The sequence below is a fragment of the Bacillus tianshenii genome, assembly GCA_020524525.2.
Classification (GTDB): domain Bacteria; phylum Bacillota; class Bacilli; order Bacillales; family Bacillaceae_N; genus Bacillus_AV.
Map to the genome: position 1 here is coordinate 1,844,785 of CP129018.1, position 57,671 is coordinate 1,902,455.

Annotated in this window: 63 protein-coding genes and 1 pseudogene (2 of these 64 only partly in view); 3 read left to right on the forward strand and 61 right to left on the reverse strand. The window is 41.0% G+C overall.

What is annotated here, in order from left to right:
* The 10 genes from dinG to LC040_09365 form a co-directional block, all read right to left on the reverse strand.
* Window positions 1–2,306, reverse strand: partial view of an ATP-dependent DNA helicase DinG gene (gene dinG / locus LC040_09320; GenBank protein ID WLR53065.1) — the 5' portion only. 568 nt of this gene lie to the left of the window's left edge; the window shows 2,306 of its 2,874 coding nt (coding positions 1–2,306); it begins with the start codon at window positions 2,304–2,306; the stop codon falls past the left edge of the window.
* Window positions 2,307–2,376: 70 nt separating this feature from the next.
* Window positions 2,377–2,763, reverse strand: coding sequence for an aspartate 1-decarboxylase (locus LC040_09325; protein WLR53066.1), 387 nt, complete (start codon window positions 2,761–2,763; stop codon window positions 2,377–2,379).
* A 58-nt stretch (window positions 2,764–2,821) separates the two neighbouring features.
* A complete protein-coding gene (panC, locus tag LC040_09330) occupies window positions 2,822–3,667 on the reverse strand; it encodes a pantoate--beta-alanine ligase (GenBank protein WLR53067.1) in 846 nt (281 codons plus the stop codon).
* On the reverse strand, window positions 3,664–4,503 hold the full coding sequence (gene panB, locus LC040_09335) for a 3-methyl-2-oxobutanoate hydroxymethyltransferase (GenBank protein WLR53068.1): 840 nt from the start codon (window positions 4,501–4,503) through the stop codon (window positions 3,664–3,666). Before panB ends, panC begins: the two co-directional genes overlap by 4 nt.
* Window positions 4,504–4,751: 248 nt before the next feature.
* Window positions 4,752–5,741: a biotin--[acetyl-CoA-carboxylase] ligase gene (locus LC040_09340; protein ID WLR53069.1), complete on the reverse strand. Its 990-nt coding sequence runs from the start codon at window positions 5,739–5,741 to the stop codon at window positions 4,752–4,754.
* The gene (locus LC040_09345) at window positions 5,726–6,922 is read right to left on the reverse strand and encodes a CCA tRNA nucleotidyltransferase (GenBank protein ID WLR53070.1); all 1,197 of its coding nucleotides are present in this window, start codon (window positions 6,920–6,922) and stop codon (window positions 5,726–5,728) included. Before LC040_09345 ends, LC040_09340 begins: the two co-directional genes overlap by 16 nt.
* Window positions 6,923–6,927: 5 nt before the next feature.
* Complete coding sequence (gene bshA / locus LC040_09350) at window positions 6,928–8,067, reverse strand: N-acetyl-alpha-D-glucosaminyl L-malate synthase BshA (protein WLR53071.1); 1,140 nt, start codon at window positions 8,065–8,067, stop codon at window positions 6,928–6,930.
* A gap of 6 nt (window positions 8,068–8,073) precedes the next feature.
* Window positions 8,074–8,775, reverse strand: coding sequence for a bacillithiol biosynthesis deacetylase BshB1 (gene bshB1, locus LC040_09355; protein ID WLR53072.1), 702 nt, complete (start codon window positions 8,773–8,775; stop codon window positions 8,074–8,076).
* Window positions 8,776–8,790: 15 nt separating this feature from the next.
* Entirely contained in the window at window positions 8,791–9,591 is an 801-nt protein-coding gene (gene dapB / locus LC040_09360; protein ID WLR53073.1) for a 4-hydroxy-tetrahydrodipicolinate reductase, read from the reverse strand.
* Window positions 9,592–9,927, reverse strand: coding sequence for a nucleotide pyrophosphohydrolase (locus tag LC040_09365; protein ID WLR53074.1), 336 nt, complete (start codon window positions 9,925–9,927; stop codon window positions 9,592–9,594). It abuts the gene before it with no gap.
* A gap of 177 nt (window positions 9,928–10,104) precedes the next feature.
* Between LC040_09365 and LC040_09370 the strand changes: the two genes are divergently transcribed.
* On the forward strand, window positions 10,105–10,977 hold the full coding sequence (locus tag LC040_09370; GenBank protein WLR53075.1) for a YitT family protein: 873 nt from the start codon (window positions 10,105–10,107) through the stop codon (window positions 10,975–10,977).
* A 50-nt stretch (window positions 10,978–11,027) separates the two neighbouring features.
* Here the strand turns inward: LC040_09370 and LC040_09375 are convergent, their stop codons facing one another.
* The 40 genes from LC040_09375 to LC040_09570 form a co-directional block, all read right to left on the reverse strand.
* Window positions 11,028–11,705: a zinc metallopeptidase gene (locus LC040_09375; protein WLR53076.1), complete on the reverse strand. Its 678-nt coding sequence runs from the start codon at window positions 11,703–11,705 to the stop codon at window positions 11,028–11,030.
* A 79-nt stretch (window positions 11,706–11,784) separates the two neighbouring features.
* A complete protein-coding gene (locus LC040_09380; protein WLR53077.1) occupies window positions 11,785–12,546 on the reverse strand; it encodes a sporulation protein YpjB in 762 nt (253 codons plus the stop codon).
* A 61-nt stretch (window positions 12,547–12,607) separates the two neighbouring features.
* Window positions 12,608–13,213, reverse strand: coding sequence for a DUF1405 domain-containing protein (locus tag LC040_09385; GenBank protein WLR53078.1), 606 nt, complete (start codon window positions 13,211–13,213; stop codon window positions 12,608–12,610).
* A gap of 87 nt (window positions 13,214–13,300) precedes the next feature.
* Window positions 13,301–14,062: a c-type cytochrome gene (locus LC040_09390; GenBank protein ID WLR53079.1), complete on the reverse strand. Its 762-nt coding sequence runs from the start codon at window positions 14,060–14,062 to the stop codon at window positions 13,301–13,303.
* 31 nt (window positions 14,063–14,093) lie between these two features.
* Window positions 14,094–14,768 carry a cytochrome b6 gene (locus tag LC040_09395; GenBank protein WLR53080.1) on the reverse strand — a complete coding sequence of 225 codons (675 nt, stop codon included), beginning with the start codon at window positions 14,766–14,768 and terminating at the stop codon, window positions 14,094–14,096.
* A gap of 3 nt (window positions 14,769–14,771) precedes the next feature.
* Entirely contained in the window at window positions 14,772–15,278 is a 507-nt protein-coding gene (locus tag LC040_09400; GenBank protein WLR53081.1) for a ubiquinol-cytochrome c reductase iron-sulfur subunit, read from the reverse strand.
* Window positions 15,279–15,407: 129 nt separating this feature from the next.
* Window positions 15,408–15,881 (reverse strand): YpiF family protein, encoded by a 474-nt coding sequence (locus tag LC040_09405; protein ID WLR53082.1) that lies wholly within the window; start codon window positions 15,879–15,881, stop codon window positions 15,408–15,410.
* A gap of 86 nt (window positions 15,882–15,967) precedes the next feature.
* A complete protein-coding gene (locus LC040_09410) occupies window positions 15,968–16,528 on the reverse strand; it encodes a ReoY family proteolytic degradation factor (protein ID WLR53083.1) in 561 nt (186 codons plus the stop codon).
* A 145-nt stretch (window positions 16,529–16,673) separates the two neighbouring features.
* On the reverse strand, window positions 16,674–17,942 hold the full coding sequence (locus tag LC040_09415; GenBank protein WLR53084.1) for a tetratricopeptide repeat protein: 1,269 nt from the start codon (window positions 17,940–17,942) through the stop codon (window positions 16,674–16,676).
* A 39-nt stretch (window positions 17,943–17,981) separates the two neighbouring features.
* On the reverse strand, window positions 17,982–18,866 hold the full coding sequence (locus LC040_09420; GenBank protein WLR53085.1) for a hypothetical protein: 885 nt from the start codon (window positions 18,864–18,866) through the stop codon (window positions 17,982–17,984).
* Window positions 18,867–18,975: 109 nt separating this feature from the next.
* On the reverse strand, window positions 18,976–20,256 hold the full coding sequence (gene aroA / locus LC040_09425; GenBank protein ID WLR53242.1) for a 3-phosphoshikimate 1-carboxyvinyltransferase: 1,281 nt from the start codon (window positions 20,254–20,256) through the stop codon (window positions 18,976–18,978).
* A gap of 21 nt (window positions 20,257–20,277) precedes the next feature.
* Window positions 20,278–21,381 (reverse strand): prephenate dehydrogenase, encoded by a 1,104-nt coding sequence (locus LC040_09430; GenBank protein ID WLR53086.1) that lies wholly within the window; start codon window positions 21,379–21,381, stop codon window positions 20,278–20,280.
* A gap of 13 nt (window positions 21,382–21,394) precedes the next feature.
* Window positions 21,395–22,486 (reverse strand): histidinol-phosphate transaminase, encoded by a 1,092-nt coding sequence (gene hisC, locus LC040_09435; protein ID WLR53243.1) that lies wholly within the window; start codon window positions 22,484–22,486, stop codon window positions 21,395–21,397.
* Window positions 22,487–22,513: 27 nt separating this feature from the next.
* The gene (trpA, locus tag LC040_09440; GenBank protein WLR53087.1) at window positions 22,514–23,326 is read right to left on the reverse strand and encodes a tryptophan synthase subunit alpha; all 813 of its coding nucleotides are present in this window, start codon (window positions 23,324–23,326) and stop codon (window positions 22,514–22,516) included.
* Complete coding sequence (trpB, locus tag LC040_09445; GenBank protein ID WLR53088.1) at window positions 23,326–24,522, reverse strand: tryptophan synthase subunit beta; 1,197 nt, start codon at window positions 24,520–24,522, stop codon at window positions 23,326–23,328. The genes trpA and trpB overlap by 1 nt, the downstream gene beginning before the upstream one ends.
* The gene (locus LC040_09450) at window positions 24,500–25,150 is read right to left on the reverse strand and encodes a phosphoribosylanthranilate isomerase (GenBank protein WLR53089.1); all 651 of its coding nucleotides are present in this window, start codon (window positions 25,148–25,150) and stop codon (window positions 24,500–24,502) included. Before LC040_09450 ends, trpB begins: the two co-directional genes overlap by 23 nt.
* Window positions 25,147–25,920, reverse strand: coding sequence for an indole-3-glycerol phosphate synthase TrpC (gene trpC, locus LC040_09455; GenBank protein ID WLR53090.1), 774 nt, complete (start codon window positions 25,918–25,920; stop codon window positions 25,147–25,149). The genes LC040_09450 and trpC overlap by 4 nt, the downstream gene beginning before the upstream one ends.
* Window positions 25,913–26,926, reverse strand: a complete 1,014-nt coding sequence (gene trpD, locus LC040_09460) for an anthranilate phosphoribosyltransferase (protein WLR53091.1) — start codon at window positions 26,924–26,926, stop codon at window positions 25,913–25,915. Before trpD ends, trpC begins: the two co-directional genes overlap by 8 nt.
* Window positions 26,919–28,439, reverse strand: a complete 1,521-nt coding sequence (gene trpE, locus LC040_09465) for an anthranilate synthase component I (GenBank protein WLR53092.1) — start codon at window positions 28,437–28,439, stop codon at window positions 26,919–26,921. The genes trpD and trpE overlap by 8 nt, the downstream gene beginning before the upstream one ends.
* 261 nt (window positions 28,440–28,700) lie before the next feature.
* Window positions 28,701–29,084: a chorismate mutase gene (aroH, locus tag LC040_09470; GenBank protein WLR53093.1), complete on the reverse strand. Its 384-nt coding sequence runs from the start codon at window positions 29,082–29,084 to the stop codon at window positions 28,701–28,703.
* Window positions 29,085–29,089: 5 nt separating this feature from the next.
* Complete coding sequence (aroB, locus tag LC040_09475) at window positions 29,090–30,166, reverse strand: 3-dehydroquinate synthase (protein WLR53094.1); 1,077 nt, start codon at window positions 30,164–30,166, stop codon at window positions 29,090–29,092.
* Window position 30,167: 1 nt separating this feature from the next.
* Entirely contained in the window at window positions 30,168–31,340 is a 1,173-nt protein-coding gene (aroC, locus tag LC040_09480; GenBank protein WLR53095.1) for a chorismate synthase, read from the reverse strand.
* A gap of 116 nt (window positions 31,341–31,456) precedes the next feature.
* Complete coding sequence (locus LC040_09485; GenBank protein ID WLR53096.1) at window positions 31,457–32,230, reverse strand: protein-glutamate O-methyltransferase CheR; 774 nt, start codon at window positions 32,228–32,230, stop codon at window positions 31,457–31,459.
* Window positions 32,231–32,555: 325 nt separating this feature from the next.
* Complete coding sequence (gene ndk, locus LC040_09490; GenBank protein WLR53097.1) at window positions 32,556–33,002, reverse strand: nucleoside-diphosphate kinase; 447 nt, start codon at window positions 33,000–33,002, stop codon at window positions 32,556–32,558.
* 94 nt (window positions 33,003–33,096) lie between these two features.
* Window positions 33,097–34,047 carry a heptaprenyl diphosphate synthase component II gene (gene hepT / locus LC040_09495; GenBank protein ID WLR53098.1) on the reverse strand — a complete coding sequence of 317 codons (951 nt, stop codon included), beginning with the start codon at window positions 34,045–34,047 and terminating at the stop codon, window positions 33,097–33,099.
* A gap of 34 nt (window positions 34,048–34,081) precedes the next feature.
* Complete coding sequence (gene menG / locus LC040_09500; GenBank protein ID WLR53099.1) at window positions 34,082–34,783, reverse strand: demethylmenaquinone methyltransferase; 702 nt, start codon at window positions 34,781–34,783, stop codon at window positions 34,082–34,084.
* 3 nt (window positions 34,784–34,786) lie between these two features.
* A complete protein-coding gene (locus LC040_09505; GenBank protein ID WLR53100.1) occupies window positions 34,787–35,611 on the reverse strand; it encodes a heptaprenyl diphosphate synthase component 1 in 825 nt (274 codons plus the stop codon).
* A gap of 176 nt (window positions 35,612–35,787) precedes the next feature.
* Complete coding sequence (mtrB, locus tag LC040_09510; GenBank protein WLR53101.1) at window positions 35,788–36,018, reverse strand: trp RNA-binding attenuation protein MtrB; 231 nt, start codon at window positions 36,016–36,018, stop codon at window positions 35,788–35,790.
* A 94-nt stretch (window positions 36,019–36,112) separates the two neighbouring features.
* Complete coding sequence (gene folE / locus LC040_09515) at window positions 36,113–36,679, reverse strand: GTP cyclohydrolase I FolE (protein ID WLR53102.1); 567 nt, start codon at window positions 36,677–36,679, stop codon at window positions 36,113–36,115.
* 125 nt (window positions 36,680–36,804) lie between these two features.
* Window positions 36,805–37,077 carry an HU family DNA-binding protein gene (locus tag LC040_09520; GenBank protein WLR53103.1) on the reverse strand — a complete coding sequence of 91 codons (273 nt, stop codon included), beginning with the start codon at window positions 37,075–37,077 and terminating at the stop codon, window positions 36,805–36,807.
* A gap of 314 nt (window positions 37,078–37,391) precedes the next feature.
* Entirely contained in the window at window positions 37,392–38,150 is a 759-nt protein-coding gene (locus LC040_09525; protein WLR53104.1) for an SDR family oxidoreductase, read from the reverse strand.
* Between the two features lie 226 nt (window positions 38,151–38,376).
* Entirely contained in the window at window positions 38,377–39,855 is a 1,479-nt protein-coding gene (gene spoIVA / locus LC040_09530; GenBank protein WLR53105.1) for a stage IV sporulation protein A, read from the reverse strand.
* 242 nt (window positions 39,856–40,097) lie between these two features.
* Window positions 40,098–40,814: a hypothetical protein gene (locus tag LC040_09535; protein WLR53106.1), complete on the reverse strand. Its 717-nt coding sequence runs from the start codon at window positions 40,812–40,814 to the stop codon at window positions 40,098–40,100.
* Between the two features lie 30 nt (window positions 40,815–40,844).
* A complete protein-coding gene (locus LC040_09540; protein WLR53107.1) occupies window positions 40,845–41,048 on the reverse strand; it encodes a DUF2768 domain-containing protein in 204 nt (67 codons plus the stop codon).
* A gap of 262 nt (window positions 41,049–41,310) precedes the next feature.
* The gene (locus LC040_09545) at window positions 41,311–41,490 is read right to left on the reverse strand and encodes a stage VI sporulation protein F (GenBank protein WLR53108.1); all 180 of its coding nucleotides are present in this window, start codon (window positions 41,488–41,490) and stop codon (window positions 41,311–41,313) included.
* Between the two features lie 79 nt (window positions 41,491–41,569).
* A complete protein-coding gene (locus LC040_09550; protein WLR53109.1) occupies window positions 41,570–42,616 on the reverse strand; it encodes an NAD(P)H-dependent glycerol-3-phosphate dehydrogenase in 1,047 nt (348 codons plus the stop codon).
* A gap of 38 nt (window positions 42,617–42,654) precedes the next feature.
* Window positions 42,655–43,965 (reverse strand): ribosome biogenesis GTPase Der, encoded by a 1,311-nt coding sequence (gene der / locus LC040_09555; GenBank protein ID WLR53110.1) that lies wholly within the window; start codon window positions 43,963–43,965, stop codon window positions 42,655–42,657.
* Window positions 43,966–44,286: 321 nt separating this feature from the next.
* A complete protein-coding gene (locus LC040_09560) occupies window positions 44,287–44,472 on the reverse strand; it encodes a hypothetical protein (GenBank protein WLR53111.1) in 186 nt (61 codons plus the stop codon).
* The gene (locus tag LC040_09565; GenBank protein WLR53112.1) at window positions 44,469–45,365 is read right to left on the reverse strand and encodes a YIEGIA family protein; all 897 of its coding nucleotides are present in this window, start codon (window positions 45,363–45,365) and stop codon (window positions 44,469–44,471) included. The genes LC040_09560 and LC040_09565 overlap by 4 nt, the downstream gene beginning before the upstream one ends.
* 7 nt (window positions 45,366–45,372) lie before the next feature.
* Window positions 45,373–45,969 carry a hypothetical protein gene (locus tag LC040_09570; GenBank protein ID WLR53113.1) on the reverse strand — a complete coding sequence of 199 codons (597 nt, stop codon included), beginning with the start codon at window positions 45,967–45,969 and terminating at the stop codon, window positions 45,373–45,375.
* A 139-nt stretch (window positions 45,970–46,108) separates the two neighbouring features.
* Here LC040_09570 and LC040_09575 point away from each other — a divergent pair, with 139 nt between their 5' ends.
* Window positions 46,109–46,240 carry a YpzI family protein gene (locus LC040_09575; GenBank protein ID WLR53114.1) on the forward strand — a complete coding sequence of 44 codons (132 nt, stop codon included), beginning with the start codon at window positions 46,109–46,111 and terminating at the stop codon, window positions 46,238–46,240.
* A 59-nt stretch (window positions 46,241–46,299) separates the two neighbouring features.
* Here the strand turns inward: LC040_09575 and fni are convergent, their stop codons facing one another.
* The 9 genes and pseudogenes from fni to prsW all read right to left on the reverse strand — a co-directional run bounded on the left by fni (window position 46,300) and on the right by prsW (window position 54,194).
* Window positions 46,300–47,358, reverse strand: coding sequence for a type 2 isopentenyl-diphosphate Delta-isomerase (gene fni / locus LC040_09580; GenBank protein WLR53115.1), 1,059 nt, complete (start codon window positions 47,356–47,358; stop codon window positions 46,300–46,302).
* Window positions 47,359–47,372: 14 nt separating this feature from the next.
* Complete coding sequence (gene rpsA, locus LC040_09585; protein ID WLR53116.1) at window positions 47,373–48,512, reverse strand: 30S ribosomal protein S1; 1,140 nt, start codon at window positions 48,510–48,512, stop codon at window positions 47,373–47,375.
* 124 nt (window positions 48,513–48,636) lie between these two features.
* Window positions 48,637–49,218: a lysophospholipid acyltransferase family protein gene (locus LC040_09590; GenBank protein WLR53117.1), complete on the reverse strand. Its 582-nt coding sequence runs from the start codon at window positions 49,216–49,218 to the stop codon at window positions 48,637–48,639.
* Between the two features lies 1 nt (window position 49,219).
* Entirely contained in the window at window positions 49,220–49,891 is a 672-nt protein-coding gene (cmk, locus tag LC040_09595) for a (d)CMP kinase (GenBank protein WLR53118.1), read from the reverse strand.
* 141 nt (window positions 49,892–50,032) lie between these two features.
* The gene (locus LC040_09600) at window positions 50,033–50,203 is read right to left on the reverse strand and encodes a DUF5359 family protein (GenBank protein ID WLR53244.1); all 171 of its coding nucleotides are present in this window, start codon (window positions 50,201–50,203) and stop codon (window positions 50,033–50,035) included.
* A gap of 74 nt (window positions 50,204–50,277) precedes the next feature.
* On the reverse strand, window positions 50,278–50,937 hold the full coding sequence (locus tag LC040_09605; protein WLR53119.1) for a PilZ domain-containing protein: 660 nt from the start codon (window positions 50,935–50,937) through the stop codon (window positions 50,278–50,280).
* Window positions 50,938–51,158: 221 nt separating this feature from the next.
* Window positions 51,159–52,512 (reverse strand): annotated as a pseudogene (gene ypeB, locus LC040_09610) (germination protein YpeB).
* A gap of 14 nt (window positions 52,513–52,526) precedes the next feature.
* Window positions 52,527–53,339 carry a spore cortex-lytic enzyme gene (gene sleB, locus LC040_09615; GenBank protein ID WLR53120.1) on the reverse strand — a complete coding sequence of 271 codons (813 nt, stop codon included), beginning with the start codon at window positions 53,337–53,339 and terminating at the stop codon, window positions 52,527–52,529.
* A 156-nt stretch (window positions 53,340–53,495) separates the two neighbouring features.
* Entirely contained in the window at window positions 53,496–54,194 is a 699-nt protein-coding gene (gene prsW / locus LC040_09620) for a glutamic-type intramembrane protease PrsW (GenBank protein WLR53121.1), read from the reverse strand.
* Between the two features lie 153 nt (window positions 54,195–54,347).
* Here prsW and LC040_09625 point away from each other — a divergent pair, with 153 nt between their 5' ends.
* Window positions 54,348–55,319, forward strand: coding sequence for an asparaginase (locus tag LC040_09625; GenBank protein WLR53122.1), 972 nt, complete (start codon window positions 54,348–54,350; stop codon window positions 55,317–55,319).
* Between the two features lie 98 nt (window positions 55,320–55,417).
* On the opposite strand, the gene LC040_09630 is transcribed toward LC040_09625, so the two are convergent.
* Complete coding sequence (locus LC040_09630; GenBank protein WLR53123.1) at window positions 55,418–56,401, reverse strand: YpdA family putative bacillithiol disulfide reductase; 984 nt, start codon at window positions 56,399–56,401, stop codon at window positions 55,418–55,420.
* Between the two features lie 286 nt (window positions 56,402–56,687).
* Window positions 56,688–57,671 carry the 3' portion of a Glu/Leu/Phe/Val dehydrogenase gene (locus LC040_09635; protein WLR53124.1) on the reverse strand. It continues 297 nt past the right edge of the window, so the window shows 984 of its 1,281 coding nt (coding positions 298–1,281); the start codon falls outside the window, past its right edge; it ends in the stop codon at window positions 56,688–56,690.

Sequence of the window (57,671 nt, forward strand, 5' to 3'; positions counted from 1 at the left end):
AAATGTTCGGTATATTCCTCATTTGACACGTACTTAATATTTGGCGTATCACTAGGAATCATGAGCCGTACTTGTTCACGATACGAAAACGGCGACTCAATCATCGCTGTTAACGGCTGAAAATCTTTTAAGCCTAGACGCTTTTCAATAAATGAAAAAGACTGATTAACAGCAAGTGTAGCTGATGTAAGCACAGTGCTTTTCTTTTTGGCGAAAAATTCATCCGCTAATAAGTCACTTACTTCAACAGGCTGACTATACAAATATGTTGCATTTAAGGCACCATTTGCATCGGCCTCTATCCACGTCACATCATTTTCACGCTTTTCAAGCAACAAGCACTCAACTTGCATTTTCATCGTATCGAGCTGATTTTTCACGCCATTATAATCAATTAAAATGCCTCGTTGCAGCGGGGTTAAATGCTCTTTCTTATCATCAAAGAATTTGGAAACCTTCTGCATTGTTCGACTTAAATCACGAAATTGGAACTTCAGACGGTCCGCTGTTTCTAAAATACTGTCCCAAAGTGGACCACTTTCCAGCCCGACGTCGTAACGATAGCTGATTCGTCCAATATCTGATCGTGAATTGTCAGCATTTTCTTTTGCATATACTTGAAGCATTCGGAACAAGTCATCTGCTTCTGCTTTTACTGCTGTTATACGCTCTTCCATTTGTTCAAGGTGTATAAATACTGTTTCATCTATATCAATGAACTCTGCAAGTCCAAACATTTTAGACGTCAATTCGTGTTCTTCCCTCATGCCAAGGCGGTTCATCGTTAAGTTGACTGCAAAATAATCAAGCTGCTCACCAAAATGCTCACTTGCCGTTTCTTCCATATGATGTGATTCATCAATCACAACTTCATCATAGGCAGGTAATACGCCTGTTTCATTCGTTAAATCTGTAAACAACAAAGCATGGTTGGTGACGACAATATCTGCTTCTTGGGCAGCACGGCGTTTACGATGGTAAAAACAGCGTGAATAAAATGGGCAGGCGCGATTTAAGCAGGAACCTGCATCACTTTTCACTTTACTCCACAGCATTTGCCCTCCTGAAGGCAAATTCAACTCTTCGACATCACCATGTTCTGTTTCTGTCAGCCAAATGAGCATCTGGGCTTTAGCAAGGATCGTATCGTAATTATCGTTATAAAGGTCAGATAACGCATGCTCAAACTTTCGTAAGCAAAGATAATGGTTCCGTCCCTTTAATAACACGCCATTAAATGAAAACGGAAGGATCTTCTCTAGCAATGGAATATCCCGTTCTAACAGCTGTTCTTGAAGCTGAATTGTATGTGTGCTTACAACGACTGGCCGTTCATTCTCAACTGCATAAAAAACAGCCGGCAATAGATAGCCAAGCGACTTACCTGTTCCTGTTCCTGCTTCAACAAGTAGATGCTGGTGAGAGGAGAAAGCCTCATCGACAACCTTCATCATTTCACTTTGCCCTGGACGCTCTTCATATTGACTCATGATTTCCCGCATGCGGGTAGTGAGCTGTGGTTGAAACGAACTGAACGTCTCGGTTGAGATTTCATGATTACTTGAAGGCTTCTCCTCGACCTTTCGTAAAGCAAGGCCTCGGTATATGTCAAATGACTCTTCTCCCGTTTGCAGGGTGGTAATCTTTTCTTGAACAGTTTCCTTCAAATAATGTTCCAGGTCACTATGAAAATGAGGAGCAAGCCGCTCTAGCCGCTGCAAAACAGTAAGTGGTAAATGCTCAAGCTTCGTTAACAGCTTCAATAAAATCTCTGCTGTCACTTCAGCATCACTGTCCGCTCGATGCGGGTTATTATGGGTGACCTCAAAATACTCCGCTAGCTGTGAAAGTTTATACCCATCAACAGAAGGATACAGCAAGCGTGCAAGCTCAACCGTGTCAATGCACGGCCCAACAAATTTTCTATAGCCACTGTTTTCAAATTCTTCTTGCAAGAAAGACAAGTCAAACGGTACGTTATGGGCAACAAAATAGGCATTTTCCAGCATAGACAGCAATGTTGGGGCAATTTCATCAAACGCTGGTGCGTCGATAAGCATGTCTTCTGTAATACCCGTTAACTCTTGAATAAAGGGAGTAAGCTTTGCATTTGAGCTGACAAAGCTTGAAAAGCGGTCAACAATCAAACCACCTTCAACAACAACTGCACCTACTTGAATAATGCGGTCGCCCTTTTTTGGTTGGTTTCCGGTTGTTTCTATATCAATTATTACAAAGCGATGGTCCATTTCTAACACCTCTAATGCGCTGTTCAATGGCTCTATTATATCTTTTCTGTAAAACATACAAAAGCCCCCGACTGTACTCACGGGGGCTTGTAAATAGTGAGCCAGATTTTTTACTCTCCAATGCTGATTATAGCACGGTTGCTTCTGGCTCTGCGTTGATAATTTCTTTAATCGTATTATCTTCTTCATTCATGATAAGCACTTTTGGCTTATGCTCATGAATTTTTTCTTGTGGTACAAGTGCATATGAAATGACAATAACGATGTCACCTTCATGCACTAAACGAGCTGCAGCGCCGTTAAGGCAAAGGACGCCACTTCCGCGTTCCCCAGCAATTACATACGTTTCAAGGCGCGCTCCGTTGTTGTTATTGACGATAGCAACTTTTTCATTAGGCGCAATGCCTGCTTGATCGAGAAGATCTTCATCAATCGTTACACTGCCCACATAATTTAAGTTCGCCTCTGTTACACGTGCGCGATGAATTTTCGCATTCATAAATGTACGAAACATTTCTCTTACACCCTCCCATGTTGTCAAAACACGAATATATGATCTAACGTTCAAGGATTTAAATCGTCATTGTAATATTGTCGATTAACCGCGCTTTTTCAAACTTCACGGCAAGAGCAATAATAAACTGCCCCTTAAGGTCTGTCAACTCTTTTAGCTCTGGGTAGCTTAAGATTTCAACATAGTCAATTTCTCCGCTTGTATACGTCGTGATATGCTCTCGAATAAAAGCTTGTAATTGCTCTACATTTCGCTCACCATCAAGAACCTTTTGCACCGCTAATTGCAAGCTTTCATAAAGGCGCGGAGCTTCTTGTCGTTCAGTCTCATTTAAATAAACGTTACGTGAGCTTTTAGCTAAGCCGTCAAGCTCTCGAACAATTTCAACCGGAACAAGTTCAACAGGAATGTTGTAATCTTGAACAAGCCCGTCCACGACCGCAACTTGCTGTGCATCCTTCATACCAAAATAAGCACGGTCGCACATGACAATGTTAAACAGCTTTGCTAAGACAGTTACAACCCCGTCAAAATGACCTGGACGTGAGCTGCCACATAGCACGTTTGTCCGCTTTTCAACCGACATACTGACTGAGAGCTCAGTCGGATACATATCATTAACATGAGGATAAAATAAAATATCGATGCCTTTTTCTTCAGCAAGTCTTTCATCTCGTTCAAAGTCACGTGGATAACGTTCAAAATCTTCATTTGGCCCAAATTGCAATGGATTTACAAAAATGCTCATCACAACAATGTCATTATCCCGACGTGCTTGTTCCACAAGTGTTAAGTGACCGTCATGCAAGTACCCCATTGTTGGCACAAACCCAATTTCATTGTTTTGTTTTTTAAGAAGCTTCATTTGCTGCTGCATTTCCTGGATTGATTGAATGACTTTCATTCAGTACGGCCTCCATATAAATTTTGCAATTCTGTTTCTTTCATATTAAACGAATGCTTTTCCTCAGGGAAAGAACGTTCTTTCACTTCAGATACATACTGCTGTAGACTGTCAACCATTACATCATTAACATTTGCATATTGTTTAACGAATTTCGGAACATGGACAGAACCGTAACCAAGTACGTCATGGTATACAAGCACTTGACCATCTACTCCATTCCCAGCACCGATACCGATTAATGGTATACGAAGCATCGCTTGCAATTGTGCTGCAAGCTGTTGTGGTACACATTCAAGCACAAGTGCTACTGCGCCGGCTTGTTCGACTTTTTTCGCATCTTCAATCAATTTTCGTGCGCTATCGGCATCCTTACCTTGAACACGGTAACCACCTAATACACCAACGGACTGTGGAGTTAAGCCTAAGTGTGCAACAACAGGAACACCTGCTTCTGTTAATCTAGCAATTGTATGAATGACATCGCCAGCGCCTTCAACCTTCACAGCTTGAGCACCGCTTACTTGTAGAATGCGACGTGCGTTATGCATCGTATCGGCGATCGAACCATGATAGGACATGAACGGCATATCTGTTACGACAAATGTATTCGGTGCGCCGCGACGAACGGCTTTTGTATGGTGAATCATATCATCAACTGTCACTGGAATTGTTGAATCGTAGCCAAGTACAACCATCCCTAGCGAATCACCGACAAGAATGATGTCAACTCCTGCTTCTTCTGCCTGCTTTGCAGACGGGTAGTCATAGGCTGTAAGCATTGTAATCGGCTCTCCAGCTTCCTTCATCTTCAAAAAATCCATTCGTTGTTTCATACGTTTCCCCTCCTCATAATTTGGCGAGGAGATGAGCACCGATGCACCCTCTAACGGTATAAAAAAACCTTCTTCTCGAGTGCTGAGAAGAAGGATCACATACATCATCGGTTGAATCATCCCTCTGTCCCAGTCCTTGTGGATCAAGGCAGAATTTCAAATTTGAAAATCAAAACGACTAAAACGGACATCTGGTGCAGTTCTTTGCAGATACTGCCCACCTAACACTTGTAGTATAACAAACTTTTTTACGTTGTGGGAGGAAATTCTATATCTGCTGAATAAATATGGTGCAGCTTACCATCATTTCCTTCTAGCAAAAGGACACCGTCATCTGTAATCCCTTTCGCCATACCTTCAATCACACCGTTCATTAATCGCGCACGAATACGCTTACCAATTGTTACAGCATGTGCTTCCCATAGGACTTTAACGACATCAAACCCTTCGTTAAGGTAATCCACATATAGTTCTTCCATTTCTTTCAACACAGCTTGCAGCACCTTTGCCCGATTAATCGGCTCGCCTTTTTCAATTGCAAGTGATGTCGCAATCGATTGAAGCTCTTCAGGAAAATGGTCAAGCTGATGGTTAATATTCATTCCCACCCCAATGATGATCGAGCGTACGCGGTCAGCATCTGCCTGCATTTCCGTTAATATCCCGACAATCTTCTTGCCGTTAATTAAAATATCATTTGGCCATTTAATTTCACAGTCAATTCCAGTTGCCCGCTTAATTCCACGTACAACACTCACGGCTGTTAATAACGTAAGCTGAGGTGCCTGCTGCATCGGAATGTTCGGGCGTAAAATAATACTCGTCCAAATACCAGTTCCCTTTGGAGAATACCATTCTCTGTCTAAACGGCCACGTCCTAATGTTTGCTCATCGCTCACAACAATCGTTCCTTCTGACGCTTCACTATTAGCAAGCTCGTGAGCGATTTTTTGAGTCGAATCAACACTCTCTTCATAATGGATGTTTTGCCCAAGTTTCTCTGTCTTCAATCCGAGCCGTATTTCATTTTCAGTAATTTTATCAGGAGTAGCAATAATACGGTAACCTTTGCGCTGGACGGCCTCAAGCTCATAACCGTCCTTTCGCAGCTCTTCAATATGTTTCCAAACCGCTGTGCGCGAACAACCAAGTAATTCACTCATCTTCTGGCCTGAAATAAATTCGCCTTCGTATTCCGAAAATACTTCCAATAATTTCTTCCTCATTGGTGATGACATGAGTCCAGCCACTCCCTTATTGTTTTCTTCTCATTCTTCACTTCACCATTTATCACCGCACGTTCAACTTTTATAAGTGTGTCACTTAGCCATGGACCACCTTGTTGGTTCATCCACTCCATTAAGTTATTTCCATTTATCGCAAGCTGCTTTCGCGTTTGTATCGGTAAGGCTTCGTATTGCTTAGACACAAACTCCTGTAGCTCCTTTTCATTCTCATTCCTAGCAGCAGCGCGAAGCCTTGCAAATTTCGTAATATGCTCACTACCAAGCTTATAGACCAGCATCGGTGTAATGCCGTTCGCATTACTTTCCTTAAGAGCGTTCAACAAAGCAGTAACACGATTCATTTGCTTGTTCGAGCACTTCCATTCTTTTAAGAAAGAGCGAACATCATTTTGGTTTAAAATATAGAGAAACAATGCCCACCGCTCTTCTGCCGTTTCAAGCTTTGAGAATTGGTATGAGCCACATTTTCTTAAGTTATCAGCTTGCTCTTCAAGATATGGTAAATAAGCTGTTACGTCTGTTTCAATTAATAATAAAAAAGCACGCTCTGTATACTGACCACCTAACAGCTTCTCAAACTCAACTGTTATCCGTTCAACAGCGATTTTCTTAAGCAATGGAGCAAGCTTAGTCATTGCTTGCTTTGTATTCTCTTCTAGCTCAAACCCTAATTGACTAATAAAACGAACCGCCCGCATAATCCGTAGTGGATCTTCTTCAAACCGTTCATATGGATTTCGCACCGTTTGAAGCAATCGTTTTTGTAGATCCACTTGCCCGCCAAACGGGTCAGCTAGTTTGCTATCAATATCCATAGCAATGGCATTAATCGTAAAATCACGTCGGCTTAAGTCTTCTTCAAGAGAAGTAATAAACTGCACATCGGAAGGGTGGCGATAATCTTCATACTTTCCCTCACGGCGGTAGGTGGTGACTTCATAGTACTCACCGTTCATTCCAACCATTACCGTTCCGTGCTCAATGCCAACAGGAATTGTCTTCTCGAACAATTCCACAACCTTCTCAGGCGGAGCAGATGTAGCGATATCGATATCACCAATCGCCCGCTCTAGAAGCGCATCACGAACAGCACCGCCGACATAATACGCTTCATATTCTGATGTAATTAAATGCTCTAAAATCGGCCGTGCCTTTAAAAAAAGTTGCTGCACTACAATCAACCCTCTTCGTTCAGCAGTGTTTGATAATAGACGTCTTCATAATTTGCAACAATTCGGCTTGAATGAAAAACATTCGCAGCACGTTTTATCGCGCTTTCCGCCATTTGTTGATGCAGTTCTTCATCTGTAAGCAGGTGAATCGCTTTCTCTGCAATTTGTTCAACATTGCCCAGCTCGCAAATAAAGCCTGTTTCTCCGTCTTCAATCACCTCTGGAATACCGCCGATATTAGTACCGATACATGGAACACCACATGCCATCGCTTCTAATAAAACAAGACCAAAGCTTTCCTTCTCAGATAACAACAGCTTCAAATCACTAATTGACAGTAGTTCAGAGACATTTTCCTGCTTTCCAAGAAAAAGCACCTGCTCTTCAAGTCCTTTTTCGTGAACGAGGCGACAAACAGCTGAAAATTCAGGGCCATCCCCAATAAGAAGCAGCTTAGCAGGCATCTCGTTGGCCACTTTTTCGAATACATGAATGACATCCTGCACACGCTTAACACGGCGAAAATTTGAAATATGTACAAGCACTTTTTCATTCGTTTGAATCCCATATTGCTTACGCAAATCTTTTGCCACATGTAAGTTATAAACACGTTCATCTACAAAGTTGTAAACAGTCTTTATCTCTTTATCGATCTTGAAAAGCTCACGTGTTTGCTCAACCAAGTGGTCAGAAACAGCTGTCACCGTATCAGACTCAACAATACCAAAACGAATAATTTCATGGAGTGAGGAATCATAGCCAAGCACCGTAATATCTGTACCATGCAGAGTTGTTACAATCTTAACTTTGTTTCCTGTCATTTGCTTCGCTAGAATTGCACAGATTGCATGCGGCACAGCATAATGAGCATGCAGAATATCAAGTCCTTCACGCTTAACGACTTCAGCAATCTTACTGGCTGCTGCTAAGCTGTATGGTGGATATTGAAAGACAGCATATTGATTCACTTCAATTTCGTGAAAATAAATATTTGGATAGAGGCGATTCAGCCGAAATGGCACACCTGATGTAATAAAATGAATTTCGTGGCCTTTTTCCGCTAGCTGTTTTCCGAGCTCAGTTGCTACAACTCCTGAGCCGCCTACTGTCGGATAACAAATAATTCCGATCTTTAATTTTTTCATTTCATGTTAGCTCCCGTTCAGTAAATCTTCATTGATGAGTATCGGTTGTTTCGTTTTGAATGCTTCTGCATATTGTACACCTGCTTCTTTTCCAAACAGCCGTTCTCTCGCTTCAACCGATTCAATATAGCCATTATTAAGCGGTGTTTCAACTTCGTCCGCCAGTTTCATAAACTGACTTCGATAGCAGCGAAGCGCATCCAATTTTGTATCAATATATTCACTAATATCAACTACAAAGTCTGGCTTATGAAAACCATTAATCATATAGTAGTGTAACCGTTGTATCTTGTGTGAATGAGTATCTGGCATATAGTTGCGAATACCTGCTGAAAAAACCGCTTCCTCTACGATAGCAGCACAATTGCCGTGATCTGGATGTCGGTCAACTTCATATGGGGCGAATACAAGCTTAGGCCTGTAGTTCCGAATCACTTCCGCTACCTTTGCAATTTTCTTTTCTGTTTTTAATAAACCACGGTCAGGAAACTGCAAATTGAAGCGTTCAGTAATGCCGAGAATTTCCCCTGCTTTGTCAGCTTCTTGCTTTCGAATTTCAACCGTTCCATTTGAGGAAAGATCCGCTTCTGTTAAATCACAAATACCGACTGTATACCCTTTTTGCACAACTTTTGCAATCGTTCCGCCCATGCCGATTTCAACGTCGTCAGCATGGGCGCCAAATGCAAGAATATCATAGCGCGACATAACAAGCGTCACCTCTTATTCCATAATATTTTCAAGGCCGTATACAAGCAGATCGATTTTCATTACCGTTTCTACGGCAAGCTTAACGCCTGACATGAACGAAGTACGGTTAATTGAATCATGACGAATTTTTAATGTTTGTCCTTCACCGCCAAATAGTACTTCTTGGTGTGCAACAAGGCCTGGAAGCCTTACACTATGTATACGCATGCCATCTTTTTCTGCACCGCGGGCGCCTTCAAGTACTTCTTTCTCATCTGGATGTCCTTGTGATTTTTGCGTGCGAACCTTTTCAATCATTTCAGCTGTTTTAATTGCTGTGCCTGATGGAGCATCAAGCTTTTGGTCGTGATGCTGTTCAATAATTTCAACATCAGGAAAATATTTAGCTGCCATTTCTGCAAATTTCATCATAAGAATGGCACCAACTGCAAAGTTCGGTGCGATAATAACACCAATACCCTTCTCCTCTGCTTTCTTCTTTAGATCATCCAACTCTGCTTCATTAAAGCCAGTTGTTCCGACAACAGGACGCACTCCGTACTCCACTGCAAGCTCAGTATGCTTTTTGCCAACCTCTGGTGTTGTTAAATCAATTAGTACATCTGGTTTTACTTCTTGAAAGCACTTTTCAATATCATCATAGATTGGCGCTTCTAAATTAGGCAGACCTTCTACCTCAGAAACCATTTTGCCGCTGTTCTTGCGGTCAACGGCACCGACAAGTTGAAAATGTTCTGTACGTTCAATTAACAATAAAGCTTCTTTTCCCATACGGCCGCGTGGACCAGCTACTACAATTTTGATTGTTTCCATCTACTTTTCCTCCTCGATACGTGTCCAGCGATCTTTATCGCGTGTTCTAAATTTGTTCATTACGAGATCAAAGGCTTCATCAAGATCAATATTTAACGAATTTGCAAAACAAATGAGGACGAATAAAATGTCACCCATTTCCTGTTCCATCGTTTTTTCTTCTTCACTTGATTTCTTCGGTTTCTCTCCATAATAATGATTTACTTCACGAGACAGTTCACCAAGCTCTTCTGTCATTCGCGCAAGCATGGCGAGCGGACTGAAGTACCCTTCTTTGAACTGCCCAATATATGCATCTACTTCCTGCTGCATCTCTTCCATCGTCTTCTTTGCCATTGTTACCACCTCGCACATTAATCCACTTCTCATGTTAGCCAAATGCTCCTACTTTGACAAATCCTACGCCCTGCCTGCTAGACAAATTCCTTCACAATCGACACGTTCTGCCATATAATGAGGACACATTTGTTATAATTTTACCCGTACGCAACTAGAAACAAAAGGAGGGATTTAATGCCACGTCTAAAATTTATTAATATTTTCTTCATCCTACTCGGTTCAGCGATCTTCTCATTTGGTATTGTTCATTTTAATATGGCGAACAACCTCGCTGAAGGCGGCTTTACAGGTATTACCTTGCTCTTATACTTTCTATTCAAGATTGATCCATCTATTAGTAACCTCGTCTTGAATGTTCCGTTATTTTTTATTGGCTGGAAACTACTTGGCCGCAGACCGTTTTATTATACAATTATCGGAACAATCAGCGTTTCGGTTTTTTTGTGGCTGTTTCAGCGCTATTCTCCCATTTCGATTCCATTGCAGCATGACATGACACTTGCAGCTCTTTTCGCAGGGGTGTTTATCGGTGTCGGCTTAGGGATTATCTTCCGTTTCGGAGGTACAACTGGCGGGGTTGATATTATTGCTCGCCTTGCTCACAAATACGTTGGCTGGAGCATGGGAAGAACAATGTTTATGTTCGATGCCTTTGTCATTATCGTATCTTTGCTTACATACTTAGACTACCGTGAAGCAATGTATACACTTGTCGCTGTCTTTGTCGGTGCCCGTGTGATTGACTTTATGCAAGAAGGGGCATATGCAGCAAGAGGAGCAACGATTATTTCTGAAAAAAACGAAGAAATTGCAAAAATGGTTCATCAAAAAATGGACCGGGGTGTAACAGTTCTGAAAGGAAAAGGCAGCTTCACTGGGCAAGAACGCGATGTCCTCTACTGTGTCGTTGGCCGAAATGAAATTGTCCGCTTAAAGAATGTCATCACCTCCGTCGACCCGCACGCCTTCGTAGCAGTGAATGAAGTCCATGATGTATTAGGAGAAGGCTTCACACTTGATGAAAATAAAATGCCGCTTGAAGAGTAAGTAATGCATGTAAAAGCCCTCTGCAGAAGACGCAGAGGGCTTAGTAGTGATTAATCTTCACTTGTCATGCCAGTATAAATAAGGATTAAACGCACGAGCTCAAGCACTGCAACTAATGCGCCTGCAACGTATGTCATCGCTGCTGCATTCAGTACTTTCTTCGTTTCACGTTCCTCATCATTTCGAATAATTCCAAGTGAAACAATTTGGTTCATCGCACGGCTTGAAGCGTTGAATTCAACCGGCAATGTAACAACTTGGAATAACACCGCTGCTGCCATAAACAAAATGCCGAGTAACAGCATATTTGTCAATTGAAAGAAAATCCCTGCAAGAATTAAAATCCAAGACAAATTAGAACCAAGGCTTGCAACAGGCACAAGAGCGTGACGGAAACGTAATGGTGCATAGCCATTTGCATCTTGAATTGCGTGTCCAACTTCATGGGCAGCCACCGCAGCGCCGGCTACAGAAGTTCCATGATAATTATCAGTTGAAAGACGAACGACCTTTGAACGTGGATCATAATGATCGCTTAACTTCCCTGGTGTCTCTTCCACTCCAACATTGTACAATCCATTATCATCTAAAATTCTACGAGCAACCTCTGCTCCCCTCATTCCAGATGATGCTGGTACTCTTGAATATTTCTTAAATGCACTCTTCACCTTCATTTGTGCAAAAAGCGGGATTAAAATAATGAGCGCAAAATAAATCAAGAATCCCATTCGTGTCATTCCTCCATTACTCTTTATTAACGTTATTTTATTTAATTGACCTTAAAAAATCAATTACTTTGTTTACGTATTAGCCTGCATGAATGTTTCGTTTTTCTCCATTATATTTTCGCCAAGCCACATAAAATAATGTAAGCAAGATCATTCCACCCATGTAAGCACTAAGCCACAGAAATGAAGTTTGCGAAAGGGTTTCTTGTTCATCTAAAAAAAGATTCATCACATGCTGCTCCAATGTATCAACTTGTTCGATGCTAACATTATTGTTTTCTTTCATTGCTTGATTCAAGTTTTGAAGCGTAGCATTAACTGCTTGAATATCTTCTTTGGAACGGTCCATCACAAGACTCGGATAGATTAACGTATACATTTCTTGCAACTGTTCATAGCTGCTTTCAAACCCTTGCTTATCATCATTTGAGGCTGCCTTTAAAGCTTGGAGTGTATCAGAAATATGCGGTTTTAACTCAACCCACATTGGCTGGTGACTACTTGTCACCGCATCCACAGCTAAGCGAAACTGCATCACGCGCTGCAGTCGTTTCTCAGGAGAAACCTCTTGTGCCTCAAGCGCTTTTCGTGCTTCTTGATAACTAGTTGAAAGTACTTGAAGCTGTTCCATCTCTAGTGATTCATCTGCAAATCTCATTTGTAAAAACTGATCAGAAAATTGCTCTAAATAATTCTTTGCGCTCTCATACTTACCTTGCTTTGTCAGCTGTAAAGCCATCTCTGCTTTCTGGTCTAAGTCTGACCAACTTTGAGCTTGTACATAACCTGTATGTGAAAAGAAAAATGAAACGATGAGTACACTGATTAACAACCATCTCATAACTTGTCCCTCCCTCAATTTCTATTTCATCCTATGAGAGAGTGAACAAGATTAGACGTCTTTAAATTAATTTTGAAGCAATTTGCAAACGAAATGATTCATTTCTCACACCAAAACGATAGGCAAGATAGATCGAAACAAGGCTTAACCAAAATGTGAAATAACCGATTTGTGGGCTTAGCTCAGCAAGTACAGGGTATCGCGGCATTTGTCCGAATACATAATCAATCACATCATTGTGTAATGTCCAGATTGCTGCAAACAACAGATGACTGATTCGAAAACGATAATAGGGTGAATAGAGCAATCCCTGTATTGCCATTGCAAAGTGTGAAGCCATTAGCATATAACCTGTCCAGCTTAATTCTCCATTTACAATAAGAACAAGGAGGTTCATTACAACAGCCCAAATCCCATATTTAAAAAGAGTCACAACTGCCAGCGCTTCAATGAACCGCCAATTTTGCTTTAATAGAAATGCCAATAAAACAAGAACGAAAAACAAACTTGCCGTTGGACTATCTGGTACAAAAATTAAGAAAATCGGCTTCGTCTCTTTCAGCTGCCACCCATACCATATGTAACCATAAATAGTTCCTAACGTATTAATAATAAGCAGACCGAGTAAAATGGAACGCTGCCCGAAAATTTGTAGTAGCAACCTCACTGCTTCACACTCACTTTCTCTGCTGAATTTCCTTATGTACGCATACAAGAAAAAGCTGACTATAACAGCCAGCTTTTTCGCAATGTTTTATTCAAGACCTGAAATGAATTCTGCTAGTTTCTTAAGCTCTTCATCAGAACCTTTAAATAAACCAGCAGGCATTCCACCTTTACCGTTCACAGCAATATCAGAAATTTCTTCTGGTGATAGACCTGTTCCAACTAATGATGGTGCAGCAGCACCACCAGTTAAGTTTTCACCGTGACAGTTAATACAGCCTTGTGCTTCATAAATTTTGTAACCTTCTGCTTCTTTATCGAATTCTGCTTCTTCAACAATCTTACCTTGTTGTTTCGCAGCTTCCCAGTCATGATTAACAACTGATTCCCAAGTCAGGAAGATCGTCGCTGCTAATGCTAGAAGCATTAAACCTGTAGCAATTGGTCGACGCATCGGACGTCGTTCAGGACCATTATCAAGCCAAGGTGCAAGAAGTAACGCTCCAAATGCCAAACCAGGCATAACGAGTGCACCAATTACCGTATATGGACCGGAAGCAAATTCATACTTTAACAATTGGTATAAGAATAAGAAATACCAGTCCGGAAGTGGAATATAACCTGTATCTGTAGGGTCTGCCATACGTTCAAGTGGTGATGGATGGGCAACCGTCAAGCAAAGATAACCGACCAAAAAGACAGCACCAACCATCCACTCCTTTAACAAGAAGTTCGGCCAGAACGCCTCAGTTTTCCCTGGATATTCGGAATAATCTTTTGGGATATTCGGCTTTCGTTCAGCACTAACACGCGAATCCCCGACAAACTTCATACCTTTTCCGCGATGCATTTTCTTCCCTCCTTTGTTCAAAAACTAAATCTTATAGTGGACCAGAAATACCTTGTTTTCGGATCATTAAGAAGTGAGCTCCCATAAGTCCGAATAACGCCGCTGGCAGGAAGAATACATGAATGGCAAAGAAACGTGCCAATGTTTGTGCACCGACAATTTCAGGATGTCCGGCAAGCAATGTCTTCACAGCTGTACCGATAACCGGTGTAGCCTCAGCAATTTGCAAACCTACCTTTGTCGCAAACAGCGCTTTCATATCCCAAGGTAATAAGTAACCTGTAAAACCTAGACCAAGCATTACAAAGAAAATAAGAACTCCAACAACCCAGTTTAATTCACGCGGCTTTTTGTATGCGCCTTGGAAGAATACGCGCAATGTATGTAAGAATAACATTACAATTACTAAGCTAGCTCCCCAGTGGTGCATACCACGAACGATTTGTCCGAATGCCACTTCATTTTGTAAATAGTACACCGATTCCCAAGCATTTTTAATATCCGGCACATAGTACATCGTTAAGAACATACCGGAAAGAACTTGAATGACGGTAACAAAGAATGTTAAGCCGCCGAAACAATAAACGAACGCTGAGAAATGGTGCGCTGGGTTAACATGTTCGGGTACTTCATGGTCTGCGATATCGCGCCATAATGGCGTAATATCCAAACGCTCGTCAACCCAATCATAAATCTTGTTAAGCATTTATTACGCCCCCTCTCGCGTTTTAGTTTTACCTAAGTATAATTTGCCATCTTCCACTTTGTGTTCATACACATCAAGCGGACGTGTTGGCGGTGTACCTGGAATGTTCACACCGTTCTTTTCATAACGACCGTCATGACAAGGACAATAGAACTCATTATCAGGATGACCCTCTGGCGCCCAGTTTACTGTACAGCCAAGATGGGTACAGATAGGAGACATAGCAAGAATATCGCCATTTTCTTTTTTGAATACCCATGCAGAACGGGACTCCTCTGATTCATACCATGCATCTACAACTTTAACTTTAAAGTCAAAGCGTTTTGGTTCGTTTGTAATTTCATCAACAGATGTAACAGCTACAAACTCACCGCCTGCTCTCTCTTTTAACAACGGGTCTACAGCAAAACGCACCATTGGTGCTAACATCCCCGCTGCCATAAATCCACCAACACCAGTTAACGTGTAGTTTAGAAATTGGCGTCGGGATACACGGCTCTTATCGCTCATTTTCTACCCCCCTCTTATGTGAAGTCGTCCACCCGGACATTTTTATATAACACACATAGAACTAGGACATACTTATGATAGCGTATTAATGAATACAGGTCAATAACACTGTTGTACAAAACGTGTCAACTATGTGTCTTTTTGTGATTTTTTCCATTCTGTCATAAACAGCGGCATCATCTGCTCGACTTGTTCTTGAATCATCTTCAATTTTGCCTTCTCCCCAACGTGCTCAAGTGTTAAGGAAGGCATCCATACAAGATTGCCATCTAAGTCCTGCTCTGTTTGTTTCCATGTACTATCACACGTTACGTAAAAGACGTGCGGCATGCCGCCTTCCTGTAGTTGTTCTGTCCAATTAGAAAGACGAGCTGTCCGCGTTGCTGTTTCTTCACTACTTAAGTATGTAAAGCCTGGAAAAATCATAATCCGCCCTTTAAATTGACGCTCAAGCTCGATCATAAGTAAATCAATAAATTCTTTAGCAGAAACAGAAGCCTTCATCTTATCGTGCCAATTGATTGAGATAAGCGGCACGACAGCTGTGTCTACATATTCTTTTGCTTGCACATACATCTCCATATCTGCTGTTGTCCATTTCATGATGCTATCCCCCCTTTTTCTTCAACTCTTTCTCTATTAAATCATGTTCTTCCTGTTTACGTAAATAAAAAACCCGAATAACCGTTTTATCGGTTATTTCGGGTTTCTGCAAGCAACTGATTCAATTGTTCACTTAATGACAAGAATGCTTCTTTGTCATTACAATCAAGAGCCTTATCAATAGCGGAGAGAAGCTTTTCTTTTCTAAAGGTAACGACAGCATGGTCGAGAAATTCTTCTGCGATTTTTTGGTCGTGTTCATTAATCTTTAAGTGTTCAGGAATAAAATGATTTTCTTCTAGGACTGCTACATATTTCGTCGTATTCATTGCACTCTTAAAGTTTAACTGAATATAGATATCCTGGTCGCGATTTAAGCGGATATCATGAAACGACTTCTCCGCATCCGTTGTCATAATGTTTTCCTTGTAGAAACGGAATGGCACATCATCAACACAATGCGTTGACATAATAATACCTCGCGGGCAATACTGCGCTTGTTCCACAAAGTGTACCTTCTCCATTAATTGATCATGACTCATTAAATAATTTAAAATCCAAACACCTTCACGACGTTTCAACTGATAATGATTCAAAAACCAACGGACAAACTCCTTTTTTTCGCTGACAGATACAGGGGTGGCCATCTCTCTCCCTCCTCTGCGAAAAAGTCCTTCCTCATCATCTAGGACAGACACTTTCACTTTTTCCGTTCATTATTCCTTTTAGTATCTTTATTTCTGCAAAAAGGGGTGAAAATCCTTCTTTCACTTATGATTTTTTTACTTCCTACTACCATTCTTCTAAGCGCATCAATTCTTCTTCTAGATGTGTTAAGGAAGGATCAATTTCCAGTGCTCTTTTGAACGCTTTTTTCGCCTCGTCACGTCTGCCTTCTTCAAGCATGAACGAACCATATTCCTCCAGAAATGTCGGATTGTTCTTAAAAGAAGTATATGCATTCTCATAGTGTTTTAATGCATCCGAAAACTCTTCAATTTGATTTTTTGCATGTGCTAAATCCCAATCAAACTGCGGGTCATACTCTCCAAACTCAATGACATGTTCAAGCGTGTCAATTATCTCTTCAAACCGCTCATGCTGCACGAAGAATTTCGTCAACGTCGTAACGGCTTCAATATAACCAGGGTCCACTGAAATGGCTTCACGTAAATACTCCTCAGCTTCTTCAGGGTTTTGCTGTTTAATAGAAAGTTTCCCTGCTGCTAACAATAGCTCTTTATTTAAGCCGTCTAGTTCGATTCCTTTTTTTACTGTATTCAATGCTTCATCTACTAACTCCTCATGCTCATAGGCGCGAGCAAGGTACAGATACAATGAAGGGTAATCAGCCTCGAGCTCTAGTAATTCTGACCATTTAGCAATGGCTAATCCATAATGCTCAACTTGATAAGCCGCAAAACCATACCCGAATAATGCATGTAACTCTGTCTTTTGTGACAGCCCTTTTTCATAATGCTCAAGCGCTTTTTCAAACTGGCCGCTTGTACTTAATGCTTCAGCAAGACAAAGGTGAACATTACTTGAACCAATTTGTTCATGCTCCTTTAAGACATTCTCATAATACGGAATGGACTTTTTATAGTCACCGCGTGAAAGGTAAAATTCACCTAACCCGAAATCAACTAGCAGTTCGTTCGGCGCCTTTTTCTTCGCTTCAAGCAGCTTTTGCTCAGCTACTTCATCCAAACCTTGCACTTGATAAAGATCAGCCATTAAAAAGAGTGCTTGTAAATAAGCTGGGTCACTCTCAGGCACTTCCATTAAATATTCAAGCGCCTCTTCTTCATTTTCTAAATCTAATGCAATATCAGCACGGTCAATATAAAGCTGACCCTCTTCAGGATAGAGAAGTAACAACTCGTCTATGAGCACCTTTGCTTCATCTAAGAGACCCCACTTTATATAAAGCTCTGCAATTTCATGTTTCTGCTGGTGGTTTGCATCTTGTTGAAGAGCATGTAATTGGTCTAATCCTGCTTGTATATCACCATCTTCCACAAGTTGGACAGCTTCTTCTATTTTTGTTGTTACACTCATTGTATCGACTCCTTCAACGTACACAATCTAATGATTTATCTATAGAGACGAAAACCTTCTTGTCATCGTTACATCTATTCTCTTACCATAGCCTGGACGCAGCAATAGCTCGTCCCCTGCTTTTAACAGCTTCCCTCTTAACACAACGATAGAGGGGATATTTCTATCATAATGAAGGTTTGCGTTTTCATCAACTAATCTGGTGTAAAGAATATAATCAACGTCACTGCCAATCAACAAATCACCTTTTTCAGGATATAATCCGATTTGTTCTAACGCTTTACCTTGGATGAACTTGTCCTCATTTACACAATGACAAACTGTCGGTAATCGATGCTCATTAAAATGGGTACTCCATTCCTTTTGTTTTATTATAAGTTCTTTTTCATCTTCTATCTTCCACACGGGATAAATGGGGATCGGGTTCGGAAAGTTCGCTTCTTTCCACCACCCCCATTTTGCTCGTTGAAGATTTGTGTTTGTTTCGACATCTGTCACAATAAATGGGATGTGGTACCGTCTGCATAACCGAAAAAGCTTCGGACTGATTTTATGAAACGGAAGGCAGACTCCTAATACATAATCAATTGAACTATTAATCATCATATGTTCAGCCCGACGCAAAGCAGTAGGGATATCCTTCACATAACGAACTCGAAACGGCACAAGCTGTGTTGTACAGCCTTGTTTAATCAATGTACGTTGCCGTTCTTTGAAAGCTGATGTATCACTGGTTTGTATATGGTTCACATCAAAATAAATCCGTCCAGGGGAGATTACGTATGAAGACACATCCATTCGAACGAGAGACCGCTTAGAAATCCGTTTTTCAATAGATGCAACCTTACCTGATTGAATAATAAAATTACGCTTCACTTTTTTGTTTTCCTTCTGCACCCACCCATTCTCAATTATATAGCTCACTTGTCCGCCTCCTGCATGCAATTTTGTACAAACTATGCAGAAAACGTGACAACTATGAATGAAGCGAAAAAAACACAAGTGATCCGAACTGTCAGATCACTTGTGTTTATTACATTCGACAGCTATTTAAATGGTCAAAAAATGTTGGGTAAGACACTTTGATCGCGTCCGAACGTTTCAAAGTCACAGCTTCTTCCGTTAAACATGAAGCGATAGCAAGCATCATGCCAATACGATGATCGCCACAACTATCAACTTCTCCACCATGCACTGTTCCCTTTCCTTTAATGACCATACCATCATCTCTTGCTTCGATATTAACGCCAAGCTTAAGCAACTGCTCAACAACTGTATCAATTCGATTTGTTTCTTTTACTTTGAGCTCTTCAGCATCCTTTATAATCGTTGTACCGTTTGCTTGAGAAGCAAGCAAGGCAATAATTGGAATTTCATCAATTAACCTCGGGATAAGCGCACCGCCGACTTCTGTTGCTTGTAGATCTGATGTAGAAATCGTTAAGTCAGCAACAGGTTCTTCATTTTCAATCCGTTCATTATGAATCGTCAGCTTGGCATTCATCGCTTGTAACACATCGATAATACCTGTTCGTGTTGGGTTCATCCCTACATTTCTTAATGTAATTTCACTATTTGGAATCATTGCACCTGCAGCAAGGAAAAATGCCGCAGAGGAAATATCACCGGGTACATGAACATTTGTAGCTGTAAGGGATTGTCCGCCTTCTACCGATACTGTCAAGCCATCGCGTATTACCTCTGCCCCAAATGCTTGAAGCATACGTTCAGTATGGTCACGAGAAAGGTGTGGCTCTGTTACAGAGGTTGTCCCCTTTGCTCCAAGCCCAGCAAGTAAAATACATGACTTAACTTGAGCACTGGCCACAGGTGATTCATATTGTAATGGCTCTAGGGAACCTCCGCGAATCGACAGTGGTGTTAAACGTCCATTTTCACGGCCGTCAATCTGTGCTCCCATCTTTCGAAGCGGAACGGTTACGCGGTCCATCGGTCTTTTCGCGATCGATTCGTCCCCAACGACAACTGAATGAAAAGGTAGCGAAGCAAGAATACCGAGCATTAACCGTGTAGTTGTTCCAGAGTTCCCGACATCCAACACGTCTATAGGTTCGTTCAAACCATTTACACCCGTGCCTAGCACAACGACTTTGTCTTCTGTTCGTTCAATTTGAACGCCCATCTTTTGAAAACATGCGATCGTACTTAAACAATCTTCTCCTTCAAGGAAATTTGTGATTTCAGTTTTTCCTTTTGCAAGTGCTCCAAACATAACAGCACGGTGAGAGATTGATTTATCTCCTGGTATTTCAATTGTTCCATGCAAGCCGCGAACTTTTTCATGTAATGTCATTTCCATGTTCGGTTCCCTCCCTTATGCCATTTCATACGTTTCGTAGTCTTTATCCGTCAGGACATCTTTTGCTTGTTCACGGTCTGATTCACTGCGGAAGCTTAAACGAAGCACCCCGAGAATGTCTTCCCGTGCCTCGATAATACGAATGTTTGTAATACTGATTTCAGCTTCAGCAAGGATACCTGTCACTTCACTGATCACACCAGGATGGTCAGGCACATCGACATATAAATCATAGAATGACGGGAGGGCACCGCGCTTTTTCTGCGGCAATTCATCTCGAAACGCCTTTGCGCCTTCGAAATAATGATAAATCCCGTCACTATCTAACCCTGCAATCATATCTTTAACAGCTTCCATTTCCGTTTGCCACTTTTCAATTAAACGTAATAATGTTTGCTGATTATGTAAGAGAATATCACGCCACATCACCGGGCTTCCAGATGCAATTCGCGTAATATCACGAAAACCACCTGCAGCTAGACTAGATACAGAAGGAAATTCACTTTCAAGGCTTGCAACCTGGTGCACAAGGCCTGCTGCAACAATATGCGGAAAGTGACTAATCGCCCCTGCAATTGTATCGTGTTCGAGTGGAGCCATTTCGACAAAAGTTGCTTTCGTCCCCTTTAGAAGCTCTTTCAGTGCCTCAATCTTTTCTTTTGGTGTTTGCTCGTCAGGAGTTAAGATATAAAAGGCATTTTCAAACAAGTGAGCTCTTGCCGCAACCGCTCCACTTTTATGCGAACCAGCCATCGGATGACCACCGATAAATGTAACACTGCTGTCAGCAAATACTTCAGCAGCTTTAACAGCTTCCTGCTTTGTACTACCGACGTCAGTAATAATTGCAGAAGGCTTTAAATCATAGGTCGTTAATTCTCGAATTAATTCATCCGTCTGGCGGACAGGGGCCGCTAAAATAATATAATCTGCTGCTTCTGCTCCTTCACGTATCGAAGAAGCTTCACTGTCAATAATTTGCAGTGAAGCTGCCATTCTCATTTGCTCGCTGTTTACATCAAACCCAATGATTTCTACCTCTGTATGCTCACGCTTTATCGCTAGTGCAATTGAACCGCCAATTAAGCCTAAACCAATTACGAAGACTTTCTTTCCCACCACAGTGTTCCTCCTAACATTTTTCCTTCACAAACTTTGTTAACACCTCAATAATTTCTTGATTTTGCTCTGTGCTTCCAACGGTAATCCGCACAGCTGTCGGATATCCGAGTGCTTCACCAGAACGTACAATATAGCCGTGGCGAATTAAATAATCAAACACAATGTCACCACTTGTTTTAAAATCAATTAACATGATGTTTGCTTGTGAAGGATAATAGTCGAAACCATATTCCTTGCAAAAGGCTTCAAATTGAGCCATTCCACTGCGGTTTGCCTCACGACATGATTGAAGAAAATCCGGATCTTCTATAGCTGCGATCGCTGCTTTTTGAGCAATTCGTGATGTGTTAAATGGTTCACGTGCAGGCTCAATCGCTTCAATTAGCTTTTCATTCGCTACACCGTAACCAATACGAAGCGCGGCAAGTCCATATGCTTTAGAGAAGGTACGAAGCACGACCATATTAGGGAATTCATCAATCCACTTAAGTGTGTCAGGGTAGTCCTCTGCTACAACATATTCATAGTACGCTTCATCGACAACAACAAGCACGTCCTTTGGAACTCGTTCAATAAAATGACGCAATGTCTGCTCATCAATATATGTACCTGTTGGATTATTTGGTGTGCACACCCAAACGATTCGTGTTTTTTCATCAATTGCTTCTAGCATACCTTCAAGGTCATGTGCACCATTTATATTTTCAACCTGACGAGTTTCAGCCCCCTCAATCACTGCATTATGACGATATTGCGGAAATGTCGGGTGTGCTGTAACCGTATTTGTATCTTTATGTAACAGGGCGCGGCAAATGATTTGGATAATTTCATCCGAACCATTGCCGAAGATCATCTGTTCTTTTTTAATATTTAGATGTTTTGCGATCGTTTCACGAAGTTCGGCGGAATAGCCATCCGGATAAATAGCAAGTTCTTCTAATGAATTACGAATGGCTTCTTTTGCTTTCTCCGAGCAGCCAAACGGATTTTCATTCGAAGCAAGCTTTGTAACTTTATCTAGCCCTAATTCTCGCTTTACTTCTTCCATTGGTTTTCCTGGTTTGTATGGTGTAAGGCCTATTAGCTGTTCCTTAATACGAATTTCCATCTTTTCCACCCCGTTTTTTATCTATGTTTTCTGCGGATGTTTGATGATTCGTTGTACTGCATCTCTTACGGCTTCAATTCCTTGCTGTCTCGTTTCATTGTTTCGTAGATTTTCACCTTGGTCTGCCACACTTCGCACAATTGCGCTTCCGATAATGACGCCATTACAATGCTCTGAAAGCTCTTCAATCTGCTCGTAACTTGAAATACCGAAGCCAACTGCGACTGGTACAGAAGCAAATGAACGTACACTTTCTAAAAACGAAAATACACGTGGACTCAATGACTTCCGCTCCCCTGTGACACCAAGTGATGAGACACAGTAAATAAACCCATCCGCCTCTTTTGCAATACGCTCAATACGCTTTTCTGACGTTGGTGCTACTAGTGAAATAAAGGCAATGCCTTGTTCTCGACATTCTTGACGCATCTCTACACTTTCCTCATGTGGCAAGTCAGGGATTAGCACGCCATCAAGCTCATTTTCTCGCAGTAAAGCAAAAAAGGATTCTTTTCCTAATTGTAGCACAGGATTATAATACGTAAAGAGCACAATCGGAATTTTCACACCTTTTTCGCGCATCCTTGGCACAAGCGATATCGCGTTACGAATAGTCATCCCAGCTTGTAGAGCACGCTTTGCACTTTGCTGAATGACAGGTCCGTCTGCAAGCGGGTCTGAATACGGAACACCGAGCTCTAGCACATCTGCCCCTTCCTCCTGAAGCATAAGTGCAAGTTCAACTGTCGCTTCTTCACACGGGTCCCCCGCCATAATATATGGAATAAACAAATCATCTGTCTTTTGAAGCCTCTTTTCAAAGGATGTGCGCATCACTCTGAACCTCCTTTAATGACTTCCATTAAGCTTTGCACGTCTTTGTCGCCCCGGCCTGATAAGCAAACAAGAATCGATTCATCAGGTGACATTTCTTTCGCAAGCGAAAAGGCTTTTGCAAGTGCATGAGACGACTCAATTGCAGGGATAATCCCCTCTCGTCTTGATAAAAATTGAAAAGCATCGACTGCTTCTTCATCCGTTACACTTACATACGAAACACGTTCACTGTCTTTTAAGTAAGCATGCTCAGGACCAATACCTGGATAATCAAGACCAGCGGAAATCGAGTAAGGTTCAATGATTTGTCCGTTCTCATCTTGGATTAAATACGTCATTGAGCCGTGTATCACACCGACAGAGCCTTTCGCTAATGTTGCGGCATGCATTGGTGTATCAATTCCTTTTCCAGCCGCCTCAACACCTATTAAGGTGACATCATCTTCAATGAATGGATAAAACATGCCAATTGCATTACTTCCCCCGCCAACACATGCTGTTATCACATTTGGGAGCCCGCCTGTTTCCCGGACGAATTGTGCTTTTGACTCATCTCCAATCACACGTTGAAAGTTACGGACCATTTTCGGATATGGATGAGGACCAACAACTGAACCAATTAAGTAGAAATGGTCTTCACAATGCTGCACCCAGTAGCGAATCGCTTCATTTGTCGCATCTTTCAGCGTTTTGTTTCCACTTGTTACTGGAATGACTTCAGCACCAAGAAGTCTCATCCGGAAGACATTTAACGCTTGCCGCTCCATATCCTCTTCACCCATAAATACTTTACACGTCATATTGAAATGAGCCGCGACCGTTGCTGTGGCGACACCATGCTGACCAGCTCCTGTCTCAGCAATAAGCTTCTTCTTTCCCATCCGCTTCGCCAATAATGCTTGCCCAATTGCATTATTTAATTTGTGGGCACCAGTATGATTCAGGTCTTCACGCTTTAAGTAAATCTTCGCACCGCCAATTGCCTTCGTTGCGTTTGCCGCATACGTTAACGCTGTCGGCCTGCCGCCATATTCACACAGGACACGTTTATATTCAGCAAGGAATGCTTCATCATCCATTGCCTCATCTAACGCTTGCTCTAATTCCTCAAGCGGCGCCATTAATGTTTCAGGAACGAATTTTCCACCAAAATCTCCGTATCTGCCGCGTTTATCTGGTACTTGCAGGCTCATATCCCTTCACCCTCTTTTCGATTTTTGAAATTTTATCAAGGTCTTTTACTCCGTTTGTTTCACTTCCGCTCGCTATATCAATTCCAGCAGGGTTATACGTGACTAATTGCTCAACATTTTCGGCATTTACACCACCGGCAATGTAGCAACCGACACCTTGCTTTGCTGCTTCTTCTAGGTAAAGAGGGATATATTCCCAAGCAAATGTTTGCCCTGTACCGCCCCATTGCCCATTCACTTTTGCATCAACTAAGAATGCATCTGCTGCACCTCGAAACTGGTGCATCTCCTTCCAAGCATTCGGGTAATGATGAATTACTTTCCACACTTCACAGCCTGTCATTTGTTTAACTGTTAACATATACTCAGGTGTTTCTGAGCCATGGCATTGAATAATATCAAGCGGTACTTTCTTTAACACACTCGCAACCTCTTCAAAATCAGCGTTTACAAAAACACCGACAAGCTTCTGACCTGTCAATTCCACTTGCTGCAGCCATTGTGCAACTTCAACTGGCTTCACACGTCTCTTGCTAGGCGCAAAAACAAAGCCAATCGCATCCGCTCCTGTTTGAATCGTTGTTTGGATATCTTCCAAAGATTGATGCCCGCATACTTTTAACTTCATCTAATCGCCTCGCTTTCGATTTGCGCAAATAGATTTTCTACAGCCTCCGTTACGTTTTGCTGACGCATAAAGCTTTCTCCAATAAGCACACCGTTTGCTCCTGCTTGTTGCACACGCTTTAAATCCCCAGGTGTATGAATACCGCTTTCACTAATAAAAATGCTCTCATTTGGAACGTGCTTTGCTATTTGCTCCGTTTGCGTTAGTGATGTTTCAAATGTTTTTAAGTTACGATTATTAACACCAATAATTCGCGGTGTAAAACGTTGTAAGATGTCTGTTAATGATTTCTCCTCATGAACTTCTACAAGACAATCAAGCCCCGCTTCGGTTGCTCTTTCATACAAATAATGAAGCTTTTCTGCTCCTAACATCTCAGCAATTAACAAAATCGCGTCAGCGCCAATCCGAACACTTTCTTCGATTTGAAGTTCATCGATTATGAAATCCTTCCGTAACACTGGACGTGCTGCTTGTTCTTTCACAACCTTAATATAATCTCGACTTCCTTTAAAAAACTGCTCATCTGTTAAAACCGAAATACAATCTGCCTTCGCTCGTTGATATGCTTGAGCAATTGTCAAAGGATCGAAGTCCTCTCGAATCAACCCTTTTGATGGAGAAGCCTTCTTCACTTCTGCAATCAAAGCAAGCGGTCGATTCGGCTCTTTAAGTGCTTCATAGAATGAATAACGTGGCAGCTCTACAGCTTCCGGCAATTTTAAATGCTTTAGTTCTTCTTTTTTCACTTCATGTATCTGATCAAGCATGTGCCCCGACTCCTCGTAAATCAGTTAGTTTCTGTTCTGTCGTTCCATCAAGTATTGCTTGTCGTGCACGGTGAACACCTTCTGCAATCGTTGATGTTCCACCTGCCGCATAAAATGCTGCCCCTGCGTTTAAATAAAGAATATTTTGTGCTGCTTCACTACCTTCTCCATAAAGTACTTTTTCAAAGAGCCTTGCACTTTCTTCCACACTATCAGCTTTCACACCATCTAGTGAGCAACGATTAAGCCCAAGGTCCTCTGGCGATAGAACAAATTGATGAATTTGGCCATTCTTTAATTCAATGACATCTGTTTCTGCTGCAACAGAAATTTCATCCAGTCCATCACGGCTACTTACAATCAGTACGTGCTCTGAACCTAACTCACGAAGGGCCTCTGCCATCATTACCCCATAACGAATATCATAGACACCGATAATTTGGCGGGTGCTTTGCGCTGGATTGGAAAGCGGACCAAGCAAATTAAAAACCGTCCGGAAACCAAGGTTCTTGCGTAACGCCCCAACATGCTTCATTGCAGCATGGTAATGTGGCGCATATAAAAAAGTCATGTTGTGCTGGTCTAATGAGTGAAGCGCTTCTTCCTCGGATTGTTGAATTTGGACACCGATGGATTCCAGTACATCTGCACTGCCGCTCTTTGAAGAAACTGAACGATTCCCGTGCTTTGCAACTTTGACGCCGAGAGAAGCAAGCACAACAGCTGTTGCAGTAGAGATATTATAAGTTGATGCCCCGTCACCACCTGTTCCACACGTATCAAAGACTGGAGAATGATAGTGCAGCTTACGCATATGAGAGCGCATCGCTCGAGTGAAGCCTGTAATCTCTTCTGCTGTTTCCCCTCTTGTCAGCATTATCGAAAGTAAAGAGCTTAGCTGAACATCATCGACACTACCTTGCATTACAGAGTTCATCACCTGTTCTGCTTCTTTTTCTGTTAATGTTTTTCCTTCTGCACATCGTCTCAATGTTTGTTTAAGCATGAAGCTCTTCCCCTTTCGTTGAAAACATCGTTTCTGCACGTTCAATCGTTTCAAGTAATGCTCGGGCTTTATTTTGTGTTTCTTCATATTCCATTTCTGGTACCGAATCAGCAACAATCCCTGCACCTGCCTGCACATGCACTGTATTGCCTTTTTTTATCATCGTTCGAATCGCGATGCACGAATCAATATTTCCATCAAAACCGATATAACAAACAGCACCTGCATATGCTTCACGTGTTGTTGGCTCAAGCTCGTTTAAGATTTCCATCGCCCGAATTTTCGGTGCGCCTGAGACTGTGCCAGCTGGAAAGGCTGCCATTAACGCATCAAGTGGTGTTACAGTTGATGCTATTTCGCCTGTTACCTTTGTAATGAGGTGCATAACGTGCGAAAATTTCGTCAATTCCATTAACACGGGTGTTTGAACACTGCCGTAGCTCGAGACCCTGCCAATATCATTTCTTGCTAAATCAACAAGCATAAAATGTTCAGCACGCTCTTTCTCATCGTTTAACAGCTCTTCACCTAAGGCGTCATCTTCAGACTGTGTAGCCCCGCGTTTTCTCGTTCCCGCGATCGGATGAATTTCAAGATGCCCGTCTTGAATTTGGATAAGACGTTCAGGTGAGCTGCCAATATATTCAACACCGTCTGCCACAAGATAAAATAAATAAGGAGAAGGATTAACCATTCGCAGCATCCGATACAACTCAAACCCTGAAACTGTTATATCGCGGCTGAATCGTTGTGAAAGCACAGCTTGAAAGATATCACCAGCACGAATATATTCTTTAATTTGCTCGACATCTTTTAGAAAGTCCGCTTTTTCATAGTTTGATGTAACCTGCTCGAACACATCGCTTTCAACATGTGGAATTAAGTTTTGAACAGGTAACCCGTCATTTGGACAGTTAAGTCGGCTTGTTAAAGTGTTAATCTGCTGTTTAGCTTTGTGTAGCTGCTCGATCTTTTGCGCTTCACTTTCATTGCCTTTTAAACGGACATACTCAATAACAGTTAATTCTTTTTTTACATGATCGAATGCAAGCAACGTTTTACAAAATTGCAAATAAACCCGTTTAAATGCCGCCTTTCGTTCACGATGCTCTGGTACTTTTTCAAATAAGGAAACTGCATCATATCCAACATACCCGACTGCTCCGCCAGAAAAAGGCAATTCCACCTGTGGAACTTTAACTTTTAAGTGTGCAACAACACGGTCATACACCTCTTGAAGGGTGCTGCCTATAAACAGGCGTTCATTTTTGTTTTCAGCGTAATAAGTACCATTTTCTTCATACAGCATTAAAAATGGCGAAAGTCCTATAAATGAGTATCGAGACCACGAGGAAAGGTCATCTTTACTTTCAAGAAGAAAGCAAGCGTCGTCTTTCAGTGAATGGAAAATTTCGATCGGTGTCAGCGTATCAGAAAAGAAACGCTCCACCACTGGAATGGTTAAAAATTGTGAAGAATCATTTAAAAATGAGGATTCGTTATTTGTAGACATTTCGTTCTCACCTCTCCAAATCAATTGATTGTTTTGGAGAACGAGAAGCTTATGAGGTGTAAAACTGTATGATAAATAAAGCCCTAAACAAACACAGATAGATTCTGTGTACGTTTAGGGCAGAGTAAACCAATTATTGCTATGCTCACCTCAGCTAAACTCTCTCATTCTCAACTGCCCTATGCTCATCTCATCTATTAACTCAAAAATCATTAGGCCGGAGATTGACTCGTTCATCTCCTCTTAACCTTTGAACATATCTTATGATCGTTGCTGCTCATTTGTCAATGTTAAATCAGGTCTTAATTTCACAGCATCTTCTAAATAGACATGTTCAATCCTTTCTTGAGGCACAGAAGTATTCACGGTCATCATAACACGAATACAATGCGGAAGTCCGTTTGGAACTGGAATTTCCTGCATGCACATAACCGGCACATACATCCATCCTTCTAACGAACGAAGCGCCTTAGCTGGAAAAGCAGCATTCAAATCGTCTGTTACCGAAATTAAAATTTGGGCGACTGATTCTGCTTCAATCTCATTTCGTTCGATCATTTTACTAAGCAAACGACCGGCAGCCTCTACAATTTCCTCTGCATCATTCTTCTCAACTGTAATGGCTCCTCGAATCCCACGAACCACGCTCATCACCCCCTCAGTGCTTCTTCTAGCTTACGTAAAACATACTCATCTGAAAGCTGAACCGTCTCGACATCGCCAATTTCTTTCATCAAGACCATTCGAATGTTTCCTGCATGTGCTTTTTTGTCTTTTTTCATATATTCCAACAGCTGGTCTGCAGTAAATGCTTTCGAAAGCTCTGGGTAGCCATATTCTTTAAACCATTGTGCAAACGTATCAGAGTGAAGGTCAACCTCGTAATAATCTTCACTCAAACGAATCGCAAACAGCATTCCGATTGCTACAGCATCACCGTGAGTAATCTTTCCATAGCCGTGTAATGCTTCTACTGCATGCCCTAATGTATGGCCAAAATTCAAGTAAGCACGGATGCCTTGTTCTTTCTCATCTTCCTTCACAACAGAGGCTTTAACCGTAATGCCTTTTTTCAACGCATAAACTAACTTGTCATCACGTAGCTGTTTAATAGATGTCACATTCTCTTGGAGCCAATGATAGAAGGATTCATCTCGAATGAGTGCATGTTTGATGACTTCTGCAAAGCCTGAGCGCCACTCATGCTCTGGCAGGCTGTTCAGCATTTCAATGTCATAAAGAACTGCTTCAGGTTGATAGAACGCACCAATCATGTTTTTCCCTTGGGGATGGTTGATTGCTGTCTTCCCACCGACACTGCTGTCATGAGCAAGAAGTGTTGTCGGCATTTGGACGAATGGGACGCCACGCATAAACGTTGCAGCGACAAAACCTGCTAAATCGCCAACAGCTCCACCACCGAGTGCTACGACAAGTGTCTTTCGATCACAACCATTTTCAAGCATTTCAGTTTGACAATTAAAGTAGACGTCAAATGACTTTGCTGCCTCCCCTTTAGGGACAATATAGGTATGAACATGGTAATGCGCTTCAAAGCTCTTTGACACTTCTTCTAAATAGAAAGGAGCTACCGCTTCATCCGTTATAATAAACACTGATGAATAATTCCCAAGCGCATGCATTAATTCACCTGCTTGCAGACGCAACTTTTCACCAATATTAACAGGATATGACTTTGAGGCTGTTTCAATTTGTAATGTTTCCATCTTAATACTTCCTTGCGTCTTCTTTTGCCTGCTCGATATTTTTCGCAATTAAATCCATTCGGTCTGTCCCATAATGTTCGACAAGAGCTTGTGCGATTTCCCAAGCGACAACCGCTTCTGCTACGACACTTGCGGCTGGCACTGCACAACTGTCTGAACGTTCAATGCTCGCTTCAAACGACTCCTTCGTATCAATATCGACACTTCGAAGTGGTTTATATAAAGTCGGAATCGGCTTCATCACACCGCGAACAACAATCGGCATCCCTGTTGTCATGCCACCTTCAAAGCCGCCAAGATTGTTTGTAGCACGTGTATAGCCATTTTCTTCATCCCAAAGAATTTCATCATGTACTTCACTACCAAACCGGCGAGCCGCTTCAAACCCAATTCCAAATTCCACACCTTTGAATGCATTAATGCTTACAATGGCTGCGGCAATTTTCGCATCAAGCTTGCGATCATATTGGACATAGCTTCCAAGTCCAGCTGGAACGCCTTCGACAATCACTTCGACAACACCGCCGATAGAATCGCCATTTTTCTTCGCATCATCAATTTCTTGTTTCATCTTTTCTTCTACTTCACTGTCTAAACAACGGACAGATGAAGCTTCTGTTCGTTGTTTCAAATCTTCTAAACTGCTATATTCAATGTTCTCAGCACGAATACCACCGATTTCGCGGACATGACCTGCTACTTGAATGCCTAGTTCACTTAAAATCTTTTTAGCTACTGCACCAGCAGCAACACGCACTGTCGTTTCTCGCGCACTTGAACGCTCTAACACATTCCGTAGATCACGGTGGCCATATTTGTAGCCGCCGACTAGGTCTGCATGTCCTGGACGTGGTCTCGTAATTTGACGTTTCACGTCTTGCTCGTCTTCCTCAGCAAGCGGTTCAATACCCATGACATTCGTCCAGTGCGTCCAGTCTTTGTTTTCGACAACAAGCGTAATTGGTGAACCTAATGTCTTACCATGACGAACACCACTTAAGATTTGAACTTGGTCTTTTTCAATTTGCATTCTCCGTCCGCGTCCATGCCCTTTTTGTCGACGCGCAAGTTCATAATTAATATCTTCAGCCGTAAGGGAAAGTTGGGCTGGGATTCCTTCTAAAATCGTTGTTAATTGTGGACCATGAGATTCTCCTGCAGTTAAATACCTCATCCTCTTCACCTCTTTAAAGCTTTTAAGTACAAATATATCATAATGTTCTGATTTTGTCCTGTCGATATAAAAAAAGGGTTCAATCTTTTAGATGAACCCCGTTTTTCACATTACTACTAGCCTTTGCGATAGAAAAATGTATCTTCTGTTTCAAATCCGTATTTCGACGGGTTGAAAATCTGTTCTGTACTCCCTACAAAAAAGATACCACCTGGACGCAGGGCAGCCGCAAACTTTTGATACAACTTATCCTTCGCTTCTTCTGTAAAATAAATTAACACATTTCGGCACACAATTAAATCATAATTGCTGTCATATGAATCAGATAATAAATTATGCTGCTTAAATGTAACCGTTCGCTTAATATCATCACTGACCTTAAAGAACGAACCGTCTTTTGTGAAATATTTGCGCTTTATGTCATCTGGCACTTCTTGGAGCGAACGTTCTGGATAAAGACCCCTTTTTGCACGTGCCATCACGTTTTTATCTAAGTCTGTTGCATGGATACTTACTTGAGAGAGCGGCATAAACTTAGAAAGGATCATTGCCAATGTATAAGGCTCTTCACCTGTTGAACAAGCTGCACTCCATACCTTCAGCCGTTTGTTTTGCTGATACAGCTTAGGCAAAATTTTGTTCTCAAGTACTTCCCAGCGCTTATAATTTCGATAAAACTCAGACACATTAATCGTCATCCGGTCGAGGAACTCTTCAAGTATTTCATTATCTTTCGCCATCGCATTGAAAAAATCATCAAAATCACGATAACCTCTCTTTTGATAGAGTGAGGTTAAGCGGCGCTTCATTTGCGCTTCTTTGTAAGCTGAAAGATCAATCCCTGTTTTTTGATTTACTTTCCTGATAAAGCCTTGATAATCATTTCCCATACCATCTGTCTCCTCTTATCTGTTAGAAAAAACTAATCTTTTTAGTAGAAAAAGGGTGGAGCCCTACATAAAAAATGTAAATTATTCACAGCCTTCAACAAAGAAATGTAGTCCGTTTATCGTCATTTCACTTCCACCGCTTTTATTAATGAACAAATACCCCAAAACATTTATTACATCCTTATGTACCTTTTTTTTATCATATTACAAGTGGATGATCTAGGAAAACTTTAGTAAAAACACCCTAATTTGAAAGAATTTTATTAAAAACGTGCAGAAATTCAAAAAAACCAGCCCGTTTAACGTTGGCTGGTTTCAAAAAAACTTAGTAGACCCACTTATCCATATGTTTATCGTAAGTGTTTAATTCCTTCTCATCGAAGAAAAGATTAATTTCACGTTCTGCGCTTTCTGGAGAATCAGAACCGTGGATAACATTCTTTCCTACAGTAAGACCGTAGTCACCACGGATTGTGCCAGATGCTGCATCTGCAGGGTTTGTTTTGCCCATCATTTGACGAGCAGTTGCGATAACACCTTCACCCTGCCATACCATTGCGAAAACAGGAGCTGATGTAATAAAGCCAGTTAACTCACCGAAGAAAGGCTTTTCTTTATGTTCTCCGTAATGCTCTTCTGCAAGCTCTTGCGGAATTGTCATTAATTTTGCTCCAACTAGTTGGAAGCCTTTCTTTTCAAAACGTGAAACAATTTCACCAATTAGATTGCGTTGAACGCCGTCTGGCTTAACCATTAGAAATGTCTTTTCCATTACCATCTCTCCACTTCATTTGTTATGTTATTATGTATCCGGATTATGAAAACCCATACAAATGTTATCAAATTTTCACAAAAATCGCAATGTCTTAAAATTTACGTTTACCAATATATTTTGCAATACTGCGGAATGACCGTTTTGCCCGGTTATTTGGCAATTCTTCAAGTATGTTCAAAGCTTTTTCAAGATAGCGGTCACTTATGTCTTTTGCGTATTCAATTCCCCCTGATGAAAGAATAATGGAAAGAATCTCTTCACGATTTTCCTCTGAGATCAGTTTAATTCGTTCCTTTAACTTTTCATCGCGGATTGCATATAAGACAGGAAGTGTAATATTCCCTTGCATCAGATCACTGCCCGCAGGCTTGCCCAACTCTTCCTCTGTACTTGTGAAATCAAGAATATCATCGATGATCTGATAAGACATGCCAATATAATAACCGAACTTAAACAGCTTCTCATGAATTTCTTTCGGCACATCTGAAGCAACTGCCCCAAGCTGACAGCTTACAGCGATTAATAAAGCAGTCTTCCGCTTAATTCGACGAAAGTATGTACGTGTATTTTGTTCCCAATTAAACTTATCGCGAATTTGTTCGATTTCCCCAACACACACTTCTACAATCGTTTTTGATAGAATTTGATGCGCTTCAGGCTTATCTAACATCGTCATTAACTCAAGCATACGAGCAAAAATATAATCTCCCGTATACATTGCGACACGGTTATCCCATTTCGCTTTAATGGTTTCTTTTCCACGCCTTAGTTCCGCATCATCAATCACGTCATCATGCACAAGCGACGCCATATGAATTAACTCAAGGGAAACGGCAACACGCTTCATTACTTCGATGTCGTAATTACCGAACTTTCCTGCTAACAAGACAAAGACAGGCCGAATACGTTTTCCGCCTGCTTTTAGAAGATGCATCGACGCTTGTTGAAGTAAAGGATGCTCGGAAGCAATCGTTTCCTCCAAGTTTCGCTCAATTATATCTAGATCCGATTGTAAGAAGTGATACATCATTTTTAACTTCATGTCATTCACCTTTACTAACTATTACATGCATACTCTATTTATGCCCCATATGCATGGCAGCCACACCGCCTGTGTAACTTTTCACGTCTACTTTCGCAAATCCCGTTTGCAAGAACATTTCCTTTAATTCATTGCGGCCCGGAAAATCCTTGGCAGATTCATGAAGCCATGCGTACTCATCGTAGCTTTTCGCAAGCATTTTCCCCAGCATTGGCATGATATGTTTAAAATATAAATAATACGCCTGCTTAAAGCCGATTGCTGTCGGCTGACTTGTTTCAAGACATACAGCTTTTCCACCAGGCTTCAATACACGATGCATTTCTTTTAATACTTGCAAGTAATCTGGTACATTTCGCAAGCCGAAACCGATCGTGACAAAATCAAAGCTGTTCTCTTCAAACGGCAGGTTCATGGCATTTCCATGAATGAGCTCAACTTGATGTAAACCTTGATGCTTTACTTTCTCTTCCCCTACTTTAAGCATATTTTGGCTAAAATCAAGCCCATACACTTTTCCATTCGGACCTACTGCGTCAGCGAGCGAGATCGTCCAATCAGCGGTTCCGCAACACAAATCAAGTGCACATTGTCCTGCCTGAACATTCATAAGCTTCATCGTATCTTTCCGCCAAGCTTTATGACGTTGAAAGCTAATAACTGAATTCATCATATCATACTTATCATAGATGCTTTCAAAAACATGATGAACCCGTTCTTCCTTAGAGCGCCCCATAACTCACCCTTCTTCCACGACTTTATCATTCATGTATGGATAATCAAACAATAATCCATCAATTCGTTTTCGCAGTACTTCACTAAAAGTAAAATGCTGTGCTAATTGTAGTTCAATTTGCTGCTTAGCTTGCTTCATATAATAATCACAAATATTTAATAAATGGTCACGCTGGTCATCCATGCCTCGTTCAGGTGTGACTCCGCCTGAAATGACTTCTTTTTTGATTGCATCAAACAACAAAGAAAAGCGATTACTTAGAAACTTATCTCGTTCATTTTGAAGCCGTTTATAGAAGCATAGGTTGGCTGCAAGCTCTTTCATATTTGGGACTTGTAATAAATCAGCCATCTTTTGAATCAATGAAGATTCAATTTGTCGAATACTGTTCATTAAGTTTTCGACACAGCCAGTATCTTTTTGATAAACAGAAATCTTATGTTCATTAATTTCACGAATCGCATGTGCTAAATTACTAATCATCGTTAGGTTCCCGACTTTTGCGAGCAAGTAATAGTATAATCCACTATAATAATCACCCGCTAGCACCGTTAGTTGACGACTCTTCATTCGCTCGTCTTCTTCTTCTAACTTTGTAGTCGTAACTAATTCATGCGTATCCAAAGCAACTTGTACAAGCATTGTAGGTATGATGTAATCTTTCATTGAAGCGATTGATGTCTTCGCCTCTTTCAAAATCTCATACAAAAGAAGCATCTTATCTTCATCGATTAATGGCTTTTCAATAAATTCCATTAAATAAGGATGCTTAATTTTTGCTTCAATCGTCGCTTTCATTTGCTTTAATTCTCCATAGATGTCGCTCATGCTTACCACCCTTGTCCAACACCGATCTAAATATCCATCAATTTCCCCTTATTATAACATAGGAAAATGGAAGTGACCGCGGTAAGTTATATTATTCACGCAACCATAGTAAAAAAACCATACATTTTCAAGATATATAGAAGAAAACTTGGCATATGCCAAGTTTCAGCTAGAAATTAATCAGCTTCAATTTCCCCGTGAGCTGTTTGAATAACCGCTTTCCCTCGAACTTTCACTGCTGAAGTGTGCTCTGTAAATTGAGCAATCATCACTTCACCCTTATCCAGCTTTTCAGAATGAAAGAAACGTGTATCAGCTCCACGAGTCAAACCAATAACATTGACGCCGTCTTCTTTTGCTTTAATCACGAAAAATTCATTGTTCGGATTCGTCGAAGATTTGTCCAACTTCTCTTCCTCCCAGCACTTGATCAGAATGTAAACGTTGTCCTTTTAATACTATCTAACACCTTTTGGCAAAAGTCAATGACAATAGGCTATGTTATCTGCGGATCAGCGATAATACTTCTGAACGAGCAGCTTCATCCTTTTCAAAAATACCACGCACAGCTGAAGTAACCGTTTGAGAACCAGGCTTCTTAACTCCACGCATCGTCATGCACATATGTTCCGCTTCTACAATCACCATTGCTCCATGAGGTTCAAGGGTTTCCATGATCGAATCAGCAACTGTTTTTGTAATACGTTCTTGTAGTTGCGGACGTGCTGCTACTGATTCTACTGCACGTGCAAGCTTGCTTAAGCCTGTTACACGGCCATTACGTGGAATATAAGCGACATGTGCTTTTCCGTAGAATGGCACAAGGTGGTGCTCACACATTGAATAGAATGGAATATCCTTTACTAATACAAGCTCTTCATGGTCTTCACTAAAGATTGTTGCAAAATATTCTTTCGGGTCTTGATGAAGCCCCCGGAATACCTCTTCATACATTCTCGCTACACGCTTAGGTGTATCTAGCAGCCCTTCTCGATTAGGGTCTTCACCTATTGCTTCTAAGATTAAACGTACTGCTTGTTCGATTTGTTCATGGTTGACTTTAGACACGATAACTCCTCCTAACCCTCAGGCCATACATTTAAAAAGTTAAGATGATTCTAGCACATGTACATATTCAAAGGCAAAAAAGAAGGGTCGCAGAATGTGCGACCCTTCTTTAAGCCCTTTATGTATTATTTAACAGCATCTTTAAGGGCTTTACCAGGTTTGAAAGCTGGAACTTTGCTTGCTGGGATTTCGATTTCATCACCAGTTTGCGGGTTACGCCCTTTACGCGCTGCACGTTCGCGTACTTCAAAGTTACCAAAACCGATAAGTTGTACTTTGTCGCCCTCTTTAAGAGCATCCATAATTGAGTCAAAAACAGCATCAACTGCTTTTGTAGCGTCCTTTTTGGAAAGCTCGCTGGCTTCAGCTACTGCATTGATTAGTTCTGTCTTGTTCATGCCATTCACCTCCTCCCAAAAAAACCTTCATGTAATGCCACTCAAAGCTGAAAAACAATGTTTCAACTCAGTATACAAAAAAGATTAGCTGTCAGCATTTATCAGCCATTTCATCGAAATGAATGAGTTATTATTGTTCTTGACATATTTACCAAATCTTATACATGCCAAGGCTGACAACGTATTGACACGCCTTATATTAAACGATTAGAAGACAGAATTCAATAATTTTCACGAAGAATCATCAGATTTATGAGGATTTTCCCAAATAAACGTCGTTTTTATGCCGTTTATACAGGTTAAAGCGTGCATTTTTACCGAAAGCGATTGATAACATCAACGCCACCTGTCACTTCAATGACAGCACCTGTCACCATATCAGAATCTTCTTCACACAAAAATTTAATCGTTCGCGCAATATCTTCACCAGTCCCTGGTCTTCCTATTGGTGTATTCTCATCATGAATGTTTCTTACTTCTTCAATGGATGCTTCCTTCATTTTCCCAACTATGTTTCCAGGACAAACCATGTTAGCTGTTATCCCATTTTCCGCTTCTTCAAGCGAGATTGATTTGGTCAGAGAAACAAGTCCAACCTTTGAGGCAGCAAAGGCAGAACGATTCACCCAGCCAGGAGCCGCTTCCGCCCCTTGAAAACCATATGTAACAATCCGTCCAAACTGCTGTTGCCGCATAAGCTGGACAGTTTCTTTAAACAAATGAAACACAGCGCTTAAGTTTCCTTCTACCATATCATACCACTCTGCTTCTTCATAATCCGCTAACTTCTTACGCTCAAAAATGTACGGCCCTGCATTATGAATTAAAATGTCGATCCTTCCGAATTTTTCTTTTATTTCCCCAACCATACGCTTAATATCTTCTTTGCTCGTTACATCCCCTTGCACAAAATGAAGGTGCTCCGACATATGATGGTATGCTTCTTTCAAGCTTTCAACCGCTTGTTGATCACTACGATAGTTGACAGAGACAGAGTAACCGTTCGCTAGCATTTTTTCTGTTACTTTTCGGCCGAGCCCTTTTGATCCAGCCGTAATAAACACATGCCTCAATCAGAGTCCCTCCTTTAATCATAAACCAGCACGTAAAATAATGACCGAAGTAAAAAATCACTTACTCACTTTATTCTATTTGAAACCAAATTCAACTTGCAACGTTAAACACCAAAAATCAACCTGTTATATAAAAGATAAGCGTAGACCTCCGCTTATGGGCAACAAAACATTTCCTCTTCACTCCAAAACAAAAAGCCCCTTCAAAAAAAGGAGCTTCTCATTTTTATAGAATAATTGCAATTAAACCGCCTGAACCTTCATTAATGATTCGCTCTAACGTTTCTTTCAGCTTATAGCGTGCGTTCTCTGGCATTAACGAAAGCTTCGCTGAGATACCTTCTCGGACAATTGAACTTAAGCTGCGTCCGAAGATATCGGAATTCCAAATGGAAAGTGGGTCCTCCTCAAAGTCCTGCATTAAATATCGAACAAGCTCTTCGCTTTGCTTCTCTGTTCCGATAATTGGAGCAAATTCACTTTCGACGTCCACTTTCACCATATGAATAGATGGAGCTACAGCCTTCAAACGAACTCCAAACCTTGACCCTTGGCGGATTATTTCAGGCTCGTCTAAGCTCATATCCTCCAAGGCAGGTGCTGCTATACCATAGCCTGTTTGTTTCACCATCCGAAGCGCATCGGCCACTTGGTCATACTCTGCTTTCGCGTAAGAGAATTCTTGCATAAGCTCTAACAAGTGATCTTTTCCACGAATCTCCACTCCAACAACTTCTTTTAAAATTTGGTCGTAGAGATCTTCTGGTGCAAATAGGTCAATTTCTGCAATACCTTGCCCCATATCAATACCTGCAAGTGATGCATTTGCAATATATTCATAATCGCTAAACTGTCCTACAACACGATCAACATCTCGCAGACGTTTGATATCTTTTACGGTTTCTTTTACTGCTTCCTGATAGCTTTGACGAAGCCAATGATCCTCTTTAAGCACCATCACCCAGCTTGGTAAATTCACATTCACTTCTAAAACAGGAAACTCATATAATGCTTCACGTAGGACGCTATAAACATCCTGATCGTTCATTCCTTCAACACTCATTGCAAGTACTGGAATGTCGTACTTTTCATTTAACTGCCTACGAAGCTTTTCTGTGTCAGGATGGTGAGGGTGAGCAGAGTTGACAACCATAATAAATGGCTTTCCAACCTCTTTCAACTCCTCAATGACACGTTCTTCTGCTTCTAAATAATTATGCCGTTCGATTTCTCCAATTGAACCGTCCGTTGTAATAACAACACCTAATGTAGAGTGCTCTTGAATAACCTTTCGTGTACCAATTTCCGCTGCTTCATGAAACGGAATCGGCTCTTCATACCAAGGAGTGTTAATCATTCTTGGACCATTTTCGTCTTCATAACCTTTTGCACCAGGAACTGTGTAACCTACACAATCAACAAGCCGCACATTCACCTCTAAGCCTTCATCCACATCAACTGTCACTGCTTGATTCGGAACAAACTTCGGTTCCGTTGTCATAATCGTTTTTCCGGCTGCACTTTGTGGCAATTCGTCCTGTGCACGTGCTTTATCTGATTCATTCTCGATGTTTGGCAAAACGACGAGCTCCATAAATTTTTTAATAAATGTTGATTTTCCGGTACGAACGGCACCTACGACACCCAAATAAATATCACCGCCGGTACGTTCCGCAATATCTTTGAAAATATCTACCTTTTCCATTCAATAACCTCCCATACTTTACTGATTGGGAATATGCTAAAACGGCACTGGTGCTTGTTTCGAGATTAATCGGACAATACATATGTATGATGTTGTCCTTTTAAGTTAGAACCTGCACTTCCCCGTTTCTTGCAATTTTTTTATAAAAAAGGTTTTTGTTCAAAAATAAAACCCTTTTCTTTTACATTCGTATGCAAAAGAAAAGGGTTCATGCGCAAAATTTAAATAAGTGATGATCATTGTTACTTCATAAAAACAGGTTCTCCGTCCTCTACGGTATACGGGACAGAGTAAGCTGGTACAATCGGTGTATTCTCCACTAGCAGCTGACGAATATCGTCGCCGTTCTTAAGTTGATGTTCATAATCTTTCAGAGCTTGATAAAGGTCAGGAGCGTAATCAATATAAATTTCTCCTTGCCCATCTGCAATCATCTCAAGACGGTTCTCAGAATACGGGCTTTCCACATAAGGCGTTTCTTTATAGCCAAGCTGTTCATAATCAAGCGCATACACATTTGGCCCGATTTGTTCTTTAAATGGCGGGTAGCCATGCTTATCACGGTACACCATTAATCGCAGCTTTAAATCTCGAATCTTATCAATCGAAACGAGATCGATCACTTTAACAGTCGGATCATTTTCAACATCTGTTAATACAAACTGATAGATGCCGCCATTTTCATAAGCAGAACCTGGAGGGTCTTGCATATAACGCGGCAATAGCTTATTAAAATCAACTGGGTATTTTCGGTAAAGCGGTGTGTCATTTTCACGCGTTTTAATCGGCAGCAACCCATTGTTATCCTTTTGGAAAGCGTCAACGGCTTGTTGAACGGATTGGAGTTGCGATTCATACGGCACTTGGTTTTTCGAGAGCTGTTCGTCTGGATACAAACAACCGCTTAATAAAACCATCATACCTGTTAGCATGACAAAACGTTTTATCAATGCTTTCATTTTTCCTGCCTGTCCCCCTTCTATGTAGACTTATTCAGGGACGGGGCCACTGAATACGATAAAGAAAATAATAATACCTGCAAGGATCATTAACACCCACGCAATAAAAGATAACACAATGCGCAAAATTCCTGGTTTTAACTTTGAACGGCTAAACATAATTAACGCTACGGATACAAACATAAAAATAATCCCAGCGAATGAAACATACATTTTCATTAATGCTGTCGACATCTGAATCTCTCCTTTTTCCGACAACCATTATAGCACACATTTTGTGCCATTCAGAGGTTAAATGTGACGCATTATTTACAGCCCAGCAATATGAGTTCAGCTTTTTTGCAAAAAAATACTGAAGCAAACTTTAAAAAGCTGCTTCAGTCCAGAACGAATATATTCCCAATACACTGTCCAACTCTAAGGGTGAGTTCACTCTAACTTATGCCAACTTGTATACATCTGACTCATTCAAGCGCCTATCTTTAAGCGGTTTTTTTTACAAATACTTACGAAATGTATGACAATCAAGCGGCTTTTGTTCGTGCAAGACCTCATTGACGATGCGGTTTTCTTCTTGCTTCGATAAATCAGCGTTCATCCATTCAGAAAAATGCCGAACCACTCGTCGAATTGTCTCTTCATCGTAAGAACTACGATTAGAACCGTCATCGATCACGTTCACTCATCTCCTTGCTGCCGTTTATTCTCACCTTATTATATGCCTGCAGCAAGACGTTGTGCCCATCCTAATAAACTTATTGTTCTGGAAGACATGTTGAAGAAGCGAAATCACGCAAATCTTCCATCTCATGCGTACGCATTCGTGTCATGAGATCTCCAACAGCCTCTTTCGGCGTTGCACCTTCGAACAAAATTCGATAGATGGCATTTGTAATTGGCATTGTCACCTGTTGTTCCTTAGCAAGCTGATATGCGGCTTTCGTTGTCCGCACGCCTTCAACGACCATACCCATATTCTCTAATACTTCTTCAAGCTTGTGACCTTGTCCAAGCATATTACCTGCACGCCAGTTCCGGCTGTGCTGGCTTGTACACGTTACAATTAAGTCACCAATTCCTGTTAACCCTGAGAATGTAAGCGGGTTTGCTCCCATTTTCACACCAAGTCGAGCTATTTCAGCAAGCCCGCGTGTTACAAGAGCTGCTTTCGCATTATCTCCAAACCCAAGCCCATCAGAAATGCCAGCCCCAAGTGCGATAATATTCTTAAGCGCTCCACCAATTTCCACTCCGACAATGTCAGGGTTTGTGTAGACGCGAAAAGTTTTACTAATAAATAAATCTTGTGCTTTTGTCGCTGCTTCAATCGAAGTTGATGAAACTGTAACTGTCGTCGGTTGTGAACAACTTACCTCTTCTGCATGACTTGGGCCCGAAAGCACAACCACAGCTTTCCGATACTCCTCTGGGATTTCCTCTTCAATCACTTCAGAAACCCGCTTATAGGTTTCTGGTTCAATCCCTTTACTTGCATGGACAATCGTGAGCGGCTCCTTCAAATGCGACTTCATTTTCTGAAGCACTTCACGCATCGCTTTTGTCGGAACGACCATTAAGACCGTCTCCACGCCCTGCAAACACTCTTCAATCGAAGAATAGCCAATAATGGAGGCAGGCAGCGAAACGCCTGGTAGATATTTTTCATTTGTGTGTTTCTCGTTGATTTCGTCAGCTTGGTCTTTTCGGTGTGACCATAAACGAACCGTATGTCCATTCTGAGCTAACACCATAGCTAGAGCTGTTCCCCAGCTCCCTGCTCCAAACACTGAAATTTCTGCCATCCCATCACATCCCTTATTGAATTAGGTGCTTTACTTCCTTAGCCTCGTGCACGAGACAGAATGCGAACTGGTGTACCCTTAAAGCCAAAGGCCTCACGAATTTGATTTTCGATAAACCGCTTGTAGGAGAAATGCATTAATTCTGGGTCATTTACAAACACAACAAACGTCGGCGGCTTAACAGCAACTTGTGTTGCATAGAAAATCTTCAGGCGGCGGCTGCCGTCAGTCGGTGTCGGATTCATAGCGATCGCATCCATCAATACTTCATTTAAAATATTCGTTTGAACGCGCATGCTATGGTTGTCCGCCACTTGATTAATCATCGGCAATAACACATGCATCCGTTTCTTTGTGATCGCAGATAAAAAAACAATCGGTGCGTAATCCAAAAACTGGAAGTGCGCACGAATCTTTTCTTCAAATTCATTCATTGTCTTCTCATTTTTTTGAACTGCATCCCATTTATTAACTACAATGATGACACCGCGGCCTGCTTCATGAGCGTAGCCAGCAATCTTTTTATCCTGCTCAATGATACCTGTTTCTGCATCAATCACAACTAAGACAACATCTGAGCGTTCAATTGCTCGTAGTGCACGAAGCACACTATATTTTTCGGTAGTCTCATATACTTTTCCTTTTTTACGCATACCTGCTGTATCAATAATGACATATTCTTGACCATCTCGTTTAAATTCACTATCAATCGCATCACGTGTTGTACCTTCAATATCACTTACAATCACGCGTTCTTCACCTAGCATTGCATTCACAAGTGAGGATTTTCCAACGTTTGGACGTCCGATTAATGAGAAATAAATTTTATTTTCATCACGTTCATCCTTAGCACCTGAAGGGAAATGCTGGGCTGCTGCGTCAAGCAGATCACCAAGTCCAAGCCCATGCGTACCTGAAACTGGATATGGCTCTCCAAATCCTAATGAATAAAAATCATAAACTTGCTCACGCATGTCCGGGTTATCAACTTTGTTCACTCCAAGAACAACTGGTTTATGTGAGCGGTAAAGAATTTTTGCAACCTCATCATCTGCAGGTGTTACACCTTCCCGACCATTAACGAGAAATAAAATCACATCAGCTTCATCAATTGCAATTTCAGCCTGTTGGCGTATTTGGTGCAAGAAAGGCTCATCGCTAAGCTCAATTCCACCTGTATCAATAATATTAAATTCATGATTTAACCATTCGGCAGCGCTATAAATTCGGTCGCGCGTGACCCCTGGAATATCCTCAACAATCGAAATACGTTCACCGACAATGCGGTTAAAGATCGTCGATTTCCCAACATTCGGGCGCCCGACAATCGCAATTACTGGCTTTGCCATACTCTTTCATCCTTCCTATCCAAAACATTCCTCTATCTTCAATCATTCAGCTCAAAACAATGGCGATAAACACTGCTCCACAAAACAAAAATGCCCCTCTTTTTGGACACACTCGACATAGTCCATAGTGACCTTAAGCTGGAATGATGCTAATCATACATAAGCATATATAGCCTTATCATTTTCTAGCCGATTAAAAAACCCTTCTCCTTACGCGGAGGATATTAAAACGTCCCGCTTTACAGGAAAAAGGGTTCACGTAATCTCAACTTATTTATTATAGCAACCACTTCATGATTTGACAATTTCTTTCCGGAGCACTTAATGCTTTACAATAATATATAATTCTTCTGTCAATTGATGGGCAATACCGTCGAGAATTGCCTCTAAATTCGCGGCGATATGTTCCATCTCTTGCGCTGATTCACATAAAAATACTGATGGGCCACTGCCGACCTTCGCCTGATTTGTCGTAATCGTGGCTAATATAGCTTTTTCTATCTTCATTCTTCCCCACGCTCCTCTTTGCTTGCTTTGGATTCAGTCGGCATACGAATCGCATTTTCAAGGGTGGGTACATTCCCGATAATTCGCTTTGCTTTTTCTGCATCACGGTCTTGCGGTAAAATAAATACACCAATTCGTCCATCATCTAAATCACGTTTTATTAAAGGTACAAGTGCGGGCGTACCTGAATCTCTGTAAACACCTAATGTCACGGATACATCATGTAAAATCGCTTGTCTTTGCCCAAGGTTTGCAATCGTAGATACGACATCGAAGTTTTTCGGTGTTAGTATAAAGCCCATTCCATGCTTTAAAATCTCTTCCTGCCTTACAGGTAAACCGATGTTCATAATGTAAATGTTGTCGATATAAAGACCAGGACCTTCAAAGCGAAGCGGCATTTCTTCGATGGTTACAATATCTTTTAACGTGCCGCCTGACATTAATTTTTTTGACAAATAAATTGCAACAATCCCAATGATAAGCGCAGCCCACACATTTACCACTAAATAAGCTAATGTCGAAATGAAAGATGTTAATATAACGAGGTAATTACGACCTTCAAAAGCAATTGCAATGCCTTCAATATACGTATTACCGCGTGGAACGAGCTCATAGGTATCAAGCTCTGTCAATGTATTGCGCTCCATATTTCGTACTTCACGAAACTGCGAAGCAGCAAGTGCTAAAAACGTTATTGCCGTGAATTCCTCTTCCATAATAGCAGGCACTGCCACTGTTCCGAGCCCTGCAGCGATAAAACCAAGCGCAATATGAATCACTTTCCCATGTAAATATGTAGGATACTGACGGTAATCTGTTTTCAACATATAGAGTCTTGAAAGCGTACCAAGAATGACCCCAAACAAGATGGGATATGTATATTCATTCATTTCAATTTCACTGCCTTTCACTAAAGCTTCTCTGCATCTGTCGGTTCAGCCATAAAATCAGCCTCTCAAAGCCACCCCAAAGCACCACTGCCATAATCGTACAAGCTGCGATATCAAGAAATTCAAATTGACCAACTTCTCCATTAAATGAATAAGGACGTAACAAAAACGTATACAGCCACTCTCCCTCACACATGCCGATTATCACAGCTGCCGCCCGAAATAAGAAAGAATCACTAATCAAAACGGTAACGAGAAACAAAATGCCAGCTAATAGCCATTTCCGGTCTGCAATTACCCAAACAGGGTCATATAATTCAAATAAGTGAAATGCCATAAAGGCAGCGGTCACTGCTAATGAAGCAAAAAGAAGCAATACTTTCTCCACTCGCGAAAGAAAGTAAGAAAGTGCACACGCCGTTAGTAAAAGAAATAAATAAGAAGCATTAACTTCAAATCCCTTTACAAAAAAAGACGTTTCTGAAAGAATAATCAACCCTAAGATGAATACCGCAAACCAATTCCGTTCTTTTCTTTTCGACATGATAAAGGTCGTATAAATCCAGCCGAGCCAGCACAACCAATAAAAAAGAAGTCCATCCACGTCATAACCTCCAGTATTCTCCATTATGACGTTTTTTATGTCTTTTCATTCCTGCCTTTATTAAGAAAGTTTCTTTCCACATAGATGCTAAAGCCATCGTTCAAACTAACCATAAGAAAAAATGAAAGGAGTGAAGGTAATGGGAAAAGATCGTCAAGAAAAGAAATTACGTCAAAAAGAAAGTCTCGAAAATGACCGTGACCAAGGCTTACAATATAAAGGGGCCACAATAATGGAAGGTCCAGAAGAGGCACGTAAACGAAATAAATAAATTTTAGCTAGAGGAAATAAAAAACCGATGTCCAAAATAGAAACATCGGTTTTTTCGTTTTATTTAATTGTTCTTTGACTATACAAAGTGGTATCTATTCCACGCTCTTTAAGCCAATGGGATGTTTCACCACTAATCACAATTGGAGCCTGCTGTAACTGTTGGATTGTTCGAGCACCAACAGCTGTCATGACAAAACGTAAATCCGTTAAGATTTGTTCAATTTCTTCAATCAGTCTATTTTCCCCGTGTTTGATTGCAATACGTAAGAAATAGCCAGCCATACCTGCAGCATCAGCACCGAGCGCAATAACCTTAGCTAAGTCAAGCGCGTTTTGCAGGCCACCTGAAGCAAAAATGGAAGCATGCTTAACTCCTGATTTCACTTCCGGCACTGCCGTTGCTGTTGGGATTCCCCATTCATTAAAGAATGCAAGATGCCGTTTTCGTCTCTCATTTTCCACGCGAGAAAAGTTCGTACCTCCGAAGCCGCCGACATCGATCATCTGAACTCCAGCACTCTCTAACATAACAGCAGCCTCGGAACTCATTCCATAGCCGACTTCTTTCGCAATAACAGGTACATTTAACGCAGAGACAATCTTTTCGATCCTGTCGATCGCCCCATAAAATTCGCGATCTCCCTCTGGCATGACAAGCTCTTGGATTACATTTAAATGGATTTGCAGGGCGTTCGCCTCAAGCATCTCTACTGCTTCAGTTGCCTGTTCTACAGTTGCTTCACTTCCAAGGTTCGCAAAGATGATCCCCTTTGGATTTTCTTTCCGGACAACTTCGTAAGTTCGCCGTTCTGCTTTATCCTTTAAAGCTGCCATTTGAGAGCCGACAGCGACTGCTGTACCAGTTACACTTGCAGCTCTAGCAAGCATTTGGTTGATTTCATATGTTTTCTGTCCGCCGCCACCAGTCATCGCATTGATAAAAAGAGGCGAACTTAGAGAAAGTTCGCCTGCTTTTGAAGCTATTTCTATTTCCTCAACATTACAATTAGGCAAAGTTTGATGTACAAATCGAACATCCTCTAAGCCATGAGTGCGTTGTTGACCGGTAGACAGCGCGTGTTGAATGTGTTCAATTTTCCGCTGCTGTCTTGACAATGTTCATCACCGTTTTATCTGAATTTTTTTAGATCGTCACCAAGAATGTCGCCCAGTTGGAAACCAGAAGATGGTTCATCATCTTGCTGATAAGAGCTGTAATCCTCTTGTGGTGCTTTCTCCTCAAGCTCCCGAATACTTAAAGAGATACGCTTATCACTTTGACTCACATCAAGTACTTTTACTTTTACTGTTTGTCCTTCTTCAAGAACTTCATGCGGCGTACCGATATGGCGGTTTGCAATTTGAGAAATGTGCACTAATCCTTCAACACCAGGAAGGACTTCAACAAACGCACCAAATGATACAAGACGCTTTACAGTTCCTTCAAGCACGCTACCAGGTTGAACGTTTTCATCGACATTTTCCCATGGTCCAGGAAGAGTTTCCTTAATAGAAAGTGAAATACGTTCATTATCTTGGTCTACGCCTAGAACTTTTACTTTAACCTTTTGTCCTTCTTCTACGACCTCTGAAGGTGTTTCCACATGATGATGTGCAAGTTGAGAGATATGTACTAGTCCATCAAGACCTCCAATGTCAACAAATGCTCCAAAATCAGTCAAACGTTGTACTGTTCCATCAAGCACTTGACCTTCATGAAGAGATTCTAACGTTTCTTGTTTCTTCTGATCAAGCTCATCTTCAAGAACAGCGCGATGTGATAGGATGACACGGTTTTTTTCTTTATCTAACTCAACAACTTTCAAAGTAAGTGAACGTCCTTTATAATCAGAGAAATCTTCTACATAATGACGCTCGACTAGTGAAGCAGGAATGAAACCGCGGACACCAAGGTCAACGACAAGACCGCCTTTCACAACGTCTTTCACTTCCGCTTCAAAAACTTCATTGTTTTCGAATTTTTCTTCAAGATCAACCCATGCTTTTTCAGCATCTACCGCACGTTTCGAAAGGACAATTTCATCATCGTCGACTTTCTTAACTTGCAACGTTAGTTCATCACCTTCGGATACAGCGTCGCCAGCTTTTTCAATGTGCAGGCTGGAAAGCTCGCTAATTGGAACTATTCCATCTGTCTTATATCCGACATCTACAAGGACTTGCTTGTCCTCAACTTTTGTAACCTTCCCAGTAACAGTTGAACCCACCTCAAAGGTATTTTCGGATACTTGATTCATTTCTTCAGCCATTTTCACTACCTCCTTAAATCCCAACAAACGCCAAAGTCTGCTTAATCAATATTTTCAGAACAAGAAATGTTCTTTTTTCTAACTTCTAACATTCGGTTGAATTTGTCAAGTGTAAAGTCTATCATTATTTATATTTTTCAAGCAATTCTGCAATTGATGCCATAATTGCTGCTGTTGCTTCTTTAGCGGAAGCTTTCTCGTCACGTAACGACTGCATATCAATCGGTTTTCCAAAGGCTACTTTAACTTTACTAAAAGGCTTATAAGAACCAATGACCGCTGCTGGAACGACATAAGCATTTGAACGCAGCGCAAAGAAACCAGCACCTGAAAGTCCTTCTCCCAACTCTCCTGTCTTACTGCGTGTTCCCTCAGGGAAAAGACCAAGAACTTCTCCTTCTTTTAGCAATTTTAACCCTTGGCGGAGCGCTTGCTTATCCCCCATTCCTCTCTTAACAGGAAAAGCATTAATACTTTGCATCAACTGCTTCACAACTGGATATTTGAACAGCTCATCCTTTGCCATAAAATGAATTGGACGGGGCGCACAAATGCCGACCATTGGCGGATCAAAGTTTGAAATATGATTAGAGCACAATAAAATCCCGCCGTCCTTTGGGACATTTTCTGAACCAATCACTTCGATTCGATATGTAGAGTGAAAGACGACTTTAACTAAATTATAACCGACGCGATATAAGTTCATTTCACCCAACCCTTTCTTTCATAACCGCGCTGATTTTGTCGACAACTTCATTTATTGAAAGGGAGGTTGTATCAAGTTCAACTGCATCAGCAGCTTTTTTTAGAGGCGAGACTTTCCGTTCCATATCAAGTTTGTCCCGATTAGCGATCTCCTCTTTTAATTTCTCCAAATCTGCCGGAATTCCTTTTTCTAAATTTTCTTCATAGCGGCGTTTTGCTCGTTCATCAACTGACGCAATCATATAGATTTTCACTTCAGCCTTCGGAAGAACTTGAGTACCAATGTCACGTCCATCCATTACAACTCCGCCATCATGAGCAAATTCACGTTGTCTGTTCACCATTTCCTCTCTCACAGCTGCATGCTGAGCAACCTGTGAAACATGGTTAGATACTTCATTACTGCGAATCTCGCTTGTGACTTCACGTCCATTTATATAAACAAGCTGACCATTATCTGACGGCTTCAAATCAATGTCCGTCTTCTGTAAAAGGGTTGAAAGTGCAGCTTCATCATTCACATCAATATTTTGTTCAAGCGCTGCTAAAGTTAACGCGCGATACATCGCCCCGGTATCAATATATATGTATTGGTAACGTTCAGCCAACAGCTTTGCAATCGTACTTTTTCCAGCTGCTGCAGGGCCGTCAATTGCCACAGAAATCTGTTTCATATGTTCCTCTCCTTCATCCATCTCTCTATCTAAGAAAAGTACAAAGCTTCACCTTTTACCCTCATCTTTTTTTAAAAAAATCGGAAGCATACTCCGAAGTGGTTTGCTCTGAATGCAATCAACCTTATAATATCATAACTGCTATGGAGAATCTATTGTTTCAACAACAGGCGGCTTCTCTTGTTTCACTACACCCTCATAAAGCGTAACCTTGGTTAAATGAGGCGAAAACGGGGTATATAAAAGTAGAATCTGCGCAATCAATAATACGAAAGCATGAATACATAGTAATTTAATTAGTATGCGTTCCATCGCTTTAAGCAATAAAAAAACCCCCTGTTTTCGTTACTTTTCCACAACAGAGGGAGAACTATGCATCTTTCATCTTATTGATATTTTGTTTTTCGCAGTGCTAATTGACGTTCAAATGTAAACCGAACAATGGTACGACGGTCGATATCTGCTAATTTCAAGAACTCAATGCTTGCCCTATCCTTATGATCATCTCTACCAGGCGAAATCCGGACTACATGACCGAGTACATCAAGCTTATAGTTTGGGTTATTTTCTAATGGAAGCTCAAACTTTAAGCGAACGTCCATATCCTCCTTCAATGGATGTTTGAAAGGAAGTGCAACAGCGATACCGCCGCCACTAATATTAGTGGTATAAGCTTTGAATGGCTCAAACTCCTCTTCTTCGTTTTCCGATTGAACTATCATATCAAGCATTGCCTCTACCCTTACAAAATTACGACGCTGAATTCGAATAATATCATCTTCTTTAGGCTTACGTATTACAAACATCGGCATAATCCCTGTAATGGCGGTCGTAATTTCTGAAATAAATTGATAAACACCTGTAGAAGGTACTGTATATGTTACTTGAACCTTTGTCCCTTTACCTAAATAAGCACTTCGATTTGTTCGTATGTTGACAGGCTCTTGGATAAATATATTTTCATCATCTATCTCAATCACCTTTGAACTTAGGGTATCTTCATGTAATGAACTCATAATCTCAAGCGTATCGCCCACGTCAAACATGTTTTCCTCTCCCCTTCCCCACTTTATGAACCTTTATAGTTTGGTTGACATAAAGTTCATGGCTTCTTTTCAAAAACCATATGTTAGGAATGTTCTATTATCTTTGTTTGTTTAAAATTCGTTAAAATTCCTCTCTATTTTTACAATAGAAGGAACGTTTGTCAACCTTTTTTCCTATACTTAGTACCCTTATTGTTTAATTTTTAACCGTGATTTTCAGCCTATTTTTTTGTAAGTGCATCATAGATTGGTTCAGCGTTCTGGAGCTTGTCAACTTTCTCTTCATCGCCTGTTTCTGCATTAATAAAGATACGATAAGTTGATTCTCCGATTGTACCTAGAAACTCATGACAGAGAACCTCTTCCCCTTAGATCATTTATAATTAATGCAAGGTGTGCGTCTTGAATTTTGACCTCTGGATTCACTTTCTGGCGTGCTTGCTGAGCAGGTATCATTGGTTTTGGAAGTGTCCGACTATGATGGGACATTAAATAATCTTTTGCAGAAAACCCAACGATTTGCCCGTTATCAAGAGCCGTTTTAACACGGATCGAATCTGGATAAATACGTATACCGTTTTCTTTTCCGATAAACGTGAATACCCCTGTATTATCAAATTGAGTCGATTCTGTTAACTCTAAGTTTTTAAACCCGTGCTTCTTTAAATAGTCTTTTGCTTTTTCAGCAGCTTGATTTAGACTGATTTTCGATTCATCTATCGTTCGTTGGTTAATTGCCCAAATCGGGTAGCCGCCTTTTTTCGTCATATCTAAATACACTTGATTATCCCCGTCAGCTACGTACAAGCTGTAGAACTGATAATTCGCTCCTTTGCCGCTCTCTGTAACCTCAATTGGAGTATTTTTCTTAAGTGATAAAAAGTTTTTCGCTTTTGCTTTTGCTTCTTCTTTTGTAATGTCTTTCCCCTCTAAATAACGAAATTCATCTTCCTTCTTATTCGTCGACTGTGTAAACGTCGGACCAAAATCACTTTCGGAATACCCCTCAACATTCTTTTCAACAGTTTTGAACCCATCAATGATCGTGTTATCTGCTTGCTCTTTGCCAGAGGCTAACGCAAGCTCAACATCCATCCAGCGCAAGTTATTTTTCATTGAAAGAGCTTGTACTTTACGTAATTCTTGCTGGATATCAGAAGCACTTTTATAAAGAGATTGCAATGTTTGGTATTCATCTTGTGAAAGTGGCTTCTTTTCCAAATCTCGGACTGCTGTACGATAACTAAAGTCGCCGATATCTGAAAGGAACTCCTCTGTTTTATTAAAAGGAAGTAAAGATAGTGGTAATTGTCCAACATCAGAATGCGCTTCAGATGTAATCCGCCATACTTCTGCTAATGCAGGCGATAATTGCGCCCGAGAGTTCATCGCAAGTACAGTACCAATCTTGTCTTGTAGTAGGTCCATTTGATAAGTCAGCTCATGAAAAGCACGTTGATAGTTATTTTCTGCATGAATAAGCACTGCATTTTTCTCTTGATTTTCTTGATAACCCCAAACACCTGTCCCAACAAGTGCTACGGCTAAAACTCCAATTATTATCGTTCGTATCAATGTAAGTCACCCCTCTACTTCGTAAAGATGTGTTTGCCAATTTGTTTGATTTGTGGGCGTGTCCAAATCCAACCAGATGTTGCAGTATTCGGGTTAAAGTAATAAAGGGCATTCCCTGTTGGATCCCAGCCATTTATTGCATCAATAACTGCCTTCTTCGAAACTTCATCAGGTGTCAACCAAATTTGCCCGTCACTTACAGCTGTAAATGCACGAGGCTCAAAGATAACTCCTGAAACGGTGTTTGGAAAGGATGGACTATTTACCCGATTTAAGATAACTGCCGCTACCGCAACTTGGCCTACATAAGACTCCCCACGAGCTTCGCCATGAACAGCATTTGCCATTAATTGAATATCATTTTGTGAGTAACCGCTTGGTACATTAACTGCTGTTGGTTGTGAGGGTGGTGTTGAAGAGGCAGCTTGCTTTTGTTCAACTTGCTGCTCTTTTGGCACGCCGCCATAATAAGTGAAGTCTTTCCCTTGTCGAATTTGCTTTTTGACAAAGCTCGGGTCATATTTTGAGACTGAAACAAGCTTTTGTTTCACAGTGGTGCCTGCTAACCCATCAACTTCAAGACCAAATTTCTCTTGAAAGTTTCGAAGCGCCCAGTATGTACCCCAGCCAAAGACCCCATCAATTTTACCTTTGTAATAGCCAATGTATTGAAGGCGAGCCTGCAATTCAATGACATCATCCCCAGTAGCCCCACGCTGAATTACTTGTGAGGAAAAGGCTTCTGCATTGTCTTGTTCAAATGGATAAACCATCATTACTACTAAAACGCTAATGAGTAAACCTGCCAGAATCCATCGTAACTTCATCGTCTGTTCCTCCTTCTACGCTGCATTCATACCGATATTTTCTGTAAGGTCATCTTTTTTATACTGAAACAGGAAATAATTTCGAAAAGCACTTTCACGAATAACATCTTTAAATATAAAAAAGCTGCCCCAATAATTAGTGGGACAGCTTACCTGTTAAGCTTTGAGGTTTTCATTTTGCGAAGAAAGTGAAGAAGTATACTCAGCTTCATCCATGCGGTTGGCAATTTTCACTTTACGAAGCGCTAACATCCAAAGTAAAATCATAAACGGCACAATTGCATAAATCCAATACTTTTCAATCTTAATCAGAATGTAATCATATGTGCCGTGTAACAGCACTGGAATGAAAAGAGAAAGAAGAAGCCATAATCGTTTATGTGCTTTTTCTTTAAATTTTCCAATTCCAAGATAGTACCCCATCACAACTCCGTAAAGGGCGTGACTTGAAACAGGCAAAAGCGCTCTTCCAAATGCTAAAGAGATACCATTTGATAAGAGATAAAGGATATTTTCAGCTGTAGCGAACCCAAGTGAAACGGCAACACCATAGACAATCCCATCATAACGCTCATCAAATTGGGTATGCAAATAAGCGGTATAAAACAAAATAAACCACTTGAAAAACTCTTCTAGTAAACCTGATAGTAAAAAAGCATTTGCCCAAGGCCATTGGAGCACATTTTCTTCTGCAAATGCATACTGAATGAACATAATTGGAAACACAAGAAGAGCTCCGAAAAGAAACGTTCTAAAAACCATCATAATTGGTTCAGCATCATACTTGTCACGTAAGTAAAAATATGAAAGAAGCGCGACCCCTGGCGCGAGGCCCGCTGAAATAATCGCTAACATCTCATACCCCTCTTCTACTAAGGAACACGATGATTGTGATAAAATAGTTACAGCATACACAAGCCCATCAAGGGTTCATATGTTTACTATTTATTTAATCGTAACATGACTTGGATAAGAAAGAAATGTAAAAAAAGCAACGAGGTGAGAAACATGAGGAAAATATTAATTCTACATACAGGTGGTACAATCGCCATGAGTGAGGACGAATCTACAGGTTCAGTTGGTGTTACAAGTGAGCATCCATTGCACCATACATTGCCCTCTATCTCTTCATTAGCAGAAATTACAAATGTAGAGCTGTTCAAACTACCTTCTCCACATATGACGCCTGCAAATATGTTAAAGATGGCCAAGTACATCGAACAGCAAGTGAGTGAAAAAAAGTTTGAAGGTGTTGTTGTAACTCATGGTACAGATACACTTGAGGAAACCGCTTATTTCCTGGACTTGTGTCTTAATGTTGATGTACCAGTGGTAGTTACAGGAGCCATGCGTTCAAGTAATGAAATTGGAGCTGACGGACCTTACAACTTAATTTCCTCTGTGAAAGTCGCAGCAAGTGACACCGCAACAGACAAAGGTGTTCTCGTTGTTTTAAATGATGAAATTCATACTGCTAAGAATGTTACAAAAACACATACAAGTAATGTTGCCACCTTCCAAAGTCCCCAGTATGGTCCGATTGGCATTGTCACAAAGCGAGGAATTTCATTTCACCATATGCCCATTCATCGGGATAGATACCCCGTTACTGATATTACAAAAAAGGTTGTGCTCTTAAAGGCTTATGCAGGGATGGATGATACACTATTAAACATGCTTGTCTACCAGCAAGTTGATGGTGTCGTTATTGAAGCGCTCGGTCAAGGAAACTTGCCGCCTGCCACACTTTCAGCACTTCAAACTTTAATTAACAAAAATATTCCTGTAGTTCTTGTATCCAGATGTTTTAATGGCATTGTTCAAGATATCTATGGGTATGAAGGTGGAGGAAGACACCTGAAAGAAATGGGCGTTATTTTCTCAAACGGATTAAGTGGACAAAAAGCAAGATTGAAGTTAATGGTGACACTTGAAATAACAAATGACCCTGTTCAGCTTCAGCAAATGTTTTGGAAATAAGACAAATTGAGCGGCTTTTCCATATGCTGCTAGCGCTAAATTTTAAAGGCTACCGAAATGTTTTTCGGTAGCCTTTAAAGCTTTCAACCTTAGCAAGCTTATTTTCTTTTCTGCAATTCCTCAGCAATTAATTGACCATGGAACCGGCCATTTTCAATGAAAATTTCATTTGCGTTATTACCAGCTGCAATGACACCCGCAATAAATGCCCCTTCAACATTTGTTTCCATTGTTTCTGGGTTATAGAGCGGACGCCCCGTTTCTGCATCAATGTTAATCTTCATCTTCTGTAAAAATGAATGATCAGGCTTATACCCTGTCATCGCAAACACGAAATCAGCTTTCGCACGCTTTTCTTCTCCATTCACAACAAACAGGACTTCATTGTCTGTAATCTCTTTAATAATTGCGTTAAAGTGCATATCAACTTGTCCATGACGAACAAGTGCTTCAAATTCAGGCAAAATCCATGGCTTCACGCTTGCAGAATAAGTGCTTCCTCGATAAAGCGCTGTTATACTTCTCGCTCCTGCTTTATTTAATTCGAGGGCAGCATCCACGGCAGAATTTTTTCCGCCAATTACGACAATATCTTTATCAAAATAAGGATGTGCTTCTTTAAAATAATGAAGCACATGCGGCTTCTCTTCCCCTGGCACACCCATCATATTAGGGTTATCATAATAACCAGTAGCAATGACAACCGAATCAGCCTCATACGTCACATGTTCATCATGACTTTTTGTTGTATAAACGGTAAATACACCGCTTGCTTGCTTTTCAATTTTATTCACACGTTCAAATGCATGAACACGTAGATCTTTTCGGTTTACAACCTCACGATAATAACTTAACGCTTGGTTACGTGTCGGTTTTCGCTGTTCATTTACAAACGGTACATCACCAATCTCTAACTTATCTGCTGAACTAAAGAATGTTTGATGTGTAGGATAATTATAAATTGCATTAACAATATTGCCTTTTTCAATAACTAATGGGTGAAACCCTGCATTTTCAAGCGCAATGGCTGCTGCAAGCCCACATGGCCCGCCCCCAACAATAATGACCTCTTCTCTTTTCAATTTCTGCCCCTCCTACAGATATAGTACGGTGTAAAACAACATGATGTAGCTTATCTATCAACTGTGAACAATTGAACATAACAATAACCATTAAGTATTACCTTCCAACTACTAGAACAAAAATGAAGAATCAAAAATACCCCTCAGCATACTTTCTTTCATTTTATGCTGGCAACTTCAAGCCACATTACATGAATAGTGGAACTCTGTCCTTTTCACAAACAGAAAAAATCTCCTATCACCAAAATGATAGGAGATTTTCATTAAAAGTGCAAATTGTTTAACCTTAAATCCAACCACGGAAGCGAGAAGCTTCTGCCATCTTACGAACACCAACCATATAAGCGGCAAGGCGCATATCAACTCTTCTTGTTTGCGAAGTATGATAAATATTATTAAATGCTTTAACCATCACTTTATTCAACTTCTCTTCTACTTCGTCTTCTGTCCAGTAATAACCTTGATTATTCTGAACCCACTCGAAATATGAAACCGTAACGCCGCCTGCACTTGCTAATACGTCCGGTACAAGCAGAATACCGCGTTCTGTTAAAATGCGTGTTGCTTCAAGCGTTGTCGGTCCATTTGCAGCCTCAACAACAACACTTGCTTTAATTTTATCTGCATTTTCTTCCGTAATTTGATTCTCAATCGCTGCCGGAACGAGAATATCACAGTCAAGCTCAAGCAATTCTTGGTTTGTAATTGTATTTTTGAAAAGGTTTGTGACTGTACCAAAGCTGTCGCGACGATCTAACAAATAGTCGATATCAAGACCATTCGGGTCATGCAAGCCACCTTGAGCATCTGAAATCCCAATCACTTTAGCTCCTGCATCATGAAGGAACTTTGATAAGAAACTTCCTGCGTTACCAAAACCTTGGACAACCACACGTGCACCTTCTAATTTAATGTCCTTCTTTTTAAGCGCTTCATTTATACAGATCGTAACCCCTTTAGCTGTCGCTGATTCACGGCCATGCGAACCACCTAATACAAGCGGTTTACCTGTAATGAAGCCAGGGTTATTGAATTCATCAATACGGCTATATTCATCCATCATCCAAGCCATAATTTGTGAATTTGTAAAAACATCAGGAGCAGGGATATCTTTTGTAGGCCCTACAATTTGACTGATTGCACGTACATATCCACGGCTTAGACCTTCTAATTCGCGGAATGACATTTCACGCGGATCACAGACGATTCCGCCTTTTCCTCCACCGTAAGGCAAATCAACAATGCCTGCTTTTAAGCTCATCCAAATGGA

Excerpts from the sequence above, each read along its gene's own strand:
- der (WLR53110.1), bottom strand. The coding sequence starts at position 43,965 with ATGGCAAAGCCAGTAATTGCGATTGTCGGGCGCCCGAATGTTGGGAAA.
- LC040_09605 (WLR53119.1), bottom strand. The coding sequence starts at position 50,937 with ATGTTTGACGTGGGCGATACGCTTGAGATTATGAGTTCATTACATGAA.
- LC040_09520 (WLR53103.1), bottom strand. The coding sequence starts at position 37,077 with ATGAACAAGACAGAACTAATCAATGCAGTAGCTGAAGCCAGCGAGCTT.
- LC040_09535 (WLR53106.1), bottom strand. The coding sequence starts at position 40,814 with ATGAAAGCATTGATAAAACGTTTTGTCATGCTAACAGGTATGATGGTT.
- LC040_09405 (WLR53082.1), bottom strand. The coding sequence starts at position 15,881 with ATGAAATGGACAACAGCAGATATGGAGATGTATGTGCAAGCAAAAGAA.
- LC040_09450 (WLR53089.1), bottom strand. The coding sequence starts at position 25,150 with ATGAAGTTAAAAGTATGCGGGCATCAATCTTTGGAAGATATCCAAACA.
- LC040_09485 (WLR53096.1), bottom strand. The coding sequence starts at position 32,230 with ATGGGAAATGATTATCAAGGCTTTATCAGGAAAGTAAATCAAAAAACA.
- LC040_09390 (WLR53079.1), bottom strand. The coding sequence starts at position 14,062 with ATGCATCGCGGAAAAGGTATGAAGTTTGTCGGGGATTCGCGTGTTAGT.
- rpsA (WLR53116.1), bottom strand. The coding sequence starts at position 48,512 with ATGGCTGAAGAAATGAATCAAGTATCCGAAAATACCTTTGAGGTGGGT.
- LC040_09380 (WLR53077.1), bottom strand. The coding sequence starts at position 12,546 with ATGAGATGGTTGTTAATCAGTGTACTCATCGTTTCATTTTTCTTTTCA.
- trpB (WLR53088.1), bottom strand. The coding sequence starts at position 24,522 with ATGAGCCTGCAAGTACCAGATAAACGCGGCAGATACGGAGATTTTGGT.
- LC040_09590 (WLR53117.1), bottom strand. The coding sequence starts at position 49,218 with ATGAACTTATATCGCGTCGGTTATAATTTAGTTAAAGTCGTCTTTCAC.
- dapB (WLR53073.1), bottom strand. The coding sequence starts at position 9,591 with ATGGAAACAATCAAAATTGTAGTAGCTGGTCCACGCGGCCGTATGGGA.
- menG (WLR53099.1), bottom strand. The coding sequence starts at position 34,783 with ATGGGGCGCTCTAAGGAAGAACGGGTTCATCATGTTTTTGAAAGCATC.
- LC040_09395 (WLR53080.1), bottom strand. The coding sequence starts at position 14,768 with ATGCTTAACAAGATTTATGATTGGGTTGACGAGCGTTTGGATATTACG.
- cmk (WLR53118.1), bottom strand. The coding sequence starts at position 49,891 with ATGAAACAGATTTCTGTGGCAATTGACGGCCCTGCAGCAGCTGGAAAA.
- LC040_09365 (WLR53074.1), bottom strand. The coding sequence starts at position 9,927 with ATGGCAAAGAAGACGATGGAAGAGATGCAGCAGGAAGTAGATGCATAT.
- LC040_09370 (WLR53075.1), top strand. The coding sequence starts at position 10,105 with ATGCCACGTCTAAAATTTATTAATATTTTCTTCATCCTACTCGGTTCA.
- LC040_09375 (WLR53076.1), bottom strand. The coding sequence starts at position 11,705 with ATGGGATTCTTGATTTATTTTGCGCTCATTATTTTAATCCCGCTTTTT.
- trpD (WLR53091.1), bottom strand. The coding sequence starts at position 26,926 with ATGCTTAAACAAACATTGAGACGATGTGCAGAAGGAAAAACATTAACA.
- LC040_09340 (WLR53069.1), bottom strand. The coding sequence starts at position 5,741 with ATGTCATCACCAATGAGGAAGAAATTATTGGAAGTATTTTCGGAATAC.
- hepT (WLR53098.1), bottom strand. The coding sequence starts at position 34,047 with ATGAAGTTAAAAATGATGTATCACTTCTTACAATCGGATCTAGATATA.
- LC040_09575 (WLR53114.1), top strand. The coding sequence starts at position 46,109 with ATGGGAAAAGATCGTCAAGAAAAGAAATTACGTCAAAAAGAAAGTCTC.
- spoIVA (WLR53105.1), bottom strand. The coding sequence starts at position 39,855 with ATGGAAAAGGTAGATATTTTCAAAGATATTGCGGAACGTACCGGCGGT.
- LC040_09325 (WLR53066.1), bottom strand. The coding sequence starts at position 2,763 with ATGTTTCGTACATTTATGAATGCGAAAATTCATCGCGCACGTGTAACA.
- LC040_09400 (WLR53081.1), bottom strand. The coding sequence starts at position 15,278 with ATGAGCGATAAGAGCCGTGTATCCCGACGCCAATTTCTAAACTACACG.
- trpE (WLR53092.1), bottom strand. The coding sequence starts at position 28,439 with ATGTCTACAAATAACGAATCCTCATTTTTAAATGATTCTTCACAATTT.
- sleB (WLR53120.1), bottom strand. The coding sequence starts at position 53,339 with ATGAAGTTACGATGGATTCTGGCAGGTTTACTCATTAGCGTTTTAGTA.
- bshA (WLR53071.1), bottom strand. The coding sequence starts at position 8,067 with ATGAAAAAATTAAAGATCGGAATTATTTGTTATCCGACAGTAGGCGGC.
- LC040_09415 (WLR53084.1), bottom strand. The coding sequence starts at position 17,942 with ATGAGTGTAACAACAAAAATAGAAGAAGCTGTCCAACTTGTGGAAGAT.
- LC040_09600 (WLR53244.1), bottom strand. The coding sequence starts at position 50,203 with ATGGAACGCATACTAATTAAATTACTATGTATTCATGCTTTCGTATTA.
- LC040_09565 (WLR53112.1), bottom strand. The coding sequence starts at position 45,365 with ATGAATGAATATACATATCCCATCTTGTTTGGGGTCATTCTTGGTACG.
- aroA (WLR53242.1), bottom strand. The coding sequence starts at position 20,256 with ATGACATTACATGAAAAAGTTCGCGGCTTGCATGGAACAATTGAAATA.
- LC040_09505 (WLR53100.1), bottom strand. The coding sequence starts at position 35,611 with ATGAGCGACATCTATGGAGAATTAAAGCAAATGAAAGCGACGATTGAA.
- LC040_09410 (WLR53083.1), bottom strand. The coding sequence starts at position 16,528 with ATGGCCACCCCTGTATCTGTCAGCGAAAAAAAGGAGTTTGTCCGTTGG.
- LC040_09550 (WLR53109.1), bottom strand. The coding sequence starts at position 42,616 with ATGGCAGAAATTTCAGTGTTTGGAGCAGGGAGCTGGGGAACAGCTCTA.
- aroC (WLR53095.1), bottom strand. The coding sequence starts at position 31,340 with ATGAGGTATTTAACTGCAGGAGAATCTCATGGTCCACAATTAACAACG.
- trpC (WLR53090.1), bottom strand. The coding sequence starts at position 25,920 with ATGCTTGATCAGATACATGAAGTGAAAAAAGAAGAACTAAAGCATTTA.
- LC040_09540 (WLR53107.1), bottom strand. The coding sequence starts at position 41,048 with ATGTCGACAGCATTAATGAAAATGTATGTTTCATTCGCTGGGATTATT.
- bshB1 (WLR53072.1), bottom strand. The coding sequence starts at position 8,775 with ATGTCGCGCTATGATATTCTTGCATTTGGCGCCCATGCTGACGACGTT.
- panC (WLR53067.1), bottom strand. The coding sequence starts at position 3,667 with ATGAAAGTCATTCAATCAATCCAGGAAATGCAGCAGCAAATGAAGCTT.
- trpA (WLR53087.1), bottom strand. The coding sequence starts at position 23,326 with ATGCGCACATCCTTTGAAAAGAGGCTTCAAAAGACAGATGATTTGTTT.
- panB (WLR53068.1), bottom strand. The coding sequence starts at position 4,503 with ATGAAACAACGAATGGATTTTTTGAAGATGAAGGAAGCTGGAGAGCCG.
- aroB (WLR53094.1), bottom strand. The coding sequence starts at position 30,166 with ATGGAAACATTACAAATTGAAACAGCCTCAAAGTCATATCCTGTTAAT.
- ndk (WLR53097.1), bottom strand. The coding sequence starts at position 33,002 with ATGGAAAAGACATTTCTAATGGTTAAGCCAGACGGCGTTCAACGCAAT.
- LC040_09560 (WLR53111.1), bottom strand. The coding sequence starts at position 44,472 with ATGAAGATAGAAAAAGCTATATTAGCCACGATTACGACAAATCAGGCG.
- LC040_09625 (WLR53122.1), top strand. The coding sequence starts at position 54,348 with ATGAGGAAAATATTAATTCTACATACAGGTGGTACAATCGCCATGAGT.
- prsW (WLR53121.1), bottom strand. The coding sequence starts at position 54,194 with ATGTTAGCGATTATTTCAGCGGGCCTCGCGCCAGGGGTCGCGCTTCTT.